Raw genomic sequence first — 47,223 nt, 5'->3', positions numbered from 1 at the left:
TCGCGGCGCGCGTCGCCCAGAGCGATCCCGCGAAATTCGTCTTCTGCCCAGCCCATGCGATCCCCAATGAACGTGAATGCTCAAACCTATTTTACCCGCACACGGGGAGTTGTGTGTAATGGGATGCATTCTACCCTAGAGCCGTTACGATGAGACGCGCGGTCGGGCACGATCACGTCTTGGGTTGGGCGTTCGTCGATCGATCCGACGACAAGTCGGACTCACCAGGACCGACAGCCTGTCGGTGCTCCCAGGTGGCTTCCAGTGTGGGTCTGGTTGCTGCGGGGTTGAACCGATGCGCAACGGTCGTGGATCATACTGGCTGCGTTTCAATGGGATCATCGAGCACGACGAATGAGAATTTCCGAACACGAATTCGTCCCTTATCAGGCGCTGACTGCGCTTGAGAGCGGGCGCGTGCTGGTTCTGGCGCCGCATCCGGATGACGAGGTCTTCGGTTGCGGCGGGGCGATTATGCGTCATGTCGCGGCGGGGGATCCCGTCCAGGTCGTCATCGCGACCGATGGCGCTCTGGGTCTGGCGGCGGACTCGGCGGACGATATTCTGACCCGCCAGTGCGAAAGCGTCGCTGCCGGAGCCATTCTCGGCTATGGCGAGCCGTGCTTTTGGGGTCTGCCGGATCGCGGGCTGGAGTATGGCGAGGTACTGATCCGACGCATCCTGGACACGCTGGAGACGTGGGAGGCGGATCTCGTCTACGCACCCTCCTGGTGGGAGGTTCATCCCGATCATCTGATCCTGGCGCTGGCCGCGGCGGAGGCGGTGCGGCGTTGCGCTCGTCCGATACGGTTGGTTATGTATGAGGTTGGCGTCCCTCTGCATCCCACGGTCCTGCTGGATATCACCGATCTGCGCGAGCGCAAGCAGGCGGCGATGGACTGCTTTGCGAGCCAATTGAAGCAGCAACCCTATGCCCGCAGGATCGCGGCGCTGAATCGCTTTCGCACTTATACGCTTCCACGTTCTGTCAAAGCGGCGGAGGCTTTTCGGCTGATGTCGCGGGACGATTTGCGGGAGGATCCGCTGCGCGTCATCCGCCCCGGCGAGTATTACACCCAAACCGCATGCCGGGTGACGGCCCCGCCTCCCCTGGTTTCGGTCATTGTCATCAGTCCGGGCGGCGCACGGTTGGCGGATGCGCTGGATTCGATCGCGCTGCAAACCTATTCGAATATCGAGATCCTGCTCGTGTTGACGCAGGATGTCGGCGACGTCGATCCCGCGCTTCTGCAGGGGCGTTTTCTGGTGCGAACCTTTCCCGCGCCAGCGGCTTGCCAGCCGGCCCAGGCGGCGAATCTTGGGTTGGACCAAGCCCGTGGCGATTGGCTGATCGTGCTTGGCGAGGACGACATCTGCTTTCCCGATCACATCGCCTCCCTGGTCGAAACCCTGTCCCGCTCGGCGCCGGCGCGATGCGCCTATAGCGGGGTCCGGTTCGAGGAATGGGTGGCGGACCGGCAGATGCGCACAGAGGTGCGGAATCGGTCGTTCGAACGGCTTGATCTCTGGGGCGGATGTGAGATTCCGCTGCCTTGCTTGATGTTCGCGCGCGCGCTCCGCGAGGAAGGCTGCCACTTCGATGAACATCTCGATGGCGTCCATGCCTGGGATTTCCTGGTGCAACTGTCCATGCGGACGGATTTCGCGCGTCTCGATCAGGTCAGCGCGGCGCGGCGTTTCCGATGTTCCGACGCGACCGGCGCCTTCGTGCCGCTGGAGCGGCCTGGACCGCATTCGCTCGCGACCGGGGGGAAGGAAAAAGCATCTGAGGTCGCGACCGCGCGCGCCGCGGCGTTCGAGAAATGGACGGTTCTCTGGAGCGGTCGGGATATGCTCGACATTCTGCGCCATTGGGACGCGGCGCGGATGCGCGGCGAGCGCTTGAGCGAGGAACTGGCGGCACAACTGGCCGAACGCGAGGCCGTGCTCAGGACTCTGGCGGGGGAGAACGCAGGATTGCGAGAGCGGCTGGACGCGCTGGAGACCGACGCGCGGATGCACTCGGCCAGCGTTCTGGAACTGCGGCGGACCATCGACGAGCTGCGGGGGTCGACCTCCTGGCGGATCACAGGTCCATTGCGGTGGGCGGTGTCTCGCTGGAGAGGTTTGCGATCGACGCAAGCTAAGCCCGCACGATGATCCGGATGGCTTTCGCGGTCGGGGATAGCGCTTTCCGTTCGATCTCCATAACCAAGCGACTTGCTCCGATATTTGTCAATGCATCGGCGCCAGCGACTCCGTAGACTGTTTGGCAACCAATCATTCATTGACCGCTGACCGTCCTGGTCGCCAACCCAACGACGCGGGCTGGAGAACTGTCGGGCGGCATATCCGGAGTCCACAGCATGATGATTAAAAACAGTGTTCACGTTTGTTCGACTGTCGTTGCCCCTAAGCTCGTGCAACACAAGCCTGCCAGCCTCTGGCCCTATCTGGAAATCGGCTCGACGGCGGTCTTGCTCGGCATCCTGTTGTTCGCGTCGACCTTGACCAACCTTTAACCGGCAACGAGCGGCTAGCGTTCAGCCATGAGCGCCTGGACGCTTGGCGACTGGCGGGTTTGGGCGGCAGACCGAAACCTGACCGCGGGGCGGATGCCCGACGGCGATTCCTGGATGTCGAAGCTGTCCGTGGGTTGCTGAAGTCTGCCGTTCTTGCTCGGTTTCACGACCAATTCATGGATCTCTCCGATGACAACGCAAACACTCGACAGCTCCCGGATCGAACACTTTCCGATCTCGTTTTTCGCGATGGTCATGGGCATGGCCGGCCTGACCATCGCCTGGGAAAAGGCGCAGTCCGTCCTGCAGCTGGATTTGGGCATCAGCCCCTGGCTGGTCGGCCTGACGACAACCCTGTTCGTGGTTCTGGCGGGGTTTTACGGAACCAAGCTGGCGGTCTATCGTCAGTCCGTGATCAAGGAATTACACCACCCGATTAAGCTGAACTTTTTCCCGACCATCTCGATCAGCCTGCTGCTGCTCGCGATCGCCTTCCTGCATCTTGTCCCATCCGTGAGCCTGGGGCTCTGGCTGACGGGCGCTGTTCTGCATCTGCTGTTCACGCTCTATGTGGTGAGCGTCTGGATTCATCACGAACATTTTCAGATTCATCACATGAATCCGGCCTGGTTCATTCCGGCCGTGGGCAATGTCCTGGTGCCGATCGCCGGGGTGCCCTTGGGATACGAGGAGGTTTCCTGGTTCTTTTTCAGTGTCGGCATGCTGTTTTGGATCGTGCTGATGACGATCATCATCTATCGGGTGATGTTTCATCACCCCATCGAAGCCCGTCTGATGCCGACCCTGTTTATCCTGATTGCTCCGCCCGCGGTCGGTTTCATCGCCTATATGCGACTCGTCGGCGAGATCGACAGCTTTTCGCGCATTCTTTATTACAGTGCGCTGTTTTTGACCCTGTTGCTGTTCACGCAGGCGAGACGTTTCCTGAAGTTGCACTTTTTTCTGTCCTGGTGGGCGTATTCCTTTCCGCTGGCGGCGTTCAGCATTGCCAGCATGGTGATGTTCGAGCGCACGGGCGGCGATGTTTACCGCTATCTCGGGGTGGGCGTGCTGACGATGCTGACCGGAATCGTCGCGTTGCTGCTGGCTGCCACGGCGGTGGCGGTCCGCAACCATCGCATCTGTTCGCCGGATCATTAAGCGATTTCCGGAAATTGTCGGGGCGATTTCAATCGCCCCGACAAGACTTGCAGCCATTCTGAATCGGGATACTCATTCTTAATTTCACCCGCAGACACATTAAAGAACAGGAAACGCCATGTCCGACGCCAATCCAGCACCACCGACGCAGTCAGCGCCAGAACGAAAACCAGAGTCAGCGTTACAGCAAAAATCGCTCCTGGCGGTCGGTTTTCTGATCCTGATGTTCGCCTCGGGACTGTTGCTCGTTTATCTGGTCGACGCGACGCCGCCGATGACGTCCGTCGATCAGGAAGACAGGCATGCCGGGATCGCGACCCCGAGTCCGGCCGAGTCGGTCGCCGCCGCGGCATCCGACGCGCCCTCCGCGCGCGCGCCTGAGCCGGGGTCGGATCCTCGGCTGGTCCAGGAAACGCAGGCCATGCGCGAACTGCTGGCGGTCACGGAGCAAAAGGTTCAGACCTTGGAGGATGACCTGAAGGCATGGAAGGACCAGCAGGCCAAGGCGTTCGAGCACGAGCGTCAGCGTATCGCCGACGATCTGGCCGCCATCGCACAAGCGCACCAGCGGGAACTGGCGGAAGACAACGCATCTGCTCAGGCACGGGACGATGCACTCGCTCAACTTAAGCGTGATTATGCCACCCTCAATGCTCAATTCACGGATGACGGCGTGTTGGTTTCGCTCACCGAATCCGATCTGAATTTCCCGATGGGCGGGGCCGCTCTGCCGTCCGAACGGTCGGCAAGTCTGGAAAAGGTCGCGGAGTTTTTGGGCCGGCATCCGAATCTGACGGTTCTGCTGCAAGGTCATACCGACAGCCTGGGCAATGCGGCCCGGAATCTCGACCTGTCCGAACAGCGCGCCATTGCCGTCAAGGCGGCGTTGGTCGATCTGGGAGTCGCGCAGGACCGCATTCGCGCCGAGGGGATGGGCGAGACCAAGCCGATCGTCAGCAATGACACTGCACAGGGTCGAAGCAGGAACCGTCGGGTCGACATCTACCTGACCGAGCGTTAAACCGCGCGGGGTAAGACAGGTGTCGTTTTGTCTTGCCTCGCACGTCCCTCAATCCATCGGCGTTGCGTTGATTGCGGGTCTTCTGATTCGGTGCCCGTCTGTGGTTAAATGACAGCCTTTCAGGCCACGCAACGATCATTCAATGGCTGTCGATACCCTTCCTCGTCGGGCGCACATCGAACGCAAGACACTGGAAACCCGGATCAACGTCACCCTGGATCTGGACGGCAGCGGCCGTTCGCGTTTCCAGACCGACGTGCCCTTTCTGGATCACATGCTCGATCAGGTGGCCCGCCACGGTCTGATCGATCTCGACATCGAGGCGGTGGGCGATCTGCACATCGACGCCCATCACACGGTCGAGGATCTCGGGATCACGCTCGGTCAGGCGCTGGCCAGCGCATTGGGCGACAAGCAGGGCATCCGTCGCTACGGTCATGCCTATGTGCCGCTGGACGAGGCGCTTTCGCGCGTGGTCATCGACCTCTCCGGCCGGCCCGGTTTGGTCTATCAGGTCGATTTCACCCGTGCCCTGATCGGCGCCTTCGACGCAGACCTCTTCCATGAGTTTTTCCAGGGTCTGGTCAATCACGCGGGCATGACCCTGCATATCGATAACCTGCGCGGCGTCAATGCGCATCATCAGGCCGAGACCATCTTCAAGGCGTTCGGGCGCGCGCTGCGCATGGCTGTCGAGCCCGATCCGCGCATGGCCGGCATTCTGCCCTCGACCAAGGGCGCTTTGTGAAGTCTCAGTTGTCGGTTGTCAGTTGTCAGTTATTGCCTAATGCCTATTCCCGCGATTCATTTATGTGTTGAGAGAGCCATCCAGTGCTGCTGATTCCCGCAATCGATTTGAAGGACGGGCGCTGCGTGCGTCTGCGTCAGGGTCGCATGGACGACGAGACCATCTTTTCCGACCATCCGGTGGAGATGGCCGGGCGCTGGGTGGGCGAGGGCGCTCGCCGGCTGCATCTGGTCGATCTCAATGGCGCCTTCGCCGGCGAGCCGATGAATGGCGCGTCGATTCGCGAGATTACGGAGGCCTATCCGGGCTTGTCGATCCAGGTCGGCGGCGGCATCCGCTATGAGAAGACCATCGAAGCCTATCTGAAGGCCGGTGTCTCCTATTGCATCATCGGCACCCAGGCGGTCAAGGATCCGGAGTTCGTCGCGCGCGCCTGTCGCTCCTTTCCGGGGCAGGTCATGGTCGGGCTCGATGCCAGGGATGGACAGGTCGCGATCAAGGGCTGGGCCGAAATGACTCCCCATCGGGTCGAGGATCTGGCCAAACGCTTCGAGGACGACGGCGTCACCGCCATTGTTTATACCGATATCGGGCGCGACGGCATGCTGACCGGACCCAATGTCGAGGCGACCCGCGCGCTGGCCGAGGCGATCCGCATTCCGATCATCGCCTCGGGCGGGATCACGACCATCGACGATATCCGCGTCTTGGCGGAAAGCGCCGGCAGCGGGATTACCGCCGCTATCACCGGTCGCGCCATCTATGAAGGGACGCTCGACTTTGCCGAGGGCCAGAGGCTGGCCGACCAGCTGAATCCATCCGTCTAAACCGCGTCTAAAGCGAGAACGAAACATATGTCCGATCAGTGGCTCGACGCCATCAAATGGGGAGCGGACGGGCTAGTGCCCGCCATCGCCCAGGAAACCGGAACCGGCGTCATCCTGATGATGGCCTGGATGAACCGCGAGTCGCTTGGGCTCACCCGCGACACCGGGCATGCCGTGTACTGGTCGCGCTCGCGCGGACGGCTGTGGCACAAGGGCGAGGAATCCGGGCATCAGCAGGTCGTGCACGCGATCCGGATCGACTGCGATGCCGATGTCGTCGTCATCGAGGTCGAACAAAAGGGTGGGATCGCCTGTCATACCGGGCGTCATCACTGCTTCTACCGCGAACTGGACGCCAACGGGGACTGGGCCGAGATCGCGCCGGTGCTGAAGGATCCGGATGCCATCTACCGTCAATCCTGATCGGAGCCTGCCACGATGAGCGATATCCTCGAACGTCTTTCGGTCATCCTGGAAGAACGCAAGGCGGCCGATCCCGACTCGTCCTATGTCGCCCGGCTCTATGCCAAGGGACTCGACGCCATCCTCAAGAAGATCGGCGAGGAGGCCACCGAAACCGTGATGGCGGCCAAGGATGGGGTTCCCGAGAAAATCGTGTATGAGGTCGCCGACCTCTGGTTTCACACCCTGGTACTGCTGGCCCAGCAGGGATTGGGGCCGGCGCAGGTGCTGGCGGAACTGGATCGTCGTTTCGGACTCTCGGGCCTGGACGAGAAGGCCGGACGCGCCAAATAACGCAAGTCTGGCCGTCTTTCGATTTGGCACTGACATCGATTTCCAAATTCTGGCGCGGTCACCATGTCACACCCGGATCTGCTCGGCTATGCCGCCGCCTTTTTGACCACGGCCTCCTTCGTCCCTCAGGTTTGGCAGACCCTGCGCACCCGCGACACCCGCGCCCTTTCGCTCTGGATGTATCTTCTGTTCACGGCTGGGGTGGCGTTGTGGGGCCTTTATGGCATCCTGCTCGGGGCCTGGCCGATCATCCTCGCCAACGGCGTGACCCTGCTGCTGGCGACGATCGTCCTCTGGCATAAGCTGACCGAACCACGGGAATCCTGAGCGCGGCATGACGCTTCTATCCGTTTTCTCGGTGTTCACCGGCGCCGGACTCGGCGCGCTGCTGCGCTGGTTCCTGGGCAGCCGGCTCAATCCGCTCTTTCCGACCCTGCCGCTCGGAACTCTGGCGGCCAACCTGCTGGGCGGGCTGCTGATCGGTCTGGCCGTCGCCTGGTTTTCCCGGCATCCCGGTCTGCCACCAGAAGCGCGCCTGCTCATCGTCACCGGCTTTCTTGGCGGTCTCACCACGTTTTCCACCTTTTCGGCGGAGGTGGTCAATCTGCTGGCGCGGGGCGATTATCTCTGGGGCCTGGTTGCGATCCTGGCGCACCTGACCGGTTCGCTGACCATGACGGCGCTCGGCCTGTGGCTGGCCTATCTGCTGATGCGCGCTTGACGCCGGGCTGGAACCGGACTGGAACTTCACCTAAACCGCGTCCAGAGCGGAATGCGTAATTCTCATGTTGTGTCTAGCTGTGGAGATGTCCTCGATCTCGGTGAGACGCGGTTTTAAATTTATATTTTTAATCACTTAAACAGCGCCAGCTCCAGCGGTCGTTGATTCTGCCGGGGCCGGTCCAATGCAAAAACAGCGCATACCGCGCTGGGCGCGGTTTAATCTCAAGAGGAACGCGACCATGCAGGGGTGTTTTCTCAAATTCTATGTCGCCGAAAACCGCCGCCATCATCGCAGATTGGCGTATGAATGGCTGCTGGAGGAGGCGCGGTCCATGGGCTTCCATGGCGGTTCGGCGTTTCGCGCACTGGCGGGGTTTGGCCGGCACGGGCGTCTGCACGAAGAGCATTTCTTCGAGCTTGCCGGGGATCTGCCGGTCGAGGTCGGTTTCGTGCTCACCGAGGCGGAGGCAGATCGTTTCATTACCCATCTCGGCGCCCAGGGTTTGAGCCTCTTCTATCTGCGCGTGCCCGTCGAGGCGGGCTTTACCAATGGGGACGCTCGGATTGACGGCTCCGTGCCGGCGGTTTGACGGTCCAACTGAACGACCTAAAAGGAATCTCGAACAATGCTGAAGATCGTACCGCGTCCGGTTTGGATTCTACTGACCATGCTTAGTGCCTCGGCCGCGCTGGCGAGCCTGATCCTGACGCCCTGGCTGAATCTGGACCCCTGCCATCTCTGCATCTTTCAGCGTCTGCTGTTCATGCTGATGGCGCTGTTGGCGACGGCCGCCGCGCTGGCCGAGTCCCCTGGCGGGTCGCGTCTGGCGGTCCAGGCGTCCGGCCTGGGATTGCTGGCGCTCGCCGCCGTCGGCGCCGGTGTCGCCGCCTATCAGAGCTGGCTGCAATTCCAGCCGGTGGACACGGTCTCCTGTGTCGGCGGCCAATTAGGCCCCATCGAACGACTGGTCGAATGGCTCGGCCAACAGGCCCCTTCGCTCTTTCTGGCCAGCGGATTCTGCGAGGATCGGGAACTGGTCATCCTGGGTCTGTCGCTGGCGAACTGGGCCTTTTTCCTGTTCGTCCTGACGCTTGCCGTCACGGCCTGGACGCTTTGGCGGGGCCGGCGCTCGCCCCGCGCGAATCTGCTCTAATCCTGCCATGTCGAACAATAAACCGCTCAACGTCGCCGGCGAATTCTGGCTCAACGTCAACGATGTCGCCTTTCTCGGCGAGGAGCGTATCGCGCTGCTGGAACAGATCGCCGAGCGGGGCTCCATCACCCAGGCTGCCAAGTCGCTCAAGATCAGCTATAAGGCTGCCTGGGACGCAGTGGACGCGATGAACAACGTCGCCCCCGCGCCGGTGGTGGCGACCGCGACCGGCGGCCGGGGCGGCGGCGGCGCCCGTCTCACCGACGAGGGTCGCCGCCTGATCGCCGCCTATCGCACCATCGCCACCGAATACGCCCGCTTTTTGGAGGGGATCAACGCCGCCATGGGCGACTCGACGGCTGCGCTCGACCTGCTGCGCCGGCTCGCCATGCGCACCAGCGCCCGCAATCAGCTCATCGGGCGGATCGTCTCCGTCACCGCCCGCACCGTGGACGCCGAGATCCTGATCGAAATCCAGGGCGGCGAACGCATCGCCGCCGGAGTCACCAACGAGAGCGTCGAATCTTTGGGCCTGCGCCCCGGCCGTCAGGTCTGGGCCTTGATCAAGGCGGTCGCCGTCGGCATCGTCCGGGCGCCGGATCCAGGGGCGAACGCAGGCGTCAATGTGCTGTGCGGCCTGGTTCAGCGAGTGACCCGCAGCGACGGTCCTGCAGAGGTGGTGGTCGCGCTTGCCTCCGGGGTCACGATTCGTGGGGTGATCGCTTCGGACGCGCTCGACCGGATGGGGATTGCCGAGGGCGAAACCGCCTGCGCCATCTTCCCCGCCTCCGGCGTTATCATCGGCGTGGACAATTAAACCGCGTTAGACCCAACCCATGACACGCCGCTCCCGATGTTCTCCACGTCGTCCAGCGACATCGAGTTGGCAACCTTCTCAGGCGCCAATCGACACCACTCTGAAACCCCGTCCGGTTATGCACGGACGACAGGTTTTCGATCCGAAAGCGGGGCACTCTTAACCTTGGATCAGCTCGGCGGTGGGCCTTCGCCGCACGTTGCAGGGCGGGAGACGGGGGCGGGGGATCCAGCAACAGATCGACGAAACGCCGCTGCTCTTCGATGGACAGTCGAATGACAATGTTAAGCCCTTCAACCGCTGTCGCAAAGCCGCCAAATTTCCGCAAGAGTTGGCTGAAAGCTGTCACGAGCGCTATTTTCCCTTCGCGTGACCGAGCATAAAAATTTTTAAAAACAGTGTTCTGTTTATAGAAATACAACTTGGCATTTATCATGCTTTAATAATAGCGCCGCTGCGCACCACGAGGTTTTCCGCTGGCCCAGCCATCAGGACCGGCCAGCGCTTTCTTGCGATCACGATTCGGCGGTTCAATCGAGCCGCCACATCCCGACGAGCAATCGCCATGACACATTCGCCCTGTATTTTCGGCGCGGTACCCCGGGAAGGGTCATCACGCAACACGGTCAAGTGCTGCCAACCCCAATGGCAGGCCTGGCTTCCCGAGCCTTGGCAGGCGTTGGCGATTGTGCCCCAGTCGTTCCGAGTCTATCGGGAGTACGAGGTTCCGGCGCGGCGGGTGATCGGCGATGATCAGACTGGAAAGCCCTGCTTCTGCGCCTCCGATTATCGACTGATCGAGCCGCGCTCGGATGACGACGAAGAGATCTATCCCGCGCTGACCTACGGCGAGTCGCTCCAGGCGTGGCGACTCTTGGATGGACGCTGGCTCGTGCGCCGCTGGCGGCAGCCTTTTGGGGAGGATGTCGATCCGGTGATCAGCCTCGGTTTCGACACGCGGATGCCGCGATGACCCGGTGCGCTCGCATGGGGCGATTCCGGTGCCGCTCTGATCAATGACGCTGTATCTCATTAAAAATAACGCCTTCCGTAACAACAAGGTTTAATTGCTTTTTATTCTATATGAAGCGTTGTATCATTTTTTATATAAAGCTGGATTGTCCAGCAACCCATGCCAGACCTTAATCTAGCAATTCGTTGACGATCCGGCGCGCGACATGGCCGGACAGGTCGTCGACGCCACGGCAACCCGCTCCGAACCCTCAACCCTCAAAACAGGAGATATCCATGACCATGCACACCAGTGCCCGCAATCAATTCCATGGCACCGTGAAATCGGTCGACAAAGGCGCCGTCAATGCCGAGGTCATCCTCGACATCGGCGGTCTCGAACTCACGGCCATCGTCACCAATCGCAGCGTCGATCATCTGGAACTCGCGCCCGGACGGGAAGCCTATGCGCTGGTCAAGGCGCCCTCGGTCATCCTTCTCACCGATCCAGCGATCAAGACCAGCGCCCGCAATCAGATCTGGGGCACGGTCGCGCGCTGCGAGGAAGGCGCGGTCAACGCCATCGTCGTGATCCAGTCGGACAGCGGCCCGGAGCTGACGGCGGCGATCACGCTCGACAGTCTGCACGGTCTGGGGCTCAAGGCGGGTGCGCGCGCCTGCGCTCTGATCAAGGCGTCTCAGATCATTCTGGCCACTAAACCCTGACATCCGGTATCAGAAACCGCAAAGGCACAAAGTACGCAAAGAATAACAAGGGCTTGTAATACGCATGGCAATCATCCCCTGGGGTATGAATATCGTCATCAAGACAAGACTTTGAAGTCCTTTCCGCTCTTTGTGTGCTTTATTGTTCACCACGTTTGAGGAAACAACCGATGAATCCTGCTCGCAACCTCTCCCTGATGCTGGCCCTGTTCGCAACCGGCATGGTCCAGGCCGACGATATTCAGATCGCCGTCGCCGCCAATTTCACCGCGCCCATGAAGGAAATCGCCGCCGCCTTCGAGCAGGAGACCGGACACCAGGTCAAGGCGGCCTATGGCGCGACCGGTAAGTTTTACGCGCAGATCAAGAACGGAGCGCCCTTCGAGGCGTTCCTGGCCGCCGACGATACGACTCCGACCAAACTGGTCGAGGAAGGCGTCGCGTTGAAAGAAAGCCAATTCACCTACGCGGTTGGAACCCTGGTGCTCTGGTCGGCCCAACCCGATTTCGTGGATGACGAAGGCAAGGTGCTCGCCGCCGGCGACTTCCAGAAGGTCGCCATCGCCAACCCCAAGACGGCGCCCTATGGGGCCGCCACCCTGGAAGTGCTGACGGGGCTGGGACTGTTGGACGCGATTCAGCCGAAATTCGTGACCGGCGAGAACATCGCCCAGACCTTCCAGTTCGCGAGCACCGGCAATGCCGAACTGGGCTTTGTGGCCCTGTCCCAGGTCATGGAAAACGGCAAGATCACCAAAGGTTCAGCCTGGATCATCCCGAGCAAGCTCCACGCGCCCATCCGTCAGGACGCCGTGGTATTGGAGCCAGGCAGGGATAAGCCGGCGGTCGCGGCGCTGATGGACTATCTCAAGGGCGAGCGGGCGCAAAGCATCATCCGCGCCTTCGGCTACGAGATCTAAACAATGCTGCTCAGTGACAGCGACCTGCAAGCGATCTGGCTGACCCTGCGACTGGCGGGGATCGTGACGGCCATCCTCTTTGTGGTCGGCACTCCGGTGGCTTGGTGGCTGTCGCGCACCCGTTCGCGTTGGAAGGGGCCGATCGGCGCGGTGGTCGCGCTGCCCCTGGTGCTGCCGCCCTCGGTGCTCGGCTTTTATCTGCTGGTCGCCATGGGGCCGAACGGCCCCGTCGGCCAGCTCACCGCGTCGCTCGGTCTCGGACTCCTGCCCTTTACCTTTTGGGGGTTGGTGGTGGCGTCCGTTTTCTACTCCTTTCCCTTCATGGTGCAACCGGTGCAGAGCGCCTTCGAGTCCATCGGCGAGCGTCCGCTGGAGGTGGCCGCGACCCTGCGCGCCTCGCCGCTGGATCGCTTTTTCACCGTCGCGCTGCCGTTGGCCGCGCCGGGCTTTCTCACCGCCGGTATCCTCACCTTTGCCCATACGGTAGGCGAGTTCGGCGTGGTGCTGATGATCGGCGGCAATATTCCCGGCGTGACGCGCGTCGCCTCGGTACAGATCTACGATCATGTCGAGGCGATGGAGTACGCCGATGCCCATCGTCTGTCGGCGGTAATGGTAGCGTTCTCTTTCCTGGTGCTGTTGTCGCTCTATGCCTGGCGGCGCAACGCACGCGGCGCGGACGGAAGCCATGGATGACATCGCTGCGCGCTTCCAGCTCGACTGGCCGGGTTTCCGGCTGGATGTCGACCTCACCCTGCCCGGCCGGGGCGTGACCGCGCTCTTCGGTCATTCGGGCTCAGGCAAGACCACCCTGCTGCGCTGTATCGCCGGGCTGGAGCGATCCCGGCAGGGCTTTCTGTCGTTCAAGGGCGAGGTCTGGCAGGACGCCCGAACCTGGTTGCCGACCTATCGGCGTCCGCTCGGCTATGTGTTTCAGGAGGCGAGTCTGTTCCCGCACCTGACGGTGCTCGGCAACCTGCGTTACGGCCAGAAGCGCATCGCGGCGGACCAGCGCAGGAGTCTGGATCAGGCCATCGAGCTGCTCGGCATCGGCCCGCTGCTGGCACGCCGGCCGGACCGGCTCTCCGGCGGCGAGCGTCAGCGCGTCGGCATCGCGCGCGCGCTGGCGGTCAGCCCGCGCGTGCTGCTCATGGACGAACCGCTGGCCGCGCTCGATCTCAAGCGCAAGCAGGAAATCCTGCCCTATCTGGAGCGTCTGCACGATACGCTGGAGATCCCCGTGCTCTATGTCAGCCATTCGCCGGACGAGGTGGCGCGGCTGGCCGATCATCTGGTCGCGATGGAGGGCGGTCGGGTGCTCGCCAGCGGTCCGCTCGGCGAGACGCTCGCCCGACTCGATCTGCCGATCCGTCTCGGAGAGGACGCGGGCGTGGTGCTGGATGCGACTGTCGCCGAGCGCGACGCGCAATGGCATCTGGCGCGGGTGGACTTTCCTGGCGGCAGCCTGTGGACGCGCGATCAGGGTCAGGCCATCGGGCAACACGTCCGGGTGCGGGTGCTGGCGCGCGATGTCAGTCTGGCCGCGCAGCATCAGGAACACACCAGCATCCTCAACCTGCTACCGGGCCGGGTCGACGCCATGGCGGACGACGAACACCCCGGCCTGGCCCTGGTGCGGGTGCGGGTCGGCGACTCGGTGCTGCTCGCCCGGCTGACGAAACGCTCGGCCGCCGCGCTCGGCGTGACGCCGGGGCAGTCGCTGTGGGTGCAGGTCAAGTCGGTGGCCTTGATGGAGTGAACAATCCACGGATTTCTGACAATCGACGCCTTCCCAAATGGCACTTGTGAGCGCGTCGCGCACGAACAGTACATGCTTCACTGGACGGATTTAGTAACACGCGATAATTTTTTGTATTATGCCGCCGTCGAGAGGCGAATGCCTCTTTACATCCAGGCGGGTTTTTTATACAAATAATAACAATTCGCGTTTATATCCTGGGATGGTGCGAGTTGCCAGCCAGATGACAGGTCTTCCGCCCTGGAAGCCCGCGCGATTACTGGCCGCATCGCATCAGCCTAGGAGGAAAGTCATCATGAGAGCACGACCATTATCGGCCGCGATCGCCTTGGCGCTAGCAAGCCAAGCCCCGGCGTTGGCGGAAACCGTCGAAGTGCGACTTCAGCGGCTGGAGACCCAGAATCGTGCTCAGGAAGCCGCGCTGAAACGACAGGAGGTGACCATCTCCGAACAACAGGCGCGGCTGGAAGGGACGCCAAAGCGCGTCAAGACATTGGAAGACGATCTCGAACAGAAGCGCGCCGGGGCGGGGGAGGGCGAAACCGGTGCCTGGTATCGCAACATCGAAATCGCCGGCCTGATCGAGGTCGAGGCCGGTTCTGTCTCACCGGCCGAGGGCGACAGCGAGAGCGACGTCACGCTCGCGACCGTCGAATTGGGCATCGCCGCTCAGGTCAACGCCTGGGTGGAGGCCGGCATTTCGTTCCTCTACGAGCAGGGCGAAACCGACCTGGAGGTGGATGTTGCCTACATCACCCTCGCCAATCCGGAGGCGACGCCGGTCTTTCTGACCGCCGGTCAGATCTATGTCCCCTTCGGCGTCTACGACACCAACCTGGTTTCCGACCCGCTCACCCTGGAGATCGGCGAAGCGCGCGAGACGGCGATTCAGTTGGGGGTCGTGCAGGGCGATTTCTCGGGCAGCGCCTATCTCTTCAACGGCGACAACAAGGTCAACGGCAAGAACCAGATCGGCAGTTGGGGCGCCAACCTTGGTTATGCCCACGAACAGGATGACCGCGCCTGGGCCTTCGGCGTCGGCTATCTCAACGATCTGGGCGACTCCGACACGCTTCAGGACACGATCAACGACAACCGTGTCGCGGCCTTCGAGGCGGCCATCGAGGGCGGTGCCGACCCTGGCTCGTTCAGCGTCGATCCCACGGATCGCACCGGCGGCTGGACGGTCAATGCGAGCGCGACCGTTGGCCGGTTCAATGTCATCGGCGAGTATCTCGCGGCCACCGACACCTTCGATGGCGACAGTCTGAGTTTCAAGGACAAGGGTGCCAAACCGTCAGCCTGGAACATCGAGGTCGGCTTCACCTTCCCAGTCATGGGCCGGGAGTCGGTCGCCGCCGTCGCCTGGCAGGGCACCCGCGAGGCGCTCGCGTTCGAACTGCCGAAGGAACGCTGGTTGGTCGGCTGGTCGATCGAGATCTTCGGCCGAACCTCGCTCGCGTTCGAGTGGGCGCACGCGACCGACTACCGCAGCTCCGATGGCGGAACCGGCAACCCCGGCGACAGCCTGGTCGCCCAACTGGCGGTGGAGTTTTAGCGGGAGATTGACGATCGTCAAGGCGGGTTCGGATGGTTGGTTGTGTGCGAGAGATGTTATGACATAACATTTCCCGCCATCCTCCCACTGACCGCCAGACCTCGTCGGAGTCTCTCCATGTACAGACCACTGCTGGCCACGGCCGCGACAGCGGCCTTGCTCGTCCCTCTCGGCGCCTTTCCGGCCAGCGATCCCGAGATCGCCGAACTGCGGTCCATGCTCAACCAGATGAAGAACCAATACGAGCGACGGATCCAGGATCTGGAGAGCCGGCTCGCCAAGGCCGAGCGACAATCCGCGGACGCGGCCCGCGAGCAGCCGGTTTCTCCGGAGGCGGCAGAGTCCCAACCGATGACCGCGCCAGCCGTTGGCCCGGTCGCCGCCGGTCCCGCCAGACAAAATCCGAGCGGCCTGGGCGCGCTCACCTCCGGCAGCGCCTTCAATCCGCAGATCTCGGTTATCCTCGACGGCAACTATTATCACGACGGCATCGACGGCGAAGGCGCGGCGCTGGTCGGTCAGGCCTTTCAGCCGTCCGGCGGCGGTCATGCGCATGAACACGAGGGCGAAGCCGCCCACGATCACGGCTCCACCGTCAACGGCTTCAACTTCCGCGAGGCCGAACTGGCCTTCTCGGCGACGGTCGATCCCTATTTCGATGCCGCCGCTTACATCGCCATCGACGGGGACGGCAATGTCCATCTGGAAGAGGGCTGGTTTCAGACACGCGGTCTGCCCTACGGTCTGCGCGCCAAGGGCGGCAAGTTTCAGAGTGACTTCGGCTACATCAACAAGCAGCACCCGCATCAGTGGGACTTCGTCGATCAAAATCTGGCCTATCTGAACCTGCTCGGCGACCACGGGATCCAGGACACGGGCCTTCAGCTCACCTGGCTGCCGGATCTGCCGCTCTATACGCTCCTGGGTGTCGAAGCCTTGCAAGGCAATCAGGAGGTCTTCGGCGCCACGCTCGACGAGGCCGAACAGGTCGAGCTGAATCTCGGCGACAGCCGGGACGGCCCCCGACTCTGGACGGCCTTTGCCAAGATCGCCCCGGATCTGGGTCAGAATCACGCGCTTCAGTTGGGCCTCTCCTATGCGCACGCGACCCAACATCAGGAGGTGCAGACGCACACGCACACCCACATGGACGAGGAGGAGGGCGTCGAGATTCACGAGAACGGACTGGCCGGCGACGCCGATTTATGGGGTGTCGATCTCGTCTACAAATACGACGGCGCAGGCGCCGCCGGTCAGGGCGATTTCAAATTCCAGACCGAGTATCTGCGTTCGATCAAGGATCTGAGCATCCGCTCCAGCCCCCATCCCGAGGCGATCGGTTCCGCGCGCGAGTTCACGACCGATGGTCTCTATGCGCAGGCGGTGTATGGCTTCGCGCCCAAATGGAAGGCGGGTCTGCGCTACGACGTGCTTGGTCTGACCAACGAGATTGGCGGCGGAACGCGGGCTGACTACGGTTCGTCCGACCGCTGGACAGTCAATGTCACCTGGAGCCTGTCCGAGTTCTCGCAACTGCGCGCGCAGTACGCCACGAACGACATCCTGGTCGCGGAAAACGAGCGCGAGCGTTTCGATGCCTTCTATCTCCAGTTTCTGATGAGCCTGGGCAGCCACGGGTCGCATGCGTTTTAGCGGAAGCAAACAGCGGTCTGCTTTCAGCCGCCAGCCTTCGTGTTCTCCCTTCTCCCCCGAGGGGGAGAAGGGTCGGGGATGAGGGGGAGATTCGGGCCGGCGCCAAGGTCTCGCCGCGAGACACTCCTCTCGCGATCAAATTCCATTGAGGAACCACTGATGATGAAACGATTGACTCTCGCCCTGATCGGCCTGTTGATCGCGGGCACGCTCCAGGCCGCCCCGCTGAAAATCGTCGCGACCAGCACCAGCATGGGCGCGCTGGTGCGCGAGGTCGCCGGCCCCCGGGCCGAATTGACCATCCTGGCCTCGCCGGACCGCGATCTGCATCAGCTTCAGGCCAAACCGAGCATGATGCGCGCGCTGCGCGGGGCAGATCTGGTGGTCGCCATCGGCGCCGAACTGGAGGTCGGCTGGCTACCGGTGGCCATCGGCAGCGCCGCCAATCCACGGATTCAGTCGGGCCAGCCCGGCTATTTCGAGGCCGCGGCCCAGGTCGATCTGCTGGATGTCGGTGGGCCAGCCGACCGCGCGCTCGGCGATGTGCATCCGGTCGGCAATCCGCATCTCGACCTCGATCCGGTGCGCATGTCGACCGTGGCCAGCGCGCTGGCCGAGCGACTGGCCCAACTCGATCCGGCGGGGGCAGACGCCTATCGCCGCGCGGCGGCTGCCTTCGCCGAGCGGGTCGGGCAGCGGGTCGCGCAATGGCGGACCCAGCTGGACGGCGCGCCGGGCGTCGTGCTCTATCACCGCGACGCCATCTATCTGTTGCAGCGTTTCGGCGTGCCCCTGCTGGGCACCATCGAGGCCGTGCCAGGCGTGCCGCCGACCGGACGCCAGCTCAGCGAACTGGTCGCGACGCTCAAGGGACGCGACGGCGTCATCCTTTTCGCGCCCTATCAATCGCCCCAGGCCCCCACGAAACTCGCCGGCGATCTCGGGTGGCGCGCCGAGCGTCTGAGTCTGGAGCCGCCGCTGTCCGCCGACGGCGACGGCTATCTGAACCACATCGGCCGCTGGGTCGATGTCATCGCGGGCGCGCGATGACGCGCGCACCCGGCGAGACGCTGCTGCGGGTCAGCGGGTTGACCGCCGGCTATGCGCGACCCGTGATCGGGCCGCTGTCCTTCGAGGTGCGCGCCGGCGAGGTGCTCGGACTCTGGGGTCGGAACGGTTGTGGGAAATCGACCATCCTCAAGGCCATCGGGAATGCCGCGCGCGTCTTCGCGGGTCGGATCGAGCAGGCGCCCGGACTGACGCTGGCCTATCTGGAACAGCAACCGGCGCGGTTTCCGCGCATGCCCGTGACGGGTCATGAACTGCTGCGTTCGGCGGGGGCGGCGCGAACCGATGCGCCGCCCGCGCTGGCGGCCATCCTGCATCGGCGTCTCGACCGACTGAGCGGCGGCCAGTATCAGCTGCTCTGGGTTTGGTCCGCACTGGCGACCGCGGCGGATCTGGTGCTGCTCGACGAGCCCACCAACAATCTGGATCCCGATGCCGAGGCCCGGCTGGTCGACCTGATCGTTCGGCCCGGAGACGGGCGCGCGGTGCTGCTGGTCAGTCACGAACGGCGTTTTCTGGAGTCCGTCTGTTCGCGGATCGTCGAGGTGAGCGTGGATCGCGAGTCCGGATGTTCGAGCTGATCCCCGACCTCGCGCTCGACCCGCTGTTCCGGCTGCCGTTCGTGACCGGGCTGCTGCTGGCCGGTCTGCTGCCGGTGCTCGGGGCCTTGCTGACCCTGCGTCAGGAATGGCTCGCCGCGCTCGGGCTCGCCCATCTGGCCGCCGCGAGCGCACTGATCGGACTGGCGGCGGGTCTTCCGGCGGTCGTTGGCGGAACCCTGGGCGCGCTGGTGGCGGGCGCCGTCAAGACCCTGCTGCGCGCCCGCGGCAATGCCGCCTACGCCTTTATGATCCTGATCGGCTGGTCGGCGCTGCTGCTGGTCGCGGCCAACTCGGCGGTCGGCGACAGCCTCGGTCACGCGCTGATCGACGGACAGCTCTATTTCGCCGGCACGACCGAACTGCTAATGTCCTCGCTGCTGGTCGCGAGCGCCATCCGCCTCCTGCCCTGGCTGATGCCGCTGATCCTGCGAGCGACCTTTTTCCCGCGTTTTGAGACGGCCAACCGGCGACCGACCTGGCACTGGCGGCTCGGTCTGGATCTGCTGACCGCCGCCAGTCTCGCGGTCGCCACCGCCACCCTGGGACTGATGGGCGCCTTCGCGCTGATCTTCGTCCCGGCCTGGATCGCGTTCCGTCTCGCCCCCAGTTGGCGCTGGACCCTGATCCTCGCGATCCTGATCGGCGGCGTCGGTTATCTCGCGGCCTTCATGACCGCGCTGGCGCTGGATCAGCCCTTCGGACCCGTGCTCGTCGCCCTACTGGTCGCCGGTGCTGGCCTGGCGGCGTTCAGCGGGGCCGGCACGTCGAGCGCGACTTGATCCTGAAAAGAGCTGTCAGCTTACAGACTCCAGCAGCCATCTCATGGAAATCATCAAATTGGCCATTGGGCAAGTCCGGCCGAGGTTCACCCATTGGGGGAACGCCTTAATCAGCGAAAACCTCGACATACCAACGGCTGGCGGCTGACTGCTCTTTCTAGGTTGATCGGTTCGACGCCAGAACACAGTCATCGACAACGAGCGGTTCCTATTCCCGAACTTACGATCAACCTGAAACCGAGGTCATTTCGATGCGCAATTATCTGCTCTGTCTCTGGCTGTTCCTGCCCTTGGCGCAAGCCGCCGAGCCGCTGCGGGTGTTCGTCAGCGTCCTGCCGCAGCAAACCTTTGTCGAACGCATTGGCGGCAGCCATGTCGTCGTGGAATCCATGGTCAGGCCGGGGTTCAGTCCGCACACCTATGAACCAACCCCGAGCCAGATCGCCCGGCTGGCCGGCGCGGATCTCTATGTGCGCATCGGCGTTCCCTTCGAGGACGCCTGGGCCGAGCGCATTCGCGTCACCAATCCGACACTGCGGATGCTGGACGCCCGCGAGGGAATCACTCCGCGCGCCATGGACGCGCACGATCACGATGAGAGGCCAGGCGAGGGGTCTGCGTATCAGGAAGCCGAAGCGCACGGACATGACCATGAAAGGGTTGGGGCCACGCCAGCCAAGACCGACTCCGAACAGGATCCGCACATCTGGACCAGCCCGGCCCTGGTCAAGCGGATGGCCGTGAACATCCAGCAGGCGCTCGCCGACCTGGACCCGGCCCACGCCAAGGACTACAGCGACAATCTCGCTGCCTTCACCGCCGACCTGGATGTGCTCGACCGCGACATCCGCGCCGAGCTGGCCGGACTGACCCACCGCCGATTCATGGTCTTCCACCCCGCCTGGGGCTATTTCGCCGAAGCCTACGAACTTGAGCAGATTCCCATCGAGAAGGCCGGCAAGGAACCGGGTCCGCGCAGCCTCGCCGCGCTGATCGATCAGGCCCGTCGCGAGTCGGTTCGGGTGGTCTTCGTCCAGCCGCAGTTTTCGCCCAAGTCGGCGGAGCAGGTGGCGAAGGCCATCGATGGGCGGGTGGAGGTCATCGATCCGCTGGCGCCGGCGTATTTCGAGAACCTGCGCCGGGTCGCCCGCGTGATCGCCGAGTCTGAACGATAATTTTTAATCCGGCATTCAGAACCGCAAAGGAGTAAAGGACTCAAAGAAAAACAAGGGCTTGAAGTGCCAAGACAATCGCCCTTTGGGTGACTATCGTCATCGAGACAAGGAAGTGAACTACTTGGCGTTCTTTGTGTTCTTTGCGGTTCAACTGCTCTTTTTGGGATCATTTCCACCGCGTTGCGCCGCGCCGGGTCGATCGTCTTGCGGCTCGGGTGACTGGACTACGACACAGACCGCGCTGGATGCGGTTCGGGTGAGCGAAGATGCGGAACACCTCGTCAGCGTCCTTCATCGGGCTCGACCTCGGTACCTCCGGCTGTCGGGCGGTGGCGCTCGATGGGTCGGGCACCGAATGCGCCAGCGCGCGGGTCGCCATGCCCCCACCCTTTCGACTCGCGAACGGTGGCGTCGAACAGGATCCGGAGCTTTGGTGGCAGGCGGCGCACACCGTCCTCAAGACGCTTGGGGAGACGCTGCGTGATCGTCCGCCGGCCGCGATCTGCGTAGACGCGACCTCGGCGACCCTGCTGATCGCCACCCCCGACGGTCGGCCGCTTGGACCGGCGCTCATGTACAACGACCGGCGCGCGGTCGCGGCGGCCGCCGCCCGGATCGAGCACGTCGCGCCGACCGATAGTCCGGCGCGTGGCCCCGGCTCCAGTTTGGCCAAACTCATCGCATTGCGCGAAGGGATGGCCGGAGCAACGCCTACGCTTGCGCTCCATCAGGCGGATTGGATCATCGGGCGCCTGATGGGCGATTTTGGCCACAGCGATTGGAACAACGCGCTGAAGCTGGGGTATGACGCCGAGCGTCTGTGCTGGCCCGACTGGGTACTTGACCTGCTTCCGTCCGGAACCGTCCTGCCACGGGTGGTCGCGCCCGGCAGGCCGCTCGGCCGCATCGCCCCCGAGGTCGCCCGCGAATTCGGTTTCCCGGAAACCACGCGGATCCTGGCCGGAACCACCGACAGTACCGCGGCGGTGATTGCCGCCGGTGTCCAGCATCCGGGCGACGCGGTGACCTCGCTCGGCAGTACGCTGGTCGTCAAGATCGTTGCCGAACGACCGGTGAGCGCCAGCGCATTCGGCGTTTACAGCCATCGCTTTGGCGAGCATTGGCTGGTCGGCGGGGCTTCCAACAGCGGTGGCGCGGTTTTGCGCCAATTTTTCGGCGACGAGGAGATCGCCGATCTGAGCCGTGCCATCGATCCGGACACCCCGTCGGGTCTGAATTACTATCCGCTTCCCGGCACTGGCGAGCGATTTCCATGCCACGAACCCGACCTTGAACCACGTTTGCAACCTCGTCCATCCGACCCAGTCCGCTTTCTGCACGGACTGCTGGAAGGCATCGCGGCCATCGAAGCGGAAGGCTACGCGCGTCTTGCCGAGCTGGGGGCACCGCGTCCGACTCGCGTCGTCACCGTGGGCGGCGGAGCCGAGAATCCGACTTGGACACGTCTGAGAACACGCCTGCTGGGGGTCGATGTCATGCCGGCCGAGCATCGCGAGGCCGCGTTCGGAGCCGCCTGGCTTGCGCTTCAGGCATTTGACGGATCATCGCTTTAGGCGGTTTTCGTGAAAGATACTAACCGTAGGAGCCCGCTTGCGGGCGACGCCGATACAGGGGGAAGTTGCTGATCGACGGCACCTTAAGCAAGCTGAGCAGCGATCCTTGTCGTTGTCGTTGTCGTTGTCGTTGTCGTTGTCGGATCGTCGACAACGACAACGACAACGACAACGACAACGATACATTTGACTCATCTGCAAGCATTTGGCGCCCTCAAGCAATCCAGGGTTAGGTAGGTGTCGGTGGTCAGCGATCCCTGATGACTGACGGCTCCCCCGGATGCGGTTTAAGATGACGTCATCCGTCATCCGTCATCCGTCATCCGTCATCCGTCATCCGTCATCCGTCTCCCGAGGAGTTCCTATGAAAGTCCTGGTCACCGGCAGCGCCGGTTTTATTGGATCGGCCCTGTCGCTGCGCCTGCTGGAACGGGGCGACGAGGTGATCGGTATCGATAACCTCAACGACTACTATGATGTCGGTCTCAAGGAGGCGCGGCTTGCCCGCACCCTGAACTACGCGGGCTATCGGGATTTGCGGGCCGATATCGAGGATGGCGAGCGGCTCGGCGAAATCTTTGCCAGCTTCCGTCCGGAGCGGGTGGTCAACCTGGCGGCGCAGGCCGGGGTGCGGTATTCCATCGACAATCCAATGGCCTATGTTCGGACCAATCTGGTCGGTTTCGCGAATATTCTGGAAGCCTGCCGACATCACGGCGTCGAGCATTTGGTCTACGCTTCCAGCAGCTCGGTCTATGGAGCCAATACCGAGATGCCCTTCTCGGTCCATCACAATGTCGACCATCCCCTGAGCCTCTATGCCGCCAGCAAAAAAGCCAACGAGCTGATGGCCCACACCTACAGCCATCTGTACCGGATTCCGACTACCGGGCTGCGATTCTTCACCGTCTATGGTCCCTGGGGGCGTCCCGACATGGCGCTCTTCAAGTTCACCCGCGCGATCCTCGCCGGCGAGCCGATCCAGGTCTTCAATTACGGCAAGCACCGGCGCGATTTCACCTTCATCGACGATATCGTCGAGGGCGTCATCCGCGTGCTCGACCGCGTGCCCGCGGGCAATCCCGATTGGTCGGGCGCCGAGCCCGATGCCGCGACCAGTCAGGCGCCTTATCGGCTCTACAACATCGGCAACAACCAGCCGGTCGAACTGATGGAATACATCGGTCGCCTAGAAGACTGTCTGGGGAAAAAGGCCGAAATGGACATGCTGCCGCTCCAGCCCGGCGACGTGCCCGATACCTTCGCCGATGTCAGCGAGTTGGTTCGGGAGACCGGCTACATGCCAAGCACCCCCGTTGCCGAGGGCGTCGCGCGGTTCGTCGAGTGGTATCGGGGGTTTTATCAGGTTTGATTTCCGGGCGCTCGCTGCCGTTCAGCGAAGCCGTTCGCGGTGAGCCCTTGCTTCGGCTCCGCTCGGCACAAGGAGCTGAATCGAAGGGCTTGCCCTGAGCGGCTTCACGTTCAGGCGGCAGGATCATCAGCTCGGGAACGCCTCCGGCCAAAACTCCTTGTCCAACAGATCCTCGATGCGGTAGGGGCATTGAGCGGGAAAGTCGGATTCCGTCAGGCCGGTCTCGACACTGGCAAGTTCGACCGCGTCCGCATAGGCATCGCGAGTCTCCGGCTCAAGGAAGCGTCGCAAGCTTGGGCTGTCCTTGAGCAGCCGGTTCAGATCCTTGCGCTGCACCCGCACCGTTCCGGCCCAACTGGCGGAGCGGTGTTCGGATTGATATTGCCATTTCAGCAGATGACCGATGAGAATCCGCAACCGCCGATACATTTCACGGCGCTCGTTCCCCATCTCAAGCTCCAGCGCTTCGGTCAGATGATCAATGTCCAAGGCCCGCAACTGCCCTGTTTTCAGGAGGTTGGCCTGTTGCTCCAGCCAGGCGGAACGATCGGTTTCATATAGGTTGGCGCTCAACGAAGACCCCCTTAAACCGTGTCAATGGCGACGCCGGGCGTGCCCGACGGTGTTCAGTCGGTCGACAGTAATCCAAACACCTCGTCCAGCCGCGCGATCAATTGACGCATCTGCAGGGCGAGGATGGCGAATTCGGCATCCAGCCGGGCCGCCGGTTCCAGGTCGGTGTCGTCCATCTCCTCCAGCAGGGCATCGCCGACGCGCAGACGCTTGAGCGAGAGATCCTCGGCCAGCACGAAACTCAACCGTTCGTCCCACTCGACCGCCAGTTTGGTCACCCGCTTGCCCGCGCGAATATGATTCAGGATCTCGTCGCTAGCGAGATCCTGACCGCTACAGCGCACCACCCCGGCGGAATCGTCCGAATCGCGTAGCTCGCAGGCGTCGCCGGCCACGAAATCGGGCGGAGCGGTGCCGTCCAGCAGCCAGCTCGTCATGACCGTCGAGGGCGTCTTGCTGGGGTCGGGCAGCTTCGCGGGCAGGGTCTCCAGCGTTTCGCGTAGCAGCGAGACGACCTCCTCGGCCTGTTTCTCGCTGGAGGCGTCCACGACCATCCAGCCGGCCTCGGTGTCGATGTAGAGTTGGGTGCGGCGCGAGCGGGTGAAGGCGCGCGGCAACATCTCGGTGACGATCTGTTCGCGTAATCGGCGGCGCTCGGCGCGCCCGACATCGCGCGCCTCGCCGCTTTCCAATTCGCTGACCCGCTCGTCGACTGCCTCGGCGACGGCGGCGGACGGCAGCAGCCGTTCTTGTTTGCGCGCGCACATCAGCAGGCAGCCGCCCACGCCATGCACGAGTCCGGCGGTCTCCTCGCCGAGCGGGGCGGACCAGCCCAGGGTCGCCGTTTCGATGGGGCCGCAGGGGCGGAAACGGCGCTCGCCGAGACGCGCCTCCAGTTCGGCGGTCTCCAGGGCAAAGGGCGTGTCCAGTCGGAAAAAACGTGCGTTCTTGAACATGGTCGATCCTGATCGAAAAGGGCCGGAGTATGACCGACTCCGGATGAACTGCAAAGACGTCCGCTCGGCGGGAGTGCCGGAGTTTCGCTAGAATACCCTCAACCCCGCCAAACCTCGGTACCCCGTGAACGATCTCCCGCTGACCGGATTGTTTTTCGCTTTATTCGTTTTGATCCTGCTCTCGGCCTTCTTCTCCGGCTCCGAGACCGCGCTCCTGACCATGAACCGCTACAAGCTGCGGCACCTGGCCGATCAGGGGCACCGCGGCGCGCGCATCGCCCGCGTGCTGCTCGACCGCCCGGACCGGCTGATCGGACTCATCCTGCTCGGTAACAACTTCGTTAACATCATGGCCTCGTCATTGGCGACCATCATCGCGCTGCGTCTTGGCGGGGAAGCGGCGATCGGCATTGCCGCCGGGCTGCTGACCCTCATTATTCTCATTTTTGGCGAGGTCACCCCCAAGACCTATGCCACGCTTCACCCGGAGCGCCTCGCCTTCCCGGCGGCCTATGTCTATGCCCCGCTGCTCAAGGTGCTCTATCCCATCGTCTGGTCCGTCAATCTCGTCACCAACGGACTGTTGCGACTGATGGGGATTGCCTCGGAAGGCGGCTCGAACACTGCCCTGAGTCGCGAGGAACTGCGCACCGTGGTCAGCGAGTCGGGCGCTATGGTCCCCGAGCGCAGCCGCGACATGCTGTTGGCGATCCTGGATCTGGAACACGCAACCGTGGAAGACATCATGATTCCGCGCCACGAGGTCGAGGGCATCGATCTCCAGGACAGCGACGACGAGATCATCCAGGCCATCCGTAACGCCAGCTATACCCGTCTGCCGCTGTTCGATGGCGGGGTCGATAACGTCATCGGCGTCTTTCATGCGCGCAACGCGCTGCACGCCTTGCTGGAGCAGGGTCTGGGCAAGGAGCGCCTGCGCGAGATCGCCCGCGAACCCTATTTCGTGCCGGAGGGCACGCCGCTTTATCAGCAGTTGCTCAACTTCCAGCGCCTGAAGCGGCGCGTGGCGCTGATCGTGGACGAGTACGGCGATTTTCTAGGGCTGATCACCCTGACCGATCTGCTGGAGGAAATCGTCGGCGAGTTCACCACCGACCCCTCCGACAGCATCGAAGAGATTTATCGCGCCGAGGACGGCAGTCTGATCGTCGACTGCGGTATCGGTCTGCGCGACCTCAACCGCGCCCTGCGCTGGGAGCTTCCGACCGACGGTCCCAAGACCCTCAACGGCCTGATTTTGGACTATCTGGAAACCATCCCCGAGCCGGGCACCAGCCTCAAGCTCCACGGGCATCCGCTGGAGATTGTCCAGACCGTCGATGCCGGCGTGAAGACGGTCAAGATCATCCAGCGCATTGTGCGCAAAGGGCGCTCTTAAGGGGCTCAAGCCGCTTCGTAGGGGACATATCGCGGCTCGAACAGGCGGGCGCGAATGAAGGCGTCCAGGTCGTCGGGGCGCTCGATGCCGGCCAGTCCCTCGGCGAAGGCGAGTTCGCAGACGGCGACGGCGATCTGGGTGGAGATTTCGCGGATCAGGGTGAGGTCGGGGTAGAGCCGGCCCATCGCCAAGCTGTCTTCGCCGACCAGCCCGGCCAGGGTGCGGGCGGCGACGTAAAGCATGGCGTCGGTCACTTGCGATGCTTGACAGGCGACGACGCCCTGACCGACGCCGGGGAAGATGTACATGTTATTGCACTGACCCGGAACCAGCATGCGTTCGCCGTGAGCGACGGGCGGGAAGGGGCTGCCGCTGGCGAAGAGCGCGGCGCCATCGGTCCATTCATAGGCCTGCTCGGCGGTGCATTCGGCCTTGCTGGTCGGATTCGAGAGCGGAAACAGGATCGGGCGCTCGCAGTGACGGTGCATTTCGCGGATCGCTTCCTCGGTGAAACTGCCCGGCTGACCGGAGACCCCGATCAGGACGGTGGGCCTGACCGCCCGAATTACCGCGATCAGATCCGCATGCGGAACCGAATCCTGCGCGAAGGGACGCTTGTGTTCCGAGAGGCTGTCGAGACGGTCGAGCGTGACCAACCCGTGCGAATCGATCGTCCAGATCTGGCGGCGCGCGGCCTCCAGACCGATGCCGCTCTCGCCCATCATGCCAGCGACGATACTGTCGGCGATGCCGCGTGCCGCCGCGCCCGCGCCGAGGAAAATGATCCGTTGCTCCGTCAGGGTCTGGCCGGTGATGCGCAACGCGCTCAGGATGCCGGCCAGGGTAACGGCCCCGGTGCCCTGAATATCGTCGTTAAAGCAGAGCATCCGGTGGCGATAGCGTTCGAGCAGCCGGAACGCCTGGTCGTTGGAAAAGTCCTCGAACTGGATCAGCGCATGCGGCCAGCGGGCGTGGACGGCGCGCATGAAGGCTTCCACGATCTCGTCATAGGCGTCGCCGGTCAGGCGCGGCATGCGCTGGCCGAGATAGAACGGATCCTCGCGCAGCGCCTCATTGTTGGTGCCCATGTCGAGCAGGACGGGCAGGGTGTGCCGGGGGTGCAGCCCGGCGCCGATCACATAGAGCGACAGTTTGCCGATCGGGATACCCATGCCGTTGGCGCCCAGATCGCCGAGCCCGAGGATGCGGCTGCCGTCGCTGACCACCACGACCTCGATCGCGTCCTCGGGCCAGTTGCCGACCATCTCCTCGAAATGCGGTGCGTCGGTGGCGCTGAAATACATACCGCGGGCGCGCTGGTAAATGTGTCCGAACTGAGTGCAGGCCTGGCCGACCACCGGGGTGTAGATGATCGGGGTTAGTTCGTTGAGGTGAGAGAGCAGCACTCGGTAATAGAGCGTCTCGTTGCAATCGTGCAGATTCTCCAGATAGAGATAGCGATCGAGATCGCTTTGCTGACGGCGTACGTTCTCCATCGCTTGTCCGACCTGATCGTCGATGCCGACCGTCCGCGGCGGAACCAGCCCGCGCAGACCGAGCGCGGCGCGCTCGCTGTCCGGGAAGCCGCTGCCCTTGTTCAGCAGGGGATCGCGCACCAACTCCAGGCCGCGCTTGCGGATCGGGACGACGGGGACATCCGTGGATTGAATTGGATGGCATTCGATGGGCTTGGTCATGGTTGAGTCTCACGGTGAATGACAGGCTGCGATGCAGCGTATTCTAACTTGGAGTCGGCTCCCCACCCCTGACATTGCCAGCCGTTGCGTCGCTGGCTACGTCACTGTTTTCGGACATACGTTGTGACCCGGCGCAATCAGTTGCGTTTTCGCAATGAATTTTTGATGCCGGGCGCGTCCGGATCGGCTAGATTAGCGCGTTGATTGCAAGAAGACGCCCGTTCAGGCGCCGGTTTCCATCGCCATTCAAACACGCTGTCCCTGATCCCATGAATCATCGTTCACCCAACGTCCGGGCGGTTCGTCCGGCCACTGTCGCGCCGTTCGCCTCCTTGCGAATCAATCAGAGGATCCCCGGATGCCATTGATTGCTCTCCTGATCGGGTTTCCGTTGATCGCGGGGCTGGCGATTCTGTTTGCCCCGACCCACGCGCGGCGCGCTGACCTGGTGCGCTGGTCGGTCTATGGTCTGGGCGGCGCTTCGCTGGCGTTGGCGCTGTCCTATTTTCGGATGGAGCCACAATTCTTCAGCCTCGGTGCGGGTGTTGCCGGCGCGCTGGACATGGCCTTCCTGCTGGGCGGGATCGCGCTCTCGGCCTATCTGCTTTTCGCCTGCCGCCGAATCAAGGGACGCGAGTGGTACATCCCGCTGCTGATCCTGGCGCAGACCGGGCTGATGCTGTTCGCGGAACTTGCACCGGAACATCCCGAGGTGGCCCGGCATTTCTACGTCGACAGCTTCTCGATCCTGATGGCCTTGATCGTCGGCTTGGTCGGCGGTCTGATCTGTCTCCATGCGATCCGCTACATGCAGGATTATCAGGCGCACGATCACGAGGTGAAGGATCGCCGCCCGGCCTTCTTCTTCATGCTGTTCGTGTTTCTGGGGGCGATGTTCGGCATCGTCTTCTCCAACCATCTGCCCTGGCTGTTCTTTTTCTGGGAGGTGACGACGCTCTGCTCCTTCTGGCTGATCTCCTACTCGGGGACGGAGGAGGCGGTCCGTAACGGTTTCCGCGCGCTGGGGCTCAATCTGATCGGCGGCGTCGCCTTCGCCGGGGCCATCGTCTGGCTGACCCATGGTCCGGGGCTGCACACATGGGAACTGGACCAGTTGATTGCCGCCGGCAGCACGCTCGCACTGATCCCGGCGGTCCTGATCGCGATCGCCGGGCTGACCAAGTCGGCGCAGTTGCCCTTTTCGTCCTGGCTGCTTGGGGCCATGGTCGCGCCCACGCCGGTGTCCGCGCTGCTGCATTCGAGCACCATGGTCAAGGCGGGCGTCTTTCTGCTCGTCAAGCTCTCGCCGGTCTTTCACGATACCTACGCCGGTCTGCTGCTGTCGCTGGTCGGCGGGGTCACCTTTCTCGTCACCTCGCTGGTCGCGATCAATCAACGCAACGCCAAGCGGGTGCTGGCCTATTCGACCATCGCCAATCTCGGGCTGATCGTCATGTGCGCCGGGGTGGGGACGGCCACGACGATCTGGGCGGCGATTCTGCTGATCCTCTTCCACGCGGTTGCCAAGGCGCTGCTGTTCCTCAGTGTCGGCACCACCGAGCATCTGATTGGCAGCCGCGACATCGAGGACATGGAGGGCTTGGTCTATCGGCGTCCGGTCCTGGCCGCGATGATGCTGGTCGGCATCCTGGGGATGTTCCTCGCGCCCTTCGGCATGCTATTGAGTAAGTACACCTGTTTTCAGGCGTTCCTGACCATGGATGTGATGCCGGGCGACGGGATCCTGCTCGCGGCCATCCTCGCCTTCGGCAGCGCGCCGACGCTCTTTTTCTGGAGCAAATGGATGGGCAAGCTGGTGGCCATGCCGCGCCGGCCAAATCCCATCGAAGCGGCGATTCCTCGCGACGAGGCGATTGCGCTCTTCACGCTGACGGTGATCACCTATGTGGCCTGCGCACTCTTTCCGCTGGCCGATTGGATTTTCGTGCAACCCTACACCGAGTTTCTCACCGGCGCCGGGCTGATCCCGCTGACGGATGACCGCATCCCCTGGGAGACGATTGCGATGATGACGGCCATGCTGGGCGGGATCTTCCTGCTGCCGCTGATCTTCTGGCTGCGACCGCCGCGCTTCGCCGTGGTGAGCGGCTATCTGAGCGGGGCGAATGTCGACGGCAGCGCCTCCTACCGGGGCGCCATGGGGGCGGAGCGCGAGGTCGAAAGCCGAGGCTATTATCTCACTGGATTCATCCAGGAAGATCTTCTGGTCCGTCGCGGGCTCATTGGAGCGGTGATCTTGATGACCCTGATGTTGTGGAGCGCGAACCCATGAATGTGGAACACTGGGGTTTCGCGGTCGCCTTTCTGGTCCTTGGGCCGCTGCTTGGCGCGCTGCTGGCCGGTCTCGACCGGCGTCTGACCGCGCGGATGCAGTCCCGTCAGGGTCCGCCGCTGCTGCAACCGATCTACGATGTGCTGAAACTGCTGGAAAAGGACACCGTCGTCGTCACCGAACTTCAGACGCTTTATCTCTGGGGCTTTCTGTTCTTCATGGCGATCTCCGGGTTCATCCTCTTTCTCGGTAGCGACCTGCTGCTGAGTCTGTTCGCGCTGACGGTGTCCGGGATCTTTCTCTGTCTCGCGGCCTATTCGACCAATTCGCCCTACAGCAATATCGGTTCGTCGCGCGAGCTGATGCTGATGATGGCCTACGAACCGATGCTCATCCTCGTGGCGCTCGGATTCTTTCTGGTGGCGGACAGCTTCCGGGTGAGCGACATCGTGGCGGGCAGCCCCTGGCAAGTGGTGCAACTCTTCGGCATCCTGCTCGGATTTCTCTTTATCCTCACCATCAAGCTGCGCAAATCGCCCTTCGATCTGAGTTCCTCGCACCACGGTCATCAGGAACTGGTCAAGGGCATCACGACCGACCTGTCCGGGAGCGACCTGGCCCTGGTGGAGATCGGGCACTGGTACGAGAACGTCATCCTGCTCGGCTGGCTGTATCTCTTCTTCGCGCCCTGGGGTCTGGCCTGGGCGCTACCCATCTCGCTGGTGCTGTTTTTTGCCGAGGTGCTGGTCGACAACACCCACGCGCGGCTTAAATGGGCGACGACGCTCAAGATGACCTGGGCGGTGACGGGTGTACTGGGCGTGACGAATCTGCTGCTGCTGCCGCTGATTGCCTAGGCGATGTTGGGAAGGTCCGTGACCAAACAGGCTTGAAAATGGTCAAACATTGATCCGAATTTGTTGTCGAGCCTTTAGTTCTACTTTGTTAACTTTGACTGTCGCATAAATTAATGAATTTTAAGTTATTTTTTATTAGGCGCAATAAATCTTCATTTACTATGCCCCTATTGAAGATAGATGTTGGCGGTTTATGGGTGATTATAGGCGCTCAACGCGCCACTAGAACCCTATTGTTTATGTGTATTTTTGTTTATTATCATAAAATTTAAACACTTAAAGATTTTTTGAAGGTAACAAAGTAGAATTAGGGAGACACTGTCATGCCATCTAGTTACGCTATTGGCCATCATTTTGAGGATTTCATTCGTCGTCAGATCGAAACAGGCCGTTATGCCAGTGCCAGCGAACTGGTCAGAGAGGCGTTAGGCCTTCTGGAAACGCGGGAACGATTACGTGAGATTGAGTTTGAGGAATACCGTGCGCAAATCCACGCGGGCACGGAAAGTGGCGACAGTATCCCGGCCGATGAAGTGTTTACACGCCTCGAAGCCAGATATCAGGCCATGCTTGAAGAGGAAACCTGAATTGTGGCAATGCGCTGCACGTTTTCCCCGCTGGCCGTCACCGATCTGGAAGAAATTGCCGACTACATCGCCCGTGACAACCCCCGCAGGGCGTTATCCTTTATCCGCGAACTTCGGGAGCGATGCGAAAGGCTTGTTTCATTCCCCGAAGTAGCGCGGTTACGTCCGGAAATCTCGGAGAGCATTCGGCTGGTTCCTTATGGACGCTATGTGGTTTGCTATCGGCTACAACCCGGCGAGATCAGGATTGAGCGCATCGTTCAGGGAGGGCGAAATCTGCCGGACTTGTTTGAGCATTAAGGTGATTTCTGAAAAACCATTTAACCCTCGAATCAACGGCAGGCACCATCATCGATGAGCTTCCTCAAAAAATCCCCCTGGATCCTGCATTACGCCGCGACCAGTTGTAACGGTTGCGACATCGAGCTGCTGGCCTGTCTGACGCCGCTCTACGACGTGGAGCGGTTCGGGATCGTCAACACCGGCAACCCCAAGCATGCCGACATCTTCCTGGTCACCGGCTCGGTGAACGAGGAGTCGCGCAAGGTGGTCGAAAATCTCTACGCGCAGATGCCGGACCCGAAGGCGGTGGTCGCGATCGGCGCCTGCGCCCTGAGCGGCGGCATCTTTCGCGACGCCTATAACGTTTACGGCGGCATCGATCAGGTGATCCCGGTCGATGTCTATGTTCCTGGCTGCGCGGCGCGCCCGGAGTCGATCATTGATGGGGTCGTGCAGGCGCTGGCGATTCTGGAGGAGCGCGCCAAGGAACGTAAACGTCAACGTAAAGTGGTAGCATCATGAGTCAGAACGAGTCCTTCGAAGACATCGAGCTTGATCAGTGGGTTGCGACAGCCAGTCGCCACCGGGCCGAGGGCTTCCGGTTGGTGCAGATGACCGGGACCGCGCGCGAGGATCACTTCGAGGTCATGATCAGCTACGACAAGAACTATGAGTGCGTCAATTTTCGCGTGCATGTCCCCCGCGATCAGCCTGAACTGCCGAGCCTGAGCGGGGTCTTTGCCGCCTCCTTCACCTATGAAAACGAGCTGAAGGATCTGTTTGGCTTCAACATTCCGGGTCTGGCCCTGGACTATGGCGGGAACTTTTTGCGCACCAAGACCAAGATCCCCTTTTCCGGCAGTGTGACCCTGAAGAAGGACAAACCGCAGCGCGCGTCCAGTCGGGCGGACGCGGGCGCGAAGGTCGCCCCGCCCACGCCAGTCCGGGAGGGCTGAACCATGGCGAATACCACCATCGTCCCCTTCGGTCCGCAGCATCCGGTCCTGCCCGAACCGATCCATCTCGATCTCGAACTCGACGACGAGCGCGTCGTCCAGGCACTGCCCTCGATCGGCTATGTGCACCGGGGACTCGAACTGCTCGCCGAGCGTCACGACTTCGTCGAGATGGCCCAGGTCGCCGAGCGTATCTGCGGGATTTGCAGCTTCATTCACGGCCAGGGCTATTGTCAGGGGATCGAGCACCTCCTGGGGCTGGAGGTTCCGCCGCGCGCCGTCTATCTGCGTACCGTCTGGGCCGAGATGTCGCGCATCCAGAGCCATCTGCTCTGGCTGGGTCTGTCCGCCGACGCCTTCGGCTTCGAGAGCCTTTTTCAGCACAGTTGGCGTATCCGCGAGATGTTGGTCGATATCATCGAGGAGACCACCGGCGGGCGGGTCATCTTCGGCTCCTGCAAGGTCGGCGGGATCCGCAAGGATGTGGATGCCGAGACTCTGCGACGGGTCGGGCGGCGCATGAATGAGATCGAAGCGGCCTTTGATGAAGTGGCCAACATCTTCCGTGGCGACCGCACAGTCAAACAGCGCACGGTCGGGGTTGGCGTCATGAGCGCCGAGGATGCCTATGCGCTGGGCGCCGTCGGTCCCGTGCTGCGCGCGAGCGGTTTCGCGAGCGATACCCGCCAGTTGGGCTATGCCGCCTATGGTGAGCTGGAATGGGAGCCGGTCGTCGAGCAGTCGGGCGACTGCTATGCCCGCTGCGAGGTTCGATTGCGCGAGATTAGCCAGTCGATCGACCTGATTCGTCAGTGTCTCGACCGGATGCCGGAGGGCGAGATCGAGGTCACTTTCAAGGGACAGCGGCCCAAAGGGGAGACCATGATCCGGCTCGAACAGCCGCGCGGCGAGGTCTGCTATTACATGAGCGCCAACGGCCAGAAAAACCTGGAGCGCTTCCGGGTCCGCACCCCAACCTTCGCCAACATCGCCCCGCTGGTCCACATGCTCAAGGGCTGCGACCTGGCCGATGTCCCGGTCATCGTGCTGACCATCGATCCCTGCGTCAGTTGCACCGAGAGGTAAACCCCATGTCCTGGTTCTCCATCTCCGCCCTCGTGACCCGCAGTGCACTGCACCGGCCAGTGACCCGGCTTTATCCGTTCGAGCGACGAACGCCCTATGCCAAGACGCGCGGCCACATCGAGTTCAAGATCAACGACTGCACCTTTTGCACGGTCTGCGCCGTCAAATGCCCGACCGGCGCCATCGTTGCCAGCAAGCAGGACAAGACCTGGGCCATCGATCACAGCCTCTGCATCCTCTGCGGGAACTGTGTCCATGACTGTCGCGAGGGTTGTATCACCCAGTGCAATGAGCCCTGGCCGCCGATGCGGACGAAAGAGATCGTCAGTTTCCGGCAGGATTTTGCAACGCCGTCTTCGTCCAAGACGCGCCCGAGCGTTTAGGCGGTTAGCTGATCGCTGGTTTCCAAGCGGAGTTTGGGAACGCGGGGGAAAAGGGAAAGCCCGTCGCAAAACGGCGACGGGCCTTGATGAGTGCCGCTACATCATCCCCAAATACGTCGGCAGCCAGATCGACATCGTCGGCCAGTAGGTGACGAGCAGCAGGAAGCAGAGCATCGACAGGAGCCAGGGCCAGACCGCGATGGTCAGCTCGGTGATGCCCATCTTGGTGATGCCCGAGGCGACGTACAAGTTGAGTCCAACCGGCGGATGACACATGCCGACCTCCATGTTGACCACCATGACGATGCCGAAATGCACCGGGTCGATGCCGAGCTTCACCGCCACCGGAAAGAGAATGGGCGCGAAGATGAGGACGATCGAGGTCGGCTCCATGAAGTTGCCGGCTAATAGCAGCAGGACGTTGACCGCCAGCAGGAAGGCGATCGGTCCCAGACCCTGGGCCAGCATCCAGTCGGCCAGCGCCTGCGGGATATTCTCGTTGGTCAGGATGAAGGAGAACATCACCGCGTTGGTGATGATGTAGAGCAGCATGGCGCTCATGTTCGCCGAGTTCAGCAGAACCTTTGGCACGTCTTTGAGCCGCATATCCTTGTAGATGAAGACGGCGACGACGAAGGCATAGACCGCGCTCATGGCGGCGGCCTCGGTCGGGGTGAAGAGCCCGGCATAGATGCCGCCCATCACGATCAGGATCAGCAGCAGACCCCAGACCGACTCCCGAAAAGTCCGCCAGCGTTCGCCGAAACTCGCCTTGGGCATGCGCGGATAATCGAACTTGCGCGCCCGCCACCAGGTGACCCCGCCTAGCACGGCGGCCAGTCCGATGCCCGGAATGACGCCGGCCATGAACATGGCCCCAACCGAGGTGTTGGTCGCGACCGAATACATCACCATCACGATCGAGGGCGGGATCAGGATGCCGAGCGCCCCGGAGGTGGTGACGATGCCGGCGCCGAAATTCTTGGGGAAACCGGCCTTCATCATCGCCGGTAGCAGGATGGAGCCGATCGCGACCACGGTGGCCGGGCTGGAGCCCGAGACCGCCGCGAAGAGCGCGCAGGCCGCGACGCCGGCCAGACCCAATCCGCCATGCCAGTGTCCGACCATCGCCGAGGCGAAGGCGATCATGCGTCGCGCTACCCCACCGTGGGTGAGGAAATTGCCGGCGAGGATGAAGAAGGGGATCGCCATGATCTCGAACTTCTCGATGCCGGTGAAGAGCTTCAGCGCCACCGCTTCGAGCGGCACCTGGGTCATGGTGAAGAGGAAGGTGAGAACGGTGAGACCGAGCGCGATGGAGATCGGCATCCCGGTCAGCATGAGCGCGAGCAGGATGCCGAAGATGATGGCGGCGCTCATGATGGACGGTCCTCGCGGTCGGAATCGCCCGACTTGCCGGACTCACCCACGGGTCGGTGTTTGAGATCGCGGAAGTGCAGGTTGTCGTCCATGTCGTAGATATTGACATCGACCGGCAGCGGCTCTTTCGTGAGACCTTCGACATGGCTGTGATCGTGCTGCGGTAGCTCGCCGGTGCGGAGGAAGCCGTAGGCGACCTGCAGAAAGCGGAAACACATCAGGGTCGAACCCAGCGGCACCGCCAGATAGACGATCCAGGTTGGCCATTCGAGGTCGGGCGTGGTCGGACCTTCCGGGAGATCGCCGGTGTCCAGGCCCAAGGTGCTCAAATAGGCGTAGTGCGCGCCGTTCTCCCAGACGAAGCGGGTGCCGAGCGTGGCGACGATGGCGGTGAAGAGCGCGCCGGCCAACAGGCCGAAGAGGATGACCTTGGCGCGTTTGCGGTCCGAGAGCCGGTTGACTAGCACGTCGACGCCGACATGGATACCGGTGCGCACCCCGTAGGCGGCGCCGAACTTGGCCATCCAGACGAAGAGGATGATGCACAACTCCTGGGTCCAGCCGAAATTGAGCGACAGCAGCCAGTCCTGCACGACCGGGATCTCGTAACCGGAGGCGTAACGGTGCAGGACCGAGACGAACACGATCAGAGTCGCGCCGCCCATGAGCAGGATGATGAGCCATTCTTCGAGATGGTCGAGCAACTTCATCAGCGGATGCTCCAATTTAAACCGCGTTCCGCCGGTCGCCGTTGGTTGTCGTGAGGACGGGCTCACTCGAAACGACGCCGGCCACTTATGACGCGGTTTAAAGCGAATCAGGCTTGAAACCGGTTGCCTGATAGATGGACTGGATCAGCTCCTTGCCGACCCGCGAAGCCATCTTGTCATGCACGGGCACCAGCTTCCGCTTGAAGGCCAGTTTCTCTTCGTCGGTCGGCGTATAGACCTTGGTCTTGCCGCTCGCCTCGATCCCCGCCAATGCCTGATCGTTCTCTTCCTTGGCAATCCGGTTGGCCAGCTTGGTCGACTCTTTCATGGCCTGCTCTAATTGGCCACGAACATCCTCCGGGAGACCGGCCCAGAATTTTTTATTCACGATGACCGCGTAACCCAGATAACCATGCTGGGTCAGGGTCAGGTTCGTTTGCACCTCATGCATTTTCTGGGTGTACATATTGGACGGCGGGTTTTCGGTGCCGTCCACCACGCCGGTATCGAGCGCCTGATAGACCTCGGAAAAGGCCATGACCTGTGGCAGTGCCCTGAGTGCGCGCATCTGTTCCTCCAACACCTTGGAGGACTGGATACGGAACTTCTTGCCCTTCATGTCCTCGGGTGCCTTGATCGGGAAATTGGCCGAGAAAGACTTGAAGCCGTTATCCCAGAAGGCCAGTCCGACAATGCCCTTGGGTTCCAGCTTGCTCAGAATCGCCGTGCCGATCTCACCCTGGGTGACCCTGTGCAGATCGTCATAGTCGGTGAAGATGTAGGGCAGATCGAAGGCTTCGAAATCCTTGACGCCCAGCGGACCGAACTTGGCCAGCGAGGGCGCCAGCATCTGCACCGCGCCGATCTGGAGCGCTTCCAACTCCTCCTTATCCTTATAGAGCGCGCTGTTGGGATAGACTTCGACCTTAACCTTGTCGCCGGTCAGCTCGGCGGCGCGCTGGGCAAAAAAGTCGGCGGCTTTGCCTTTGGGCGTGTCGGCCGCAACCACATGGCTGAACTTGATGACGATCGGCTCATCGGCGGCGACGACAGCGTTCACGGCGCCAATGGCTAGGGCCAGACCCAGCATCAGAACAGGAAATTTCATGGCGGGTTCCTCCGCAGTGGAAATTTTGTTGTAACGATGGAATTCATCGCGTGGTGGCGAGGAATCTCCCGAAGGCTACACTTCGGTTCGGACGGCTTCAAGGCATGGCACCTCGAACGTTTCGCGGATAACAAATAAAGAGGATTAAGAAATTTTTCAGGCACGGCCAAGCGTCGGATCGCGCGCACCGGGCGTGGCCGACTCCGGACGACGACCAATCGGCGCCGGCTGGAGCGAGGTAAAACCCATGAAAAAAATGGGATTTACGTGATTCGCGAAAGTCCCGAAGCAATGGCGGGGGGTAATTTTTAGGGCGATTGGCCATCGCGTCCGCGATTTGCGGATTTTTTGCGTAATGATCGTGGACCACGGTCTTTATGTTAAAGTTCCGCGTCGTCTTGGTGGCTGGTCGTTGCGTCTGCTGCTGTATCCCGACGTTGCGATTGCCGCCCGATGTACTCGGCTCATTCCAACGAAAACCCGCTATGGGGGATGCTCATGTCAACAGATGTTGCGCTTTGGCTCGCCATCGGCGCCGGTGGCCTCGCCGTTCTCTACGGTCTGGCGGTCGTCGCCTGGATTACCATGCAGTCCGCTGGTTCCGCACGCATGCAGGAAATCGCCGCGGCGATTCAGGCAGGCGCCCAGGCTTATCTCAATCGACAGTACACCACCATTGCCATGGTCGGTGGCGCGCTCTTCCTGGTTCTTTGGCCAACACTCGGTCTGGCGACCGCCGGCGGTTTCGCGGTTGGCGCCATTCTCTCCGGCCTCGCCGGCTATATCGGCATGAATGTGTCGGTCCGTTCCAACGTTCGCACCGCACAGGCCGCGACGATCGGGATTGAGGCTGCGGTGGACGTCGCCTTCCGTGGCGGCGCGGTCACCGGCATGCTGGTGGTCGGTCTCGGTCTGCTCGGCGTGGCGGGCTACTTCGCCTTCCTGGGGGCGGATCAAGAGGCGCTGCATGCGCTGGTCGGACTCGCCTTCGGCGGCTCGCTGATCTCCATCTTCGCCCGTCTCGGCGGCGGTATCTTCACCAAGGGCGCCGACGTTGGCGCGGACTTGGTCGGCAAGGTCGAGATCGGCATCCCCGAGGACGATCCGCGCAACCCGGCGGTCATCGCCGACAACGTGGGCGACAATGTCGGCGACTGTGCTGGCATGGCTGCCGACCTCTTCGAGACCTATGCGGTCACCATCGTCGCCACCATGGTCTTGGGCGGCCTCATGTTCAAGGGCGCCGATGGCGGTCTGGACATGGACTACATCCTCTATCCGCTGATGCTCGGGGCGGTTTCCATTGTCGCCTCCATCGTTGGCACCCTGTTCGTGAAGGCCCGCGAAGGCGGTAAAATCATGAATGCGCTCTATCGCGGCATGGGCGTGGCGGGCGGGCTGGCGTTGTTCGCCTTCGCGATCGTGACCGCACTCTTCATGGGCGATCACTTCTTCGCCATGCTTTTCTGCACCCTGGTCGGTCTGGCGCTCACGGCCGCGCTGGTGCTCATCACCGAGTACTACACCGCGACCGAATACGCGCCGGTCCGCTATGTCGCCGAGGCTTCCCAGACCGGGCATGCCACCAACGTCATCGCTGGTCTCGCGGTCTCGATGAAATCCACCGCCTGGCCAGTGCTGGCGGTCTGCGTCGCGATCTGGGCGTCCTATATGGTCGGGGATCTCTACGGCATCGCCATCGCGGCGACCGCCATGCTGTCGATGGCGGGCATGATCGTCGCGCTCGACGCCTATGGTCCGATCACCGACAACGCCGGCGGCATCGCCGAGATGTCCGGCCTGCCTCCCGAGGTTCGCCATATCACCGACGCGCTGGACGCGGTCGGCAACACCACCAAGGCGGTCACCAAGGGCTACGCCATCGGTTCCGCCGGTCTGGCCGCGCTGGTGCTGTTCGCGGACTACACCCATAACCTTCAGGCGGCCGGCAAGCTGGAAGTGTTCAGCCTCTCCGATCCGGCCGTCATCATCGGTCTCTTTATCGGCGGCATGATCCCCTACCTCTTCGGCGCCATGGCCATGGAGGCCGTCGGTCGTGCCGCCAGTTCGGTGGTGGTCGAGGTCCGGCGTCAGTTCGCCGAGATTCCGGGGATCATGGATGGTACGGGCAAGCCCGATTATTCACGGGCGGTCGACCTGCTGACCCGCGCGGCGATCAAGGAGATGATCATCCCCTCGCTGCTGCCCATCCTGGCCCCGGTCGTGGTGGCGTTTGGGATGAACATCCTCATGGGTGACGGCGCCGGCGTGCGCGCGCTGGGCGGTCTGCTGATCGGTACCATCGTCACCGGCCTGTTCGTCGCCATCTCCATGTGCACCGGCGGCGGCGCCTGGGACAACGCCAAGAAGTATGTCGAGGAAGGCAACTTCGGCGGCAAGGGTTCCGAGACCCATCACGCGGCCGTCACCGGCGACACCGTCGGCGATCCCTACAAGGACACCGCGGGTCCAGCGATCAACCCATTGATCAAAATCATCAATATCGTTGCCCTGCTCTTGGTTCCGCTACTCTGAGCGAGGATCGAAATTTGGGTAGTGCCACAATCCATATGATTTCCTTTGACGCTGGTCCTGACTGGATAGGGCTTTGCGCCGGAGAGCCATCCTGCAGATTGGGGGACTACCCTCCTTCAGAATACCGCCATGCGGCGGCCAACGCCGCCGAGAGGGCGTCAGGTATCCTGTCCATTGATCAGGCTCAGCAAGACCAACAAACTGTCCATTAACGACCTGACGTTACGCAGCCGCCATGCTGATGTCATGTGGCGAACTCCTCGAATGAACGATTCCGAAGTCACTGGGCTGATTCCTCTACAGCACCGCGCCCGGACGCTGATCGGTCAACCAGTAGAAACGCAGCGGCGGAATCACCACGCGCGTATTGAACAGCGCCGGCGACTCGCCGGTCAGCAAATCCTTGACCTGCCCAAAGCGGAAGAGTCCGCGGTTGCCGAGATCCTTCAGATCCAAATACTGGGACTGAACATCGACGTTGGCGACCACCAGCACGCTGTCCGTCTGCATGGTCGGATGGGTGCGCAACAGGACGAACAGATGCGGGTTGGCCACGTCGAGCAGTTCACGGTTGTTGAAGTCGGCGAAGGCTGGCGTGGTCTTGCGCACCGCGATCATGCGCTTGAGACCGTCGAAAAGACGCTGCTCGACCGTTCCATGCTCGCTGCGGCGTTCGGCGCGGTTCCAGTCGATGCGCGGACGATGGATCCAGCGGCTGTCACCGGCCTTGTTGACATCCTCCAGAAAGGAATTGTCGTTCAGCGTGCCGATTTCATCGCCGTACCAGATCAAGGGGATGCCGCCGAAGGACATGATCATCCCGTGCAGGGTCAGGATCAGATTGACGGCGTGGTCGATGGCCTCGGGATCGCCCGACTCCAGGGCGGCTTCCAGTCCGGCCAGCGAGGCCAGCGCGCCGGAAATCCGGGCGTCGCCGGTCTTGAGATTGACGCCGAACGGACGCCCGCGACTGGGCGAGCCTTCGAACGCGCCGGTGAACCAGTCCACCAGAAAGCGACGGTGAGAATAAGGATCGTAATCGCAGGCCCGGATGTCGGCGTCGTCGAAGCCGAGACCGATATCGTCATGGCAGCGGACGTAATTGAGCCAGGTGGCACGGTCGAGCTTGTTCGGCAGGCTTTTGACGCCCTGATTAAGCAGCTTGGCGTTCTTGGTCGCCACCGCGTCCCACAGCAGCGCCATGAACGTGGCGTTATAGGCGATCTCGCATTCCTTGGCGATGATGGCGTCCTCGCCGAAGTATTTGATGATCTCGGAGGGCGCGACGATGGCCTCGGCGATGAAGAGCACGCCGGGCGCGACCACCTGACAGCAGTCCTTCATGAGTTGCAGGATGAGATGGGCCTCGCGCTCGTTCTGGCTGGTGGTGCCGACCTTTTTCCAGAGAAAGGCCACCGCGTCCAGACGCACGATATCCGCGCCCTGATTGGCCCAGAACAGGACGATATCGAGCATCTCGATAAAGACCGCCGGATTGGAATAATTGAGATCCCATTGATAGTCGTTAAAGACCGTCATGACCCATTTGCCCATGACCGGATCCCAGGTGAAATTCCCGGGCGCGGTCTCGGGAAAGATCTCGGGCAGGGTCTCCTCGAATATGTCGGGCACGTCGCGGTTCGGGAAGATGTAATAGAACTTCTGAGAGTCGGCATCGCCGGCGCGTGCCCGCTGCGCCCATTCGTGCTCGTTCGAGGTGTGGTTGACCACGACATCCAGGGTCAGCAGCATGCCGCGCTTGCGCATCGCCTCGGCCAGCGCGACCACGTCCTCGACGCGCCCGGCGCGCGGATCGATATCGCGGAAATCGCTCACCGCATAGCCGCCGTCGCTTGCGCCCAGGGGGCATTTGAGGATCGGCATGACATGCACCAGATTCACGCCGAGTTCCTGCAGATAGGGCAACCGCTGGATCAGGCCCTGGAGATTGCCGGCGAACCCATCCGAATAGAGCGCCATGCCGACCCATTCCTGGCTCAGAAACCAGTTGTAATCCTCCTCGCGCGCCATATCGAGCTGCTGGAGCGCCGCCGGGCGATCGAGATAGGCGCGGGCGAGACGTTCGGTGAGATGGGTCGTCTGTTGCTTGAAGTCCTCGCGATGACCGTAGAGATGATGAAAGAGCGAATGAATGGCGTAGAAGTTCGCGCCCAGCCGGGTATAGAAATGACGCAGATCCTGGTGCGAGAGGTCATGAGCGAATTCGTCGAGGATATCGTTCAGCAGGGCGTGAGAGACCTGTTCGTACATGGAGGCTCCGTTTGAAGAATTGGCAGGGTGAACAACGGGTCATCCTGTGACCACCGATGCCGCGAGTGCCGGTCTTGGTGCGCTTGCAGGGAAGCTCCGGGCGACGCTTTCCAACTCCTCGGACTTACGCTTGACGCAAACCCCAGCGGTCGAGAAAGGGCGCGTAAAGCGCCCTGTCGGAAGCGGTGGCGCCGCGCTGTCCGACGATCCGCGAGGCGAACGACTGGGCGCGTTCCAGCGTTGTGGTCAGCGGCCAGCCGCGGAGGATTCCGAGGATCAGCACCGCGGCGAAGGCATCGCCCGCGCCGACCGTGTCCAGCACCTCGGTGGCCGGCGCCGGCGCAACCCGAACCGGCACGCCGTCGGCGCTCAGACCGAGCGCGCCATCGCCGCCCAGGGTGACGATCAGGCCGGTCAGGTCATGGCGTTCGAGAAAGGCGCGCGCGCGTTCCGCCAGATCCTCCGTTGGGGCTCCGTCGGTCTCTCCCAGCCAAGTGAGTTCGTCGCGATTGAGCTTGACCCAATCCGCGTCGGTCACGAGGCGCAAGGTTTCCTCGCGCGACCACCAGGGCGTGCGCAGATTGACATCCAGAAAGACGCTGTCCGGCCCGTTCGCCTTGAGCGCCTGCAGGGTTGCGGCGGAGACTGGCTGACGCAGGGCCAGGGTGCCGTGATAGAGCAATCCGTCATGGCCCTCCGCGGGCTGGCGGATATGGTCATAGGCGCGATCGGCGACGATGTCATAGGCGGGCTCGCCGTCACGCAACGATACCGCGACCTCGCCGGTGGCGTGGTCGGGATCGGTCTGGAGATCGGCGACATTCATCCCCCAGGCGCTCATGGCGGTGCGCACCGCCGCGCCATCCGGGTCGTCGCCCACCGCGCTGACCAGGCGCGGGGCCGCACCGAAGGCATGCAGATGCCAGGCGACATTGAAAGGTGCGCCCCCGAGAATGCGATGGTCATCGGGAAAACGATCGAACAGGACTTCGCCAAAGACGCAGATGGGTGGCAGATGCATGGTTTGGGTTCTCCGCGGAAAAGCCGTCATCGAGGAAATCGCGTCCGCTTCTCAATTGGGACGGCTGGCGTGCGATGCGCGACGGTCGTCGCGCATCGGCCGCTCGGCGCGTCCCGCGCTCATCCATCGCCGGATGCCAGCAACAGATCCAGTAAGTCCGGGCGAAAATGCGCCACGCCCTCCAGGATGCCGGCGCCATAATTGCCGTTCATGCCCGACCAGCCGCCGCGGGCGCAATAGAGACGCACCTCTAGACCGCGCGCGGCGGCGGCGCGGTGGGCCTGCTCGCGGATTTGGGGATGGGCGTTGGCGACCAGGATCGAGGGAATCGGACTCGTCAGCACCTCCAGATCGTTGCCGCTGTCGCCGGCGAAGACGGTGGCGCTTTCCCCACAGCCGAGCGCACGCATCAGGAAGGCCACGGCATGATATTTACCGGCCTGTTCGGGCAGCACGTCGAGCAGGCCGACGGCGGCGGTTTCGTCGACGCTCCAGATCAGGTTGGCGCGCGTCTCCGCGCTGGCCAGTCGTTCGTTCAGACGCGCCAAGAGGTCGTCGGCATCCAGGTCGAGAGAGACGTAATAGCTGAGCTTGAAGGGCGTCTGTTTCGCGTCTTCCTGCAAACGCAAACCCGCCAGATCGGCGAACAGCGCTTGCAGGGTCCGTGGCCCCGGCCAGGTTTGCGTGATGACATCCAGCCAGCGCGGTAGCGGGCTCCAGCGCGCGGCGCCATCGGCGTTGAGTTGCACGGCCTGAATGCTGGTTCCCACATCGCCGATCACATAATCGGGCCAGGGTAGCGCGTATTCGGCGATCGCCTGCTCGACTAGCGTTTGATGACGGCCGGTGACATAGGCCAGAGTAATCCCCGCCTGCGCGACGAAGCGATGGAAACGCGGCCGCGCGTCGGGCGATTCGGGCTCGCGCCCATTGGGGATGAGGGTGCGGTCCAGATCGGTGCAGAGCAAAAGACTGATTGACATGGGTGTTCATTCAGACGCTGGCGGCACGCGGCAGGCGCGGAAGAAGTCGTAATAATCGACGGCTTCGAGGATGCCCAGCGCATGGGTTTGCTGGGCGAAGTAAATATTTTCGTTCTCGGCGAGTTGCGACAGTTCCTCGTGATGGCGATTGGCGACGACCACGGCGAGGGTGTTGCCGCGCATCATGTCCTCGTCTGCCCCGGAGCCGCCCGCGACCAGGATGTGTTCGAGCGGAATCCCCAGCCGGTGCGCGACATAGCGCAGCGCCTGCCCCTTGCTGGCGCGGATCGGAACGATATCGAGGAACTGACCGAAGGCATGGATGACATTGGCGCTCTGTTCGCGGCTGCGCAGCAGGGTCGCGATTTCCTCCACCGAGGGCGCGATCGTGGGGTCGTAGTGATAGGAAATCTTGAAGCGGCTCTGTTCGACCTTGCCTTGCGGGAGGAGCCCCGGCACCTTGGCGAGCGCGCGCCGCACCGCCTGGGGTTTCCACAGATGGTCGACATGCTCCTTCCAATAATCGTCCGGAATCAGGTGCCCGGTGTAGTGAATTTCGGTGCCCAGGCTGGTGATCAGGATATCCGGCACCGGAATACGCTGTTTCTTGAGTTCGATCAACAGCGAATCGAGACGCCGCCCGGTCACGATGCCGAAATTGGCGCAGCGCTTGTTCGCGCGCATCATGGCGACGAAGCGCTCGACGCCCTCGGCATTGCCTAACAGGCTCTGATCCAGGTCGGTGAAGAGCGCGCGATCACGATACATCAGACGCCGGCGCGCCGGCGGCGTATCGGGAATGGGCACTGCGCGCTTGGCAAGCGGGGCGATGCGCTCGCGGTAGAGGTCGGCATGGGCCTGCCAGGAGTAGCGTTCGCGTACCCCCAGCAGTCCGCTGTGCGAGAACGTGTGCCAGCGCTCAGGGTCGCTCAGGATGTCGAGCAGGGCGGCGGCGATGGCCGCGCGGTCGAGCGGGTCGACCAGTACACCATTTTTGCAGTTGCCGATGATGTCCACCGGCCCGCCGTTTTCGGTGGCTACCAGCGGCAGACCGGTGGCGGCGGCCTCCAGCAGGGTCAGACCAAAGGGCTCGGTCAGGGCGGGGTTGATGAAAATGCCTTCGGAACGGGCCACCAGACGATAAATTTCGGGCACTTCGTCGGCGCTATGATGCTTGGGCACGGCGACCTTGCCATGAAGATCGTAGGCATCGACCGTGATCAGAATCTCGGTCAATACGTCGCGGGCGCCTTCGTCCAGTTCGCGAATATCGTCGCGGTTACCGGCAATGATCAGCAGGTTGGCGAGCGACTGGAGCTCGGGCGATTCGCCATAGGCTTCGATCAGCGTCACGATGTTTTTCCGATGATCGGCGCGCGACAGCGCGAGGATCAAGGGCTTGCCGGGTGCGTCGAGAAAGCGCTCGACCTGCGCGGCAAAGGCGATCGGCGGATCCTCGGGCGCGGGCGGATGAAACTGCTTCAGATCGGTGCCAGGCGGGATGACGACCATCCGCTCGGGCTGATAATAGTCATAGAGCGCGTATTGCTCCTCGATCTCGTTATGGGTGCTGGTGATAACCAGATCCGCGCTGGCCAGCACGGTTTCCTCGGCGTCGATGCGGCGCACCATGTTGTAACGCGCGTCGATCTGTTCGCCATCGAGTCCGGCCGCCAGCAAACGCTGGCGTTTATCGCGCCCCAGCGAATGACCGGTATGCACCAGCGGCACGCCGATCAGACTAGCCAGTTTCGCGCCCACGTAGCCGGCATCCGCATAGTGGCTGTGAATGACATCTGGCCACTGGCCCTGTTCCTGAAGCCAGGCGGCCAGATTGTCCATGAAACCGTCGAGATGGTCCCAAAGCTGCTCCTTGACGATATAGCCATCGGGACCGGCATCGATACGGACGATGCGGGATTTTTCGCTCAGGGGTTCGAGCGGCACGCCATAATCCGCGCTCACGGCCTCGTCGATGACGCGACGGGTCACCAAATCGACCTGTGTCACATCGCTGCGTTCGCCGAGCGCGCGGGCGAGATCGACGACATACTTGGTTTGTCCGCCGGTGTCCGCATCGCGTCCGAGTTCTAAATCATGGCCACGGATCAGGCCGTGAATACTCAGCAGAAGAATGTACATGACAGGGGCCCCAGGGCGAGCGCGCTTAAATCCTCAGCCGAACACCACCTTGGCGCGATAGTCATCGTTCCACGCGGCCTTGCGGCGCTTCTTGGCCAAGCTGATCGCCGACCCCTCCTGTTCGAACAGGTTCATGCT

The 47,223-nt window shown here is 62.4% G+C and carries 48 protein-coding genes; 37 read left to right on the top strand and 11 right to left on the bottom strand.

Annotation, left to right across the window (positions count from 1 at the left end):
* Window positions 1-354 precede the first annotated feature (354 nt).
* From CCR95_RS03925 to CCR95_RS03865, 13 genes are all read left to right on the top strand, one after another.
* Window positions 355-2,160, top strand: coding sequence for a PIG-L family deacetylase (locus CCR95_RS03925; protein ID WP_201092056.1), 1,806 nt, complete (start codon window positions 355-357; stop codon window positions 2,158-2,160).
* Between the two features lie 206 nt (window positions 2,161-2,366).
* Entirely contained in the window at window positions 2,367-2,522 is a 156-nt protein-coding gene (locus CCR95_RS03920) for a hypothetical protein (RefSeq protein ID WP_201092051.1), read from the top strand.
* A gap of 189 nt (window positions 2,523-2,711) precedes the next feature.
* Window positions 2,712-3,683: an SLAC1 anion channel family protein gene (locus CCR95_RS03915; protein WP_201092050.1), complete on the top strand. Its 972-nt coding sequence runs from the start codon at window positions 2,712-2,714 to the stop codon at window positions 3,681-3,683.
* A 118-nt stretch (window positions 3,684-3,801) separates the two neighbouring features.
* Window positions 3,802-4,704 carry an OmpA family protein gene (locus CCR95_RS03910; protein ID WP_201092049.1) on the top strand — a complete coding sequence of 301 codons (903 nt, stop codon included), beginning with the start codon at window positions 3,802-3,804 and terminating at the stop codon, window positions 4,702-4,704.
* Window positions 4,705-4,846: 142 nt separating this feature from the next.
* Window positions 4,847-5,452, top strand: coding sequence for an imidazoleglycerol-phosphate dehydratase HisB (hisB, locus tag CCR95_RS03905; RefSeq protein WP_201092048.1), 606 nt, complete (start codon window positions 4,847-4,849; stop codon window positions 5,450-5,452).
* A gap of 83 nt (window positions 5,453-5,535) precedes the next feature.
* A complete protein-coding gene (gene hisA, locus CCR95_RS03900) occupies window positions 5,536-6,279 on the top strand; it encodes a 1-(5-phosphoribosyl)-5-[(5-phosphoribosylamino)methylideneamino]imidazole-4-carboxamide isomerase (protein WP_201092046.1) in 744 nt (247 codons plus the stop codon).
* A gap of 27 nt (window positions 6,280-6,306) precedes the next feature.
* The gene (gene hisI / locus CCR95_RS03895) at window positions 6,307-6,702 is read left to right on the top strand and encodes a phosphoribosyl-AMP cyclohydrolase (protein WP_201092043.1); all 396 of its coding nucleotides are present in this window, start codon (window positions 6,307-6,309) and stop codon (window positions 6,700-6,702) included.
* Between the two features lie 15 nt (window positions 6,703-6,717).
* Window positions 6,718-7,035, top strand: a complete 318-nt coding sequence (locus tag CCR95_RS03890) for a phosphoribosyl-ATP diphosphatase (protein ID WP_201092038.1) — start codon at window positions 6,718-6,720, stop codon at window positions 7,033-7,035.
* Window positions 7,036-7,098: 63 nt separating this feature from the next.
* Window positions 7,099-7,362 carry a SemiSWEET transporter gene (locus CCR95_RS03885; protein ID WP_201092037.1) on the top strand — a complete coding sequence of 88 codons (264 nt, stop codon included), beginning with the start codon at window positions 7,099-7,101 and terminating at the stop codon, window positions 7,360-7,362.
* A gap of 7 nt (window positions 7,363-7,369) precedes the next feature.
* Complete coding sequence (gene crcB, locus CCR95_RS03880) at window positions 7,370-7,756, top strand: fluoride efflux transporter CrcB (RefSeq protein ID WP_201092036.1); 387 nt, start codon at window positions 7,370-7,372, stop codon at window positions 7,754-7,756.
* Between the two features lie 241 nt (window positions 7,757-7,997).
* Window positions 7,998-8,348, top strand: a complete 351-nt coding sequence (locus CCR95_RS03875; protein ID WP_201092035.1) for a DUF190 domain-containing protein — start codon at window positions 7,998-8,000, stop codon at window positions 8,346-8,348.
* A gap of 36 nt (window positions 8,349-8,384) precedes the next feature.
* Complete coding sequence (locus CCR95_RS03870) at window positions 8,385-8,912, top strand: disulfide bond formation protein B (RefSeq protein WP_201092033.1); 528 nt, start codon at window positions 8,385-8,387, stop codon at window positions 8,910-8,912.
* Between the two features lie 7 nt (window positions 8,913-8,919).
* Entirely contained in the window at window positions 8,920-9,729 is an 810-nt protein-coding gene (locus tag CCR95_RS03865; RefSeq protein WP_201092031.1) for a TOBE domain-containing protein, read from the top strand.
* On the opposite strand, the gene CCR95_RS26060 is transcribed toward CCR95_RS03865, so the two are convergent.
* Complete coding sequence (locus CCR95_RS26060) at window positions 9,710-9,964, bottom strand: hypothetical protein (RefSeq protein ID WP_338115345.1); 255 nt, start codon at window positions 9,962-9,964, stop codon at window positions 9,710-9,712. The genes CCR95_RS03865 and CCR95_RS26060 overlap by 20 nt on opposite strands.
* Here CCR95_RS26060 and CCR95_RS26055 point away from each other — a divergent pair.
* From CCR95_RS26055 to CCR95_RS03795, 14 genes are all read left to right on the top strand, one after another.
* Window positions 9,911-10,102 (top strand): hypothetical protein, encoded by a 192-nt coding sequence (locus tag CCR95_RS26055; RefSeq protein WP_338115346.1) that lies wholly within the window; start codon window positions 9,911-9,913, stop codon window positions 10,100-10,102. The two genes, CCR95_RS26060 and CCR95_RS26055, sit on opposite strands and share 54 nt — an antisense overlap.
* Before the next feature lie 192 nt (window positions 10,103-10,294).
* The gene (locus CCR95_RS03855; RefSeq protein WP_201092027.1) at window positions 10,295-10,702 is read left to right on the top strand and encodes a hypothetical protein; all 408 of its coding nucleotides are present in this window, start codon (window positions 10,295-10,297) and stop codon (window positions 10,700-10,702) included.
* 275 nt (window positions 10,703-10,977) lie between these two features.
* On the top strand, window positions 10,978-11,406 hold the full coding sequence (locus CCR95_RS03850) for a TOBE domain-containing protein (protein ID WP_201092025.1): 429 nt from the start codon (window positions 10,978-10,980) through the stop codon (window positions 11,404-11,406).
* A 170-nt stretch (window positions 11,407-11,576) separates the two neighbouring features.
* A complete protein-coding gene (modA, locus tag CCR95_RS03845) occupies window positions 11,577-12,326 on the top strand; it encodes a molybdate ABC transporter substrate-binding protein (protein ID WP_201092023.1) in 750 nt (249 codons plus the stop codon).
* 3 nt (window positions 12,327-12,329) lie between these two features.
* Entirely contained in the window at window positions 12,330-13,022 is a 693-nt protein-coding gene (gene modB, locus CCR95_RS03840) for a molybdate ABC transporter permease subunit (protein WP_201092021.1), read from the top strand.
* Entirely contained in the window at window positions 13,015-14,085 is a 1,071-nt protein-coding gene (modC, locus tag CCR95_RS03835) for a molybdenum ABC transporter ATP-binding protein (protein WP_201092019.1), read from the top strand. The genes modB and modC overlap by 8 nt, the downstream gene beginning before the upstream one ends.
* A 295-nt stretch (window positions 14,086-14,380) precedes the next feature.
* Window positions 14,381-15,643, top strand: coding sequence for an LbtU family siderophore porin (locus CCR95_RS03830; RefSeq protein ID WP_201092018.1), 1,263 nt, complete (start codon window positions 14,381-14,383; stop codon window positions 15,641-15,643).
* A gap of 117 nt (window positions 15,644-15,760) precedes the next feature.
* Window positions 15,761-17,296, top strand: a complete 1,536-nt coding sequence (locus tag CCR95_RS03825; protein WP_201092016.1) for a TonB-dependent receptor — start codon at window positions 15,761-15,763, stop codon at window positions 17,294-17,296.
* Between the two features lie 162 nt (window positions 17,297-17,458).
* Complete coding sequence (locus CCR95_RS03820; RefSeq protein WP_420825643.1) at window positions 17,459-18,346, top strand: metal ABC transporter substrate-binding protein; 888 nt, start codon at window positions 17,459-17,461, stop codon at window positions 18,344-18,346.
* Window positions 18,343-18,945, top strand: a complete 603-nt coding sequence (locus CCR95_RS03815; protein WP_201092012.1) for an ATP-binding cassette domain-containing protein — start codon at window positions 18,343-18,345, stop codon at window positions 18,943-18,945. The genes CCR95_RS03820 and CCR95_RS03815 overlap by 4 nt, the downstream gene beginning before the upstream one ends.
* Window positions 18,933-19,745: a metal ABC transporter permease gene (locus CCR95_RS03810; RefSeq protein WP_201092009.1), complete on the top strand. Its 813-nt coding sequence runs from the start codon at window positions 18,933-18,935 to the stop codon at window positions 19,743-19,745. Before CCR95_RS03815 ends, CCR95_RS03810 begins: the two co-directional genes overlap by 13 nt.
* Window positions 19,746-19,996: 251 nt before the next feature.
* Window positions 19,997-20,920 carry a metal ABC transporter solute-binding protein, Zn/Mn family gene (locus CCR95_RS03805; protein WP_201092008.1) on the top strand — a complete coding sequence of 308 codons (924 nt, stop codon included), beginning with the start codon at window positions 19,997-19,999 and terminating at the stop codon, window positions 20,918-20,920.
* A gap of 266 nt (window positions 20,921-21,186) precedes the next feature.
* Window positions 21,187-22,494 carry an FGGY-family carbohydrate kinase gene (locus tag CCR95_RS03800; protein ID WP_201092005.1) on the top strand — a complete coding sequence of 436 codons (1,308 nt, stop codon included), beginning with the start codon at window positions 21,187-21,189 and terminating at the stop codon, window positions 22,492-22,494.
* Window positions 22,495-22,858: 364 nt separating this feature from the next.
* Window positions 22,859-23,866 carry an NAD-dependent epimerase gene (locus CCR95_RS03795; protein WP_201092004.1) on the top strand — a complete coding sequence of 336 codons (1,008 nt, stop codon included), beginning with the start codon at window positions 22,859-22,861 and terminating at the stop codon, window positions 23,864-23,866.
* A 126-nt stretch (window positions 23,867-23,992) separates the two neighbouring features.
* Here the strand turns inward: CCR95_RS03795 and CCR95_RS03790 are convergent, their stop codons facing one another.
* Window positions 23,993-24,439, bottom strand: coding sequence for a DUF29 domain-containing protein (locus CCR95_RS03790; RefSeq protein ID WP_201092002.1), 447 nt, complete (start codon window positions 24,437-24,439; stop codon window positions 23,993-23,995).
* Window positions 24,440-24,492: 53 nt separating this feature from the next.
* Window positions 24,493-25,395 (bottom strand): recombination-associated protein RdgC, encoded by a 903-nt coding sequence (locus CCR95_RS03785; RefSeq protein ID WP_201092000.1) that lies wholly within the window; start codon window positions 25,393-25,395, stop codon window positions 24,493-24,495.
* A 124-nt stretch (window positions 25,396-25,519) separates the two neighbouring features.
* Between CCR95_RS03785 and CCR95_RS03780 the strand changes: the two genes are divergently transcribed.
* Window positions 25,520-26,794: a CNNM domain-containing protein gene (locus CCR95_RS03780; RefSeq protein WP_201091999.1), complete on the top strand. Its 1,275-nt coding sequence runs from the start codon at window positions 25,520-25,522 to the stop codon at window positions 26,792-26,794.
* 5 nt (window positions 26,795-26,799) lie between these two features.
* Here the strand turns inward: CCR95_RS03780 and CCR95_RS03775 are convergent, their stop codons facing one another.
* On the bottom strand, window positions 26,800-28,491 hold the full coding sequence (locus CCR95_RS03775) for an NAD-dependent malic enzyme (RefSeq protein WP_201091997.1): 1,692 nt from the start codon (window positions 28,489-28,491) through the stop codon (window positions 26,800-26,802).
* Window positions 28,492-28,849: 358 nt separating this feature from the next.
* On the opposite strand from CCR95_RS03775, the gene CCR95_RS03770 reads away from it, so the two are divergent.
* From CCR95_RS03770 to CCR95_RS03735, 8 genes are all read left to right on the top strand, one after another.
* Window positions 28,850-30,784, top strand: a complete 1,935-nt coding sequence (locus CCR95_RS03770; RefSeq protein ID WP_201091995.1) for an NADH-quinone oxidoreductase subunit 5 family protein — start codon at window positions 28,850-28,852, stop codon at window positions 30,782-30,784.
* On the top strand, window positions 30,781-31,641 hold the full coding sequence (locus CCR95_RS03765; protein WP_201091993.1) for a respiratory chain complex I subunit 1 family protein: 861 nt from the start codon (window positions 30,781-30,783) through the stop codon (window positions 31,639-31,641). Before CCR95_RS03770 ends, CCR95_RS03765 begins: the two co-directional genes overlap by 4 nt.
* 323 nt (window positions 31,642-31,964) lie before the next feature.
* Window positions 31,965-32,228 (top strand): type II toxin-antitoxin system ParD family antitoxin, encoded by a 264-nt coding sequence (locus CCR95_RS03760; protein WP_201091992.1) that lies wholly within the window; start codon window positions 31,965-31,967, stop codon window positions 32,226-32,228.
* 9 nt (window positions 32,229-32,237) lie between these two features.
* Complete coding sequence (locus tag CCR95_RS03755; RefSeq protein WP_201091990.1) at window positions 32,238-32,528, top strand: type II toxin-antitoxin system RelE/ParE family toxin; 291 nt, start codon at window positions 32,238-32,240, stop codon at window positions 32,526-32,528.
* 54 nt (window positions 32,529-32,582) lie between these two features.
* A complete protein-coding gene (locus tag CCR95_RS03750; RefSeq protein ID WP_201091988.1) occupies window positions 32,583-33,032 on the top strand; it encodes an NADH-quinone oxidoreductase subunit B family protein in 450 nt (149 codons plus the stop codon).
* On the top strand, window positions 33,029-33,466 hold the full coding sequence (locus CCR95_RS03745) for an NADH-quinone oxidoreductase subunit C (protein WP_201091986.1): 438 nt from the start codon (window positions 33,029-33,031) through the stop codon (window positions 33,464-33,466). The genes CCR95_RS03750 and CCR95_RS03745 overlap by 4 nt, the downstream gene beginning before the upstream one ends.
* 3 nt (window positions 33,467-33,469) lie before the next feature.
* Entirely contained in the window at window positions 33,470-34,552 is a 1,083-nt protein-coding gene (locus CCR95_RS03740) for a hydrogenase large subunit (protein WP_201091984.1), read from the top strand.
* A 5-nt stretch (window positions 34,553-34,557) separates the two neighbouring features.
* A complete protein-coding gene (locus tag CCR95_RS03735) occupies window positions 34,558-34,935 on the top strand; it encodes a 4Fe-4S dicluster domain-containing protein (RefSeq protein WP_201091983.1) in 378 nt (125 codons plus the stop codon).
* A gap of 96 nt (window positions 34,936-35,031) precedes the next feature.
* On the opposite strand, the gene CCR95_RS03730 is transcribed toward CCR95_RS03735, so the two are convergent.
* The 3 genes from CCR95_RS03730 to CCR95_RS03720 all read right to left on the bottom strand — a co-directional run bounded on the left by CCR95_RS03730 (window position 35,032) and on the right by CCR95_RS03720 (window position 38,133).
* Window positions 35,032-36,315, bottom strand: coding sequence for a TRAP transporter large permease (locus CCR95_RS03730; RefSeq protein WP_201091982.1), 1,284 nt, complete (start codon window positions 36,313-36,315; stop codon window positions 35,032-35,034).
* A complete protein-coding gene (locus CCR95_RS03725; RefSeq protein WP_242523048.1) occupies window positions 36,312-37,025 on the bottom strand; it encodes a TRAP transporter small permease in 714 nt (237 codons plus the stop codon). Before CCR95_RS03725 ends, CCR95_RS03730 begins: the two co-directional genes overlap by 4 nt.
* Window positions 37,026-37,122: 97 nt before the next feature.
* Window positions 37,123-38,133: a TRAP transporter substrate-binding protein gene (locus CCR95_RS03720; protein WP_201091981.1), complete on the bottom strand. Its 1,011-nt coding sequence runs from the start codon at window positions 38,131-38,133 to the stop codon at window positions 37,123-37,125.
* A gap of 498 nt (window positions 38,134-38,631) precedes the next feature.
* Between CCR95_RS03720 and CCR95_RS03715 the strand changes: the two genes are divergently transcribed.
* Window positions 38,632-40,668 (top strand): sodium-translocating pyrophosphatase, encoded by a 2,037-nt coding sequence (locus CCR95_RS03715; RefSeq protein ID WP_201091980.1) that lies wholly within the window; start codon window positions 38,632-38,634, stop codon window positions 40,666-40,668.
* A 297-nt stretch (window positions 40,669-40,965) separates the two neighbouring features.
* Here the strand turns inward: CCR95_RS03715 and CCR95_RS03710 are convergent, their stop codons facing one another.
* From CCR95_RS03710 to CCR95_RS03695, 4 genes are all read right to left on the bottom strand, one after another.
* Window positions 40,966-42,939: an amylosucrase gene (locus CCR95_RS03710; RefSeq protein WP_201091979.1), complete on the bottom strand. Its 1,974-nt coding sequence runs from the start codon at window positions 42,937-42,939 to the stop codon at window positions 40,966-40,968.
* A gap of 124 nt (window positions 42,940-43,063) precedes the next feature.
* Window positions 43,064-43,960 (bottom strand): PfkB family carbohydrate kinase, encoded by an 897-nt coding sequence (locus CCR95_RS03705; RefSeq protein ID WP_201091978.1) that lies wholly within the window; start codon window positions 43,958-43,960, stop codon window positions 43,064-43,066.
* Between the two features lie 119 nt (window positions 43,961-44,079).
* The gene (locus CCR95_RS03700; protein WP_201091976.1) at window positions 44,080-44,943 is read right to left on the bottom strand and encodes an HAD family hydrolase; all 864 of its coding nucleotides are present in this window, start codon (window positions 44,941-44,943) and stop codon (window positions 44,080-44,082) included.
* Between the two features lie 6 nt (window positions 44,944-44,949).
* On the bottom strand, window positions 44,950-47,085 hold the full coding sequence (locus tag CCR95_RS03695) for an HAD-IIB family hydrolase (protein WP_201091975.1): 2,136 nt from the start codon (window positions 47,083-47,085) through the stop codon (window positions 44,950-44,952).
* Between the last annotated feature and the right edge of the window lie 138 nt (window positions 47,086-47,223).

Source organism: Thiocystis minor (genome assembly GCF_016653465.1).
GTDB lineage: Bacteria > Pseudomonadota > Gammaproteobacteria > Chromatiales > Chromatiaceae > Chromatium > Chromatium minus.
Note: the sequence above shows the minus strand (reverse complement) of the source record. Positions and strands in the feature narration are given on the sequence as shown.

Bases quoted from the DNA above. Each gene is read 5' to 3' on its own strand.
- CCR95_RS03925 (WP_201092056.1), top strand. From the start codon at position 355: ATGAGAATTTCCGAACACGAATTCGTCCCTTATCAGGCGCTGACTGCG.
- CCR95_RS03920 (WP_201092051.1), top strand. From the start codon at position 2,367: ATGATGATTAAAAACAGTGTTCACGTTTGTTCGACTGTCGTTGCCCCT.
- CCR95_RS03915 (WP_201092050.1), top strand. From the start codon at position 2,712: ATGACAACGCAAACACTCGACAGCTCCCGGATCGAACACTTTCCGATC.
- CCR95_RS03910 (WP_201092049.1), top strand. From the start codon at position 3,802: ATGTCCGACGCCAATCCAGCACCACCGACGCAGTCAGCGCCAGAACGA.
- hisB (WP_201092048.1), top strand. From the start codon at position 4,847: ATGGCTGTCGATACCCTTCCTCGTCGGGCGCACATCGAACGCAAGACA.
- hisI (WP_201092043.1), top strand. From the start codon at position 6,307: ATGTCCGATCAGTGGCTCGACGCCATCAAATGGGGAGCGGACGGGCTA.
- CCR95_RS03890 (WP_201092038.1), top strand. From the start codon at position 6,718: ATGAGCGATATCCTCGAACGTCTTTCGGTCATCCTGGAAGAACGCAAG.
- CCR95_RS03885 (WP_201092037.1), top strand. From the start codon at position 7,099: ATGTCACACCCGGATCTGCTCGGCTATGCCGCCGCCTTTTTGACCACG.
- crcB (WP_201092036.1), top strand. From the start codon at position 7,370: ATGACGCTTCTATCCGTTTTCTCGGTGTTCACCGGCGCCGGACTCGGC.
- CCR95_RS03875 (WP_201092035.1), top strand. From the start codon at position 7,998: ATGCAGGGGTGTTTTCTCAAATTCTATGTCGCCGAAAACCGCCGCCAT.
- CCR95_RS03870 (WP_201092033.1), top strand. From the start codon at position 8,385: ATGCTGAAGATCGTACCGCGTCCGGTTTGGATTCTACTGACCATGCTT.
- CCR95_RS03865 (WP_201092031.1), top strand. From the start codon at position 8,920: ATGTCGAACAATAAACCGCTCAACGTCGCCGGCGAATTCTGGCTCAAC.
- CCR95_RS03855 (WP_201092027.1), top strand. From the start codon at position 10,295: ATGACACATTCGCCCTGTATTTTCGGCGCGGTACCCCGGGAAGGGTCA.
- CCR95_RS03850 (WP_201092025.1), top strand. From the start codon at position 10,978: ATGACCATGCACACCAGTGCCCGCAATCAATTCCATGGCACCGTGAAA.
- modA (WP_201092023.1), top strand. From the start codon at position 11,577: ATGAATCCTGCTCGCAACCTCTCCCTGATGCTGGCCCTGTTCGCAACC.
- modB (WP_201092021.1), top strand. From the start codon at position 12,330: ATGCTGCTCAGTGACAGCGACCTGCAAGCGATCTGGCTGACCCTGCGA.
- modC (WP_201092019.1), top strand. From the start codon at position 13,015: ATGGATGACATCGCTGCGCGCTTCCAGCTCGACTGGCCGGGTTTCCGG.
- CCR95_RS03830 (WP_201092018.1), top strand. From the start codon at position 14,381: ATGAGAGCACGACCATTATCGGCCGCGATCGCCTTGGCGCTAGCAAGC.
- CCR95_RS03825 (WP_201092016.1), top strand. From the start codon at position 15,761: ATGTACAGACCACTGCTGGCCACGGCCGCGACAGCGGCCTTGCTCGTC.
- CCR95_RS03820 (WP_420825643.1), top strand. From the start codon at position 17,459: ATGAAACGATTGACTCTCGCCCTGATCGGCCTGTTGATCGCGGGCACG.
- CCR95_RS03815 (WP_201092012.1), top strand. From the start codon at position 18,343: ATGACGCGCGCACCCGGCGAGACGCTGCTGCGGGTCAGCGGGTTGACC.
- CCR95_RS03810 (WP_201092009.1), top strand. From the start codon at position 18,933: ATGTTCGAGCTGATCCCCGACCTCGCGCTCGACCCGCTGTTCCGGCTG.
- CCR95_RS03805 (WP_201092008.1), top strand. From the start codon at position 19,997: ATGCGCAATTATCTGCTCTGTCTCTGGCTGTTCCTGCCCTTGGCGCAA.
- CCR95_RS03800 (WP_201092005.1), top strand. From the start codon at position 21,187: ATGCGGAACACCTCGTCAGCGTCCTTCATCGGGCTCGACCTCGGTACC.
- CCR95_RS03795 (WP_201092004.1), top strand. From the start codon at position 22,859: ATGAAAGTCCTGGTCACCGGCAGCGCCGGTTTTATTGGATCGGCCCTG.
- CCR95_RS03785 (WP_201092000.1), bottom strand. From the start codon at position 25,395: ATGTTCAAGAACGCACGTTTTTTCCGACTGGACACGCCCTTTGCCCTG.
- CCR95_RS03775 (WP_201091997.1), bottom strand. From the start codon at position 28,491: ATGACCAAGCCCATCGAATGCCATCCAATTCAATCCACGGATGTCCCC.
- CCR95_RS03770 (WP_201091995.1), top strand. From the start codon at position 28,850: ATGCCATTGATTGCTCTCCTGATCGGGTTTCCGTTGATCGCGGGGCTG.
- CCR95_RS03765 (WP_201091993.1), top strand. From the start codon at position 30,781: ATGAATGTGGAACACTGGGGTTTCGCGGTCGCCTTTCTGGTCCTTGGG.
- CCR95_RS03760 (WP_201091992.1), top strand. From the start codon at position 31,965: ATGCCATCTAGTTACGCTATTGGCCATCATTTTGAGGATTTCATTCGT.
- CCR95_RS03755 (WP_201091990.1), top strand. From the start codon at position 32,238: ATGCGCTGCACGTTTTCCCCGCTGGCCGTCACCGATCTGGAAGAAATT.
- CCR95_RS03750 (WP_201091988.1), top strand. From the start codon at position 32,583: ATGAGCTTCCTCAAAAAATCCCCCTGGATCCTGCATTACGCCGCGACC.
- CCR95_RS03745 (WP_201091986.1), top strand. From the start codon at position 33,029: ATGAGTCAGAACGAGTCCTTCGAAGACATCGAGCTTGATCAGTGGGTT.
- CCR95_RS03740 (WP_201091984.1), top strand. From the start codon at position 33,470: ATGGCGAATACCACCATCGTCCCCTTCGGTCCGCAGCATCCGGTCCTG.
- CCR95_RS03735 (WP_201091983.1), top strand. From the start codon at position 34,558: ATGTCCTGGTTCTCCATCTCCGCCCTCGTGACCCGCAGTGCACTGCAC.
- CCR95_RS03730 (WP_201091982.1), bottom strand. From the start codon at position 36,315: ATGAGCGCCGCCATCATCTTCGGCATCCTGCTCGCGCTCATGCTGACC.
- CCR95_RS03725 (WP_242523048.1), bottom strand. From the start codon at position 37,025: ATGAAGTTGCTCGACCATCTCGAAGAATGGCTCATCATCCTGCTCATG.
- CCR95_RS03720 (WP_201091981.1), bottom strand. From the start codon at position 38,133: ATGAAATTTCCTGTTCTGATGCTGGGTCTGGCCCTAGCCATTGGCGCC.
- CCR95_RS03715 (WP_201091980.1), top strand. From the start codon at position 38,632: ATGTCAACAGATGTTGCGCTTTGGCTCGCCATCGGCGCCGGTGGCCTC.
- CCR95_RS03710 (WP_201091979.1), bottom strand. From the start codon at position 42,939: ATGTACGAACAGGTCTCTCACGCCCTGCTGAACGATATCCTCGACGAA.
- CCR95_RS03705 (WP_201091978.1), bottom strand. From the start codon at position 43,960: ATGCATCTGCCACCCATCTGCGTCTTTGGCGAAGTCCTGTTCGATCGT.
- CCR95_RS03700 (WP_201091976.1), bottom strand. From the start codon at position 44,943: ATGTCAATCAGTCTTTTGCTCTGCACCGATCTGGACCGCACCCTCATC.
- CCR95_RS03695 (WP_201091975.1), bottom strand. From the start codon at position 47,085: ATGTACATTCTTCTGCTGAGTATTCACGGCCTGATCCGTGGCCATGAT.